Source organism: Nostoc sp. MS1, from assembly GCF_019976755.1.
In the GTDB taxonomy this organism is placed as follows: domain Bacteria; phylum Cyanobacteriota; class Cyanobacteriia; order Cyanobacteriales; family Nostocaceae; genus Trichormus.
In genome coordinates, this window is sequence record NZ_AP023441.1 from 5,087,105 (window position 1) to 5,144,775 (window position 57,671).

Here is a 57,671-nt window from a genome sequence, read left to right on the forward strand (position 1 = left end):
CAGGGAGCAGGAGAGACAAGGTAGAAAATTCCTATTACTCCCTCATCTCCCCCCACTCCCCACTCCCCACTCCCCACTCCCCATCATATTTCTCTCAATCTCCGCCATTGCTGACTTTACAGCTTTGATTTTGACTAACTCACGCAATGGGTGGGCGATCGCAATTATTGCTTGTTTAGCTTTTGCATTTTATCAAGGTTGGCGTTTACTAGTCGGTGGTGTTGCGGCTCTAGTTACCAGCGTTTTATTAGCAGCTTTTGCTCCCTCTTCAATTGCTCAAGTTTTCCGTAAGGTAGTTCCTGGGTTCTTTTGGGCGAGATTAAACGATGAAATGTATCCCGATAGACCAGTTGCCTTGATGCGAAAAACTCAGTGGCAGTTTGCTTGGTCTTTAACTCAACAACGTCCCTGGACAGGGTGGGGATTGCGTAATTTTACAGACCTTTACAAAGCCCAGATGAATATAGACTTGGGACATCCCCACAATTTATTTTTAATGCTGTCGGCTGAAACCGGGTTGCCTAGTGCTTTGCTATTTTTTGGGCTACTTAGTTGGATATTATTTGCTGGTTTTCAACTGATAGGGAAATCCAACTATATAGCTAATAAAGATAAATTGATTTTTTTCAGTTATCTTGTTGTTTTTGGTGAGTGGTTGTTATTTAACACAGTTGATGTAACCCTTTTCGATTTTAGAGTCAATACCTTATCCTGGATAATTATGGCGGCTATTTGTGGAAATATATATTATTATAATCATCCAAAAAAAGATTTAAATTAGCAAATTCAATCTTTTATTGTATTAATAAAATTTTGATTAGATTTTAGTTAATAAATTTCGTTCACAAAAATAGGAATAAACTCCTTAATCAATAAATATTTAGAGCTTCTAACTAATCAAAAAAATACTATTAGTATATTTAACGAAATCTTCATTGATATCTAAAACGAGTTTTCAGTGGTTACACTGCGGCATCAAGAGTTAGTCCTGATTAATATGATTATATTCACGTTTGTGACTGTGAGTGTGGCTAACACTAATTAGCCACTGTTGCTGATTGTTGGGAAGGTGTAGGGATAACCCTAAAAGGGTTTTCCTGCATAACGGGCATCTTTTTGAGATGCCCTTCTTTATTTTTATTTTAGTTTTCTCAAAAGAGAATAATTGTTTTAATTTATAGTAATAAAACTGTGAATCAATCAGATGCTCATACCGTTTTACAAAAAATATGATACAGATGCTAATGGTCAAACCAATGCTATGTCTCACTTTTTTAATACGTGAATTTTAAATTGGTATAGCCTACCCTTTAACAACTCGCTGTTCAGTTACTAAAGTTAAGCTTACCCATTCGCCTTTATCGTTGTACCTACGAACCATGCGTTGGCGTAAGTTTGGTTGAATTAACCAACCGACTTCTAATATAAAACTTTGGCGCACTTGAACTTTGAGGGGAGAAGTTGTAGAAGCACCGTTAGATAATAATAATACTTGTATTTGTTTTTGTGGGTCTTGGTCAAAGAGGATAATTGAGTCTTTGATAGTAGCGGTTGTGGAGATTGTACGTCCGGCAAAATTCAAAGTTTGAACTAAGCGCCCACTATCATCTAACTCTAATTTAAGGTTGGTAGAAATAGTATCAGGCGATCGCCAATCAGGATAGATTGTGGTCGCTTCCCCTTGCCATTCGCCTAATAAATCATCTACTTGTAGTGGTGGGTTTTCTATTGCTTCTGTACCCGCTAAATGTTCACGAATTAAAGTAATTTGGTTGAGTTGACCGTTTTTATCAAATAACTGCACCAAGCGCAGACGGCGATTTTCATAGATTAAACCCAGTTCTGCACCAAACTCTGAGAACGGCCCTAACTGAATAGAACCTTGAGAAAAAGCCCCATTTTCAAAAAATAAGACACTTCTTGCCAAAGAGCTATACTCTAGAATCTTTTCTGCACCTTCTTGGCGAATAATTTGCCGGACTGTCTGATTGTTATTTAACCCTTCTAGAGAAACAATGGTCGGAATATCATTTAAAAGTTGACCTTGGGGTGAAAATTGGGTGAATGAACCTTGCCACTCACCCAGATTCTTTAATAACCGTTCCCACTGAGATGACATAGTGTAATTGGTGCTGTTAGCGGTAGCGGGGCGTTTAGCCCGTTATGAGTGCTGATTAGCATATCAGTTTTGTAGCTTTGTAGTAAGGACTTTAGTCCTTAATTTCTAACTTCTAGCAAAGCGCCGTACTGCAAATAAGCTACCCATCAAGCCTACACTTGCACCAAAGCCGAGAAGAATTAGCGGTAACAGTAACACTTGGGCGGGAGTGAGTTGTAAACCATTGGTAATAAATTGAATAAACTCTGGTTGATTGGTGAGTAGCTTACCGATAAACTGTTGAATTAGAGAAATGAAACTCCAAGCGATCGCACCACCAAGTAAACCAAATGTTACACCCTGCAAAATAAACGGCAGATAAATCCAAGCTGTAGTTGCTCCCACTAACTGCATGATTTCAATTTCTCGACGACGCGCCAGCACAATTAGGCGAATCGTGGTTGTCGTCACGGCGATCGCAGTTAAAGTTAAAATAATCGTAATCGTTAAAGTAATCCAATTTAGACCCCGATGCAATTGAGCGATGCGTTTGACAGCTTCATCGACATACTGCACCGTATCAACTCCTCGTAACTTAGCTAATTGAGTCGCTAAAACTGGTACAGCTTGAGAATTACGTGCTTTCACCTTGATCTCATCGACCAAAGGATTTTCCCCAAGCTGTTGAGTCGCACCTTCAATATCAGAAATTCCTAATTCTTTAACTAACTTAGTCCAGGCTTGTGCTTTAGTAATAACTTGCATTCCTACCACATCTGGAATTTGCGCCACAAATGGTTCAAGCGTTGGTGCTGATATACCAGAATCGAGATAAACGGATACTTCTAATTGACTCCCAAATTGATTGAGAAGTTTTTCTACTTGCCAAGAAGTTTGCAAACTTAAACCAAATAAGAACAATAACACCGTAACAGTACTGACAGCAGCCCAATTCATCCAGCCACCACGCAGTAAACCCAGAAATGTTTCTTTCAGTAAATAGTCAAGTTTCGTGAGAAATTTAAACACAACAATAATTTGTAATATTTTTCCCGAATATGTGGGGAGTAAAGTTTAATTTTGAATTTTGAATTTTGAATTGATTTCTCCCCAGTCCCTTTTATACTCGATAGACTATTCAATTTGTAAGACAACTAATGTCATATCATCATTATTTTGTCTGTCGTCACCGATGAATTGCTGAACTTGGTCGAATAGATAATCTACTATTTCTTCTGGGCCGTTACAGTATCGGCAAGCGGTATTAAAAGCGGTAACAAAATTTTCCTCATCGAAGCGATCGCCACTAGCTGCGGCCGCATCGGTCAACCCATCTGTATAATAAACTACTGTATCCCCTGGCTCTAACTGCACCTGAGCGTCTTCATACTGACTATTGGCATCTAACCCAATTAACATCCCCAAGGTATCTAAGCGGGAGACAGTTTTTGTGGCTGCGTGCCACCACAAAGGTGGATTATGGGCTGCATTGCTATAAGACAAAAGACGTTGTTGAGGATTATATTCTGAATAAAATAGCGTAATGAAGCGGTGAGAATTTTCCAAATCCGCATACATGACTCGGTTGAGGTTCTGCAAAATCGCTGCTGGCGAGTTACCGTGTAAAACTTCTCCCCTCAGCATACCCCGCATCATGGTCATAATTAACCCTGCCGGTACGCCTTTACCCATAACATCGCCTATCACCAAACCCCATCGACCAGAATCTTCATTGACTATGTTGTGTGGATAGATTTGACTATGGCTGGTGGGAATAAAATCATAATAATCTCCGCCCACACGATTGGCGGGTCTGCAGCGTGCTGCTACACTAGCACCAGGAATATAAGGACATTGACGGGGTAGTAACCGCCTTTGAATCTCCGCACCAATTTCTAATTCTTGGTCTAGGCGTTCTTTCTTTTTCAGTTCTACGGCTAGTTCGTCGTTTTCAATCGCAACTGCGGTTTGGTCTGCTACTAACCGCACTAACTTTTGTCGAGTTTCTGTCCAGCTATATTCAGGATCACGGCTTAATACATACAACCAACCCCGTTCTGTATGCTTTACCAAAATTGCCGTGCCGAAGATTTGTACATCTGGCCCCAAGTAACGGTGCATCTGGTCATCTAACATGCCTGTGGCGGTCGCTAGAGGGGCGCTGCTGGGCAGAAGTGTGATTTGACTACTAGCTGTTTCTAAAGCTTTGCGGATGTTTTTGCGCTGGCGGCTGTCTTGCCAGTGTAATTGTTCTAATCTAACCTGGCCATTAGGCTTGTAGAGAAAGAGAGCGCTACCATCGGCATCTGTAACCCTTGTGGCCATTAAAGGAATCAGTTCCAAAAACTGATTCAAATTATTGAAGCTTCTGAGCGCAAATCCTAGAGAACTCAGCAAATCTTGGATTTTATTCTGTTCCCGGTGCAATCGTGACACGAGTTCTTTTAGCGCTACAACTGGTGTGACATCTGTCGTAGCACTGTTATTGTTGTCCGTGGGTTGGGAAGGAAATTGAGGCACAGAAGTTATGGCACTGGAAAGGGTGAACTGTAGATGAAAAATGAAAAAATTTTTAATTAGCGATCGCTAAATAATATTGGGTTAAACTTTAGCGCTTTAGCAAGAGTAGAAAGACGTAAGACTTAATTTGACATAAGTATTACATTTGCTCAAAGGATTTCTATCTCTAGAGAGGAATTTCAGGTTATTTACTTTAATCCACTGATACTATATGAAATTTTCTTAAACTTTATTAGCAAACCTAAGTAGTTATAGCTTGAGCAAAACTCCTCTTACTAAGTCAAAATACTCAATACTGTTTTGATAACGACTAAACTAAGTTATCAAAACAGCATTAGAGTGAAATTTTAGCAAATAACATCCAAAATGTTATAAAAAATTAACCAAATTAGCAGAAATAAATAATTGGGAGTAGGGAGTGGACAATTGACAGTGGACAGTGAAAAAACCCCACAACTGTCAACTATCAGCCACTCAAAAGAGCTTCAACAAACTCGTAGCTAGAAAAGGGGCGTAAATCTTCAATACCTTCACCAGCGCCAATAAAGCGGATGGGTAGGCCAAGTTGCTGCACTACTGCTAGGGCAACACCGCCTTTGGCTGTACCATCTAGCTTGGTTAATACTACGCCGCTCAGTTGGGCAGCTTGAGAGAAGATTTCTGCTTGTCGTAATCCGTTTTGACCAAGGGTAGCATCTAAAACCAAAAGCGACTCTATTTTGGCATCAGGGGCTTTTTTATCGATGATTCTGCGGATTTTACTCAGTTCATCCATCAAGTTTTTCTTGTTCTGCAATCGCCCGGCTGTATCTACTAGTAATAATTCGGTGTTGCGTGATTGAGCTGCGGCGATCGCATCAAAGACTACGGCTGCTGGGTCTGTGTTTTTTCCGGGATTGGCGATTACTTCTACACCACTTCTTTGACCCCAAACTTTAACTTGTTCTACAGCCGCCGCCCGGAAGGTATCGGCTGCACCAATCAAGCAACGATAACCTGATCTGTTTGCTAGGTGTGATAGTTTGCCGATGGTGGTCGTTTTACCCGCACCATTGACTCCGGTAATTAACCAAATATTTAAGCTGTCTTTGTCTGGGGCAAAACTGGCTTTGTGGCTTGTTTTGAGGGGTGCATCCAGCATGTCCCGCAAAATTTGTTTTAAGTAAGCGATCGCTGCGTCTGGTGGTGTGACTTCTTCCCTTAGTTTTTTCTGGAGGGAACCAATAATATGATCCGTTGCTTCTACACCCACATCGGCTTGCAAGAGTAAAGATTCAATTTCCGCTACAGCCGCTTGGTTGAGAGGCCCCTGTCCAACAATTGCCTTAAGTTGGTTAAGGATATTCCGGCGGGTTTTATCTAATCCTTGACGTAGTTTCTTTAGCCAAGTAATTTCTTCAATAGATATATCTTCTGCCCGTCTACCCTGCGCAGCCAATACTTCTGCCGACCAAACAAACCCTTCATCAAAAGTTATACCCTCAATTTCTGGGGCTGTTTCCTGTGTGGTAGCGGCTGGCTGTACTACTTCGGGTTCTGGTATTTCGATAGCACTGGCGATAAGTCTTTCTTGCCTAGCTTCTCTTTCTGCGGCTGCTCGTTCTAGGAAGGATAATGAAGGCTGTGGCGTTGCTTCTGCTGCCGCTACAGACTCTACTATTTCTGGCTCAGTTTCTACTTCTTGTGGTGTAGTCGCTGTTACTTCATGTATTTCTTCAGTAACTGCTTCCACTTCTGGATTTTCAATATTTTCTGTTACCTCAGTAACAGTAGTATCTAATAATTCTGGTATATTCTCTACCTCAGCAGTTGCCGTTATTTCTTGTTCAGTAGTTGCTGATTCAGGTTGAGATTCTACTTCTTGAGGTTTTTGTTTTTCTTGAATATTTTTGTAAGCCGCTTTTGCAAACGCCAACAAATCCGTTGTTGAGTCTGGTACAGTAGCGGCTGGCTCTGGCTGAGATTCTGTTACCTGGGGTGTTTCTTGTTCTTTTGTCTCCGGGGGAGTTTGCGCGGAATCGTCTTGTTGACGACGGAACCAATTAAAAACCATTGCAGCTAGCGGTGATAAGTTGTTAAGAGAGTTACGAGTTATGAGTTATAAGTTATGAGTTTAATTTAACTTTTGACCTCTACCTAGTGTGAAAACCTCCGGGTTTTCCGCACCTTTGAAAGAGGGAGTGATGAAAGGGAGGGGGGAGACAAGGGAGACAAGGGAGAAATTTTTACTCATTACTCATTACTCAGCACGGGCTGAACGCCCCGATACCGCTAACAGCACTCATTACTCAGCACGCGCTAAACGCGCTGCTACCGTTAACATCACTCATCACTTACTTAAACACTCAATGCCTTTTTCTGGTCAGTAACTCGGCGCAATACACCGTTAATAAAACGATGACCTTCGTCGCCACTGTAGCGTTTAGCCAACTCTACAGCTTCGTTGATGGCTACGCTATCAGGCAGATTAAAGAACCTCATTTCTGCTACGGCAATGCGGAGAATATCACGGTCGATTTGAGCTAGGCGAGTAACTTGCCAATCTACTAGGGCTGCGGTGATTTGCTCATCAATCGCGGTGCGTTCTTCACTGACAATTTTGACAAGTTTGATGGCGTATCTACCAACTTCCTTATCTTGATTTGCTAGTTGAATTAGTTCGGGAAACTCAACTGCTGCGCCTAGTTGATTAATAGCTGTTTGTGTATAGCCGATCGCTTCTTGTAGCATATTCCGAGCGGTATTCAAATCAGCAGCCCGTGTTTGACTAGTTAGAAGGCGATCGTTACTCCGTTGCAATTCTGCCGCCGCGTTGTCCAATGTATCCTGTACTTCTGCTCTCAAAGTACGTACTGTGGCTAATACTAACTTAGGCAGGTGTTCTTCTGTTAACTTTTTAGGATTTAATGGTAACTGACTCAGGCTTAATAAAGCCAGTTCACGCGCGATTTGCTGGGGTTTGCGGTCTTGCATAAAAGTAAATATTTCAGTAGTAATTTAATTTCTGGGTGACAAATTGATCAATTGTGACAAAGCCAGACAACCATCTTATCTGTAATAGGTGTGAATTTACCGGATTTTTTTAGCTTTGTTTCATAGGAAGTGGGAAGTAAAGATGGGGGAAGATGAGGAAGTGGGGGGAGTAGGGGGAGATGAATTTATAGATACATAAGTCTTGGTAACTAAGAAATATTCTTGTTTTTTCTCATCTCCCACCCTGTGGATACTCTGTGAGAACGCTTACGCGAACTTCAGAGAGGCTAAATTCCTTTCATCTCCCTCATCCTCCTCATCTCCCCCTACTCCTGCCTTCTTGAACTAACTCAAGGGGTAGCAATGGGGTATTAGGTGCTACAATTCCACCGGAAACTATAACCTTGAAGGCATCTTCTACAGACATCGAAAGGTTAACTACTTCGTCTTCTGGGACTACGGCGTACCAGCCTGTGGTTGGGTTTGGTGTGGTAGGAATAAATACACTTAACATCGGTCGTGGCATTTGGGACTGAATTTCAGTACTCATCACACCTGTAACGAAGGCGATCGCCCAAATTCCTCGACGGGGATATTCTACTAAGATGACCCTGCGAAACTTACCATTGGAATCTTTGAGTAGTGTTTCCAAAAGCTGCTTCAAAGTTTTATACACCTGTCCAGCCAAGGGAATTGCTTGCAATAATCGTTCCCCAAAGTCCAACAACCAACGCCCAGCAATATTCCGAGCCATCAACCCAATTACTAAGATGCTTAGTAGTGGTACAGCTAGCCCCACCGCTAAATTCAATATATTTACTAAGATGGGATGTAGTCCATCAAATGGGTTTAGTTGTTTAGGAACTTGGGTCAGAAAGTCAATCACCCAACTCGCAATAGTAATCGTTAACCAGATAGTGGTTGCTAGGGGAATTACTACTAACAACCCTGCAATCAGGTCGTTTTTTAAGTCCTGCTTTAAGCGGTCTATTCCCAAGCCTCTATTCTCTTTTTTTAGGATAGTGGAACTTTCGTTATTGGTACTCATTCCAGTAAATTTGTCTAATAGCCCAGTTATTTTTTGCAATATTTGCTACTGCAAGTTTCAGCGTTACTATTAAGTATGAGAACTGTAGCTAGAAATTTAGCTAGCATTTAGCTGGCAATAGGTTTTCCTACCACAGTCTATACAGTTACATTCCAAATAAAACAAAAGCCAGTTTGTCTGTGAAGACTTTACTTTTCTTTGTACAAATTGTAAATGATCGTTGCAAATCCTTAGTTATTACAATCCTATCGTTTTCTGTTAAAAGCTGCTATGTCCATAAAAATAAGTCCAGTACATTGATAATAACGACTGAACCAAGTGCTTTTTATGAAATGGAATGTTATAAATTTTAACTTATGGTGCGTGGGCTTAAGAATTATGCTAATTTCGATGACAGTAAAGTTACTAGCTGCTAGACCCTAACCCCTCTTTTTGAGCTTCTTGGCTGCTCTGTGTACTCAAATCTATTGGTGCATCTAAACTTGGGGTAGGTAAATACTTCATTTCCCAGGCTTTCAACAAAATTAGGTACTCATAAAAAGCCTGTAATGTACACCATGCCAGTCCTGCACGCCCATCTAGACAACCACCTAACAGGAAGTACATATACAAAAAACGTAACAAAGGTCTGGCGGGTAGTCTTAAAGACAAGTCTTTTAAAGCACGTCGCCTAGCAACTTCCGAATTACCTAAGAATAAATCACGCCACTCAACTTTGCCGTTCTCTAACTGGTATAAAGTTTCCTTTGCTTCATCAGTAGAATAACGGTTATGTTTTTCTATCCAACGGCTCAACCCTTTACTGCAAGTGTAGTGAGGATAGGTTTCCTTTAAAAAGCTGGTAGCGCCCTCGCACACTTCTCGTTCCGTATGCCCATAATCAGTGAACCACACCTTTCCGTGACGGAACAGACGCATCTGATAACGGGGATATTGAGTGCTGTAACGAATCCAGCGATTCATAAACATGACACGTTCCGCCACATAGTAACCTATGTATTCAGAACTTTTTAATGCTTGTTCGCACTCAGCAAACAATTCTGGAGTCATCCTTTCATCAGCTTCGAGGATGTATACCCATTCATGTTTCGGGGGAATGGATTCTAACATCCAAGTACGTTGACGACCATGACTTTCAAAGGCGTGCTGCACAACACGAATAGGATAGCGACTGGCAATTTCTACAGTGCGATCGCTACTACATGAATCGACAACGATAATATCATCCGATAACGTCGCGGATTCTATACAAGCTGCAATATCTAATTCTTCGTTATAAGTCAGTATATAAATAGAAAACATTGCCAAGTTTTAAAGTAATTTTTTTAATAGTCATTAGTCATGAGTCCATAGTCCAAAGTTATTTTCCCCTACTCCCCCTACTCCCTCATCTCCCTTGTCTCCTTCTTCTCCCCCATCTGCGATTGAGGGCTAAGAGTGTCATGTCAAAAATTACTCTCTAGCCCCCATAGTCAAACGAATCAATGAATTAACGTGCTGGCACTTTACCTTTACGTCCACCACCTTGTAAAGCACCTGAACTTCTAAGTCCTGACCAACCGATAATGATGTAACCAATGGACAATATTAAGCTACTGATCCCAATTCGGAGTCCTGATTTCCAAGCATTGTCTTTAGCTTGTTTGGCTGCGTCTTCCTTACCTTGACGGATTTGGTTTAATCTTTGATTGGCGAGTCCTTGAGGATCTGTTTGCTGGGCGATAAACTGATCCAATTCTTGCGGATTAGCTTTAAACTTCTTGAGTAATTCTTTCTGTTGTGCTGGTACTTGAGGATTATTTAACGCTTGTTGATATCTTTGGTCATCTTTCAACAGTTCAGTAAACTGATTTCTAGCTTGGGCGCGTAATTGCTCTAATTGAGCTTTTCCTTGCTCAGTGTTGGCTTGGGCTTGGAATTGTGCTAACTGATTTTTAAGTTGATTTTCTGCCTGTTCTGCTTGTTGATTGATTTGGTTTACAGCTTGGGTACTAGCTTGTCGGACATTATTGAGATGTAAGGGGAAAATTAGTAAGAACATTAACCCCAAAATGCTAGAGAGTATTAAAACAGGAACTCTTAAATCAATGCCCTTGGTAGCCCCATCACTAGCACTGTCTATCCAGTACCCAGTGAATAATGCTCCTAGCCCCACCAAAGGCACAATCCCTCGGTCAACTAATGCTGTTGCTAGATTGATTTGCCATAGCCTATCTGTGGGTTGAAACGGCAACAACAAAATCAAGAAATCTAATAAGAACGAGACAATTAAGACTATCCCCACAACTTTGAGGATGAGGGAGGAATTTACAGAGGCAAAGCGATTAACCATAGTTTTTTAAATGTGTACTGGATTTAGATTGAGTGATGATCCTATCTAAAGTTACTTGAATATTGTTACCCTATCGCTAGTTGTTATATGAATCTACCCATATTTTGGAGATCAAATGCAATGCTGTTATGTGACAAATTTTTTGTTCTTGAGTTTCAAGCTACACTACGGTAGCATTGCTGGGCTGAATTTCACCAGTATTACTTCGGTATTTTGTAATACATCGATAACTCGGTTTATATTTGCTACCTCATCTTAACTTCTGTTTCCCAAACTTGCTGCCAAATCGGTAAATCCTCTGGTCTGTCCACATCAGCTAACTCTGGTAGATAATGATATGAGAGGTTGAGTTTGTTCGCAATCTCCACAGTTTGGTGTAATACTTGCGAACTTCCCCAGTCGATATTGACAAATAATTCTGGAATGAAGCAACGCAACCCTATTAAGTAATAGCCACCATCAATTGCTGGGCCAATTACCAAATCAACTGTATGTATTTGCTTAAAAGCTTGGGTAAGGATCTGACAATTCAATCCAGGGCAATCAGTGCCGATAATAACTACTTGTGTTGCTTGTGCTTGAAAGGCATTATATAGCGATCGCGTCATCCGCAAACCCAAATCCCCATCACCTTGAGGCTGGTAAACTAAATCTGTACCCAACCAATCTTGCATTAGTTGCACATCACCGCCTGCAAACCGCACCTCTGAAGATACGTTAATTACCTTTTGCAGTTCTTTAACCTGAGATATTGTATGTTCAGTCATTTGGCATTGCAGGTTTGCAGCACCAATAGCACCCAAAGCTCGTATTAATCTAGTCTTTGTCTTCCCTGGTTCTGGGTAGCGACTAAAAATAATTAGGTGCTGTGAAAAAATTTCTAATGATTGCAGCACATCATACATTGTTTAAGGTTATGTTCGTTTAAACACTTATACTACCGTAAAAGTAGTAGTGGCGTGGCAAGGCTAAGATGTTGCATTAGCTAACCACAGAAGCACGGAGGGTTAATTAGTTGCTACATTTTAGCTGTGTCAATCTAGTAGGCTAGCGCACCCCAAATTTTAGTAACAATAGTCTCCATCACTATTAGCTCTGGTACGCTCTTGCGCTGTCCGCATTGCTCCTAAAATTGTGGAAACAAAGACGCAACGCTTAATTCTACTGCGAGACTTGCTAGACAATGTAATTCTACCTAGAGGTGGTTGTTTTACACTGCCTAAATGGTCAAATTGAATACGCCTCACACCGTTTGATTGCTGTAACGTCGTTTCTGCATCAAGGTTCACGCGAGAATCAAGATTATTCCAATCATTAACAGTGGGACTAACAGTAGCCGGATGAACAGCCCATTGAACTATACCATTCTGTTCCCGAAAACTAGCTTGCCAAGTCAATTTCTCTTTACTTGCTTGGCTTTGGGCTTGTCTAATAGCATTATATACCTGGCTTTGAGCCTGATTAAGACGTTGATTATCTACAAAAACTAACCAGTTAGGTAGTGCTAAAGTTGCTAGTATACCGATGAATAAAACGGTCACTAAAACTTCTGGCAATGTGAAGCCATCAACAAACCGAATATTCTGGCAAGATTTCCGAGCAAGAAAATATAACAGATGCACCTGTCGAGGCATTTTGAGATTCAGATTCTATTATCTACTATTGCAGAAAACCTTTTTTTAGGTTTTTCTACTTTCATTATAGATAAAAGGCTAGTAGATATAAAAGTAGGAAATACAAGGATTACTAAAATTTTCAATAATAATTTGATAAAGAAACTTTTCTGCTTTAATCTATGATTATCATTGATAAAATATTTACATAAAAACTTGAATGCTACAATGCCCTTTTCTTTGTCGCAAGGCTCTTGTAAAGCTTTACAGGTTAGGTACTTATATATATTTGCCTTGCTTAAATTTAAAGTACTTTTACTTTTTGCTGGTCTACGTTGAAATGAGTTTTCCAGAACTTGTAAACAATATTTTTCTTGCCTAGTTAAGTTCGTAGATAAAGATTTGGAACTAACTCGATATAAAATTTGTACTTTGGGTACAGCTACAAAGGAATATTTAGCAGCTAATCTTAACCACATATCCCAATCTTGAGCGGCTTTGAGGGATTCATCAAAACCACCCAACTCCATTAATAATTCTCTAGCTATTAAAGGATTGGAACCATTCTCTAAAAAATTATTTATTAATAACTTTTCATAAACATCTCCATTAACAGATACACGTCTACCTGATACTATGAAATTACCTTCCTCATCAATATAATCAGTCCAGCTATAGGCGACATGAGTATCTGAGTTTTTTTGTAGTGCTTCTAATTGAGACTCTAGTTTATCCGGTGTCCACATATCATCAGCATCTAAGAAACTAACATAGTTTCCTACTGCAAGATTTAATCCACGATTCCGGCTAACATTACCTCCAGCATTATCGAAGGAGAATATTTTCAGTCGTCGATCTTGAATTTCACTAATAACATTTAAGGTTGAGTCCTGTGAGCCGTCATTAATTATAATTAACTCAAAATCAGAAAATGTTTGTTGTAAAACTGAGTTAATTGTTTCTTTTATAGTCTTTTCGCAATTATATGCTGGGATAACTACAGAAATTTCTGGTGAATTATTCATTATTTACTTTCATGTTTTTATTGGTTAAGTTATGGAAATAAAATACTAATGAGTATAAGGGACTCAAAATGCTTCCTAAATAAAAATTAACTTCAACAAGTGCAATTATATCTGTGTTTAAATTATTTTTATACTTGATGATATGCTGGAGTATCCTCCGCAGATTACCTAAAGTTGTTTTTAGTAAAATTACTGGTACTTGCCATTTTTTAGCATTAATCAGTCTGAGTTGGAAAATACATAAGCCACAACCACGAGCAATTTTGAGTAAGTAATTTCTCTCTAAGCGCCAGTGAGGAATTTTGTGATAAATTTCCATTTTGGGGTTATACCAAATTTCCCAACTTGATTTGTGTAGGTGTAGTAGAACTTCTATATCTTCTCCTCCTACCATTGATTTTCCAACTCTTCCTACAAAAAACATCTGCTTAGGTAAACTTTTTAGCCAAGCTTGTTTACGAATAACAAGTCCTGCACTGGGGGGTAGTCTTAAATTATCAGCATCGAATATATATGCTTTTTGACCATGTTCTCTGATGGCTAAAAAAGCCTGAATTTTGTCAAAATTATCTGGTGGTTTTACTTCAAAATCACCATGTATTTGCCCACTCCATGCACCTGCTTGAGAATGTTCCTCACTAAAATTATATGAATGTAAAACCCAGTCAGGTGCTGGTAAGTTATCATCATCTAAAAAACCAACAAATTCACTCCTAGCCTCATTTACAGCTTTGAGTCGAGCAAATGCTGATCCTTGTTGTGTTTCCAAAAAGTACTTCAACTCACATTGAGTAAATTTTGCTTGGTAATCTTTCACTACTTCTGGTGTGCGATCGCTGCTATTATTATCGATAACAATCACTTCCCAGCTTAGGTGTTCTATACCAGTTTGTGCCAAAAGCTTATCTAAAACTTCTGGTAATCGTTCTGCACCATTCCATGTAGGGATAGCGACAGTAAAATCGATTGTTTCGGCTATATTATTTGCTTCTTTTTGGTTAAATAAACTTATCATAATTGTTGATTATTTTTACTCAAATATCCATTTTTCCAAAGATAGAAAGGACTAATTAAGCTGCTAAATATGAGTTCTGTTTCACAAAGTATTACTAAATCTGTTTTTATCTTGTTTCCATACTTAAGTATTTGGAATAAAATTCTCTTACTATCATTTACAAGATAAGCAACGAATATAAAAGGTTTGTAATAGGGTTTTACGTTTGTCATTCTAGTAACATAGCGACTTAATCCAATACCTCTAAAGAATGGGATTAAATACTCTTTCTTTAATCTGGAGCTTGGAATTTTATGATAAATTTCCATTTCGGGGTTATACCAAACTTCCCAGCCGGACTTTTGGATATGACATAACATTTCTAAATCTTCCCCAGTGAGCATATTCCCAGTAACTCTACCAGTTAATATAGGCTGGTCTGGGACAGATTGTAACCAAGCTTCGCGGCGAATAACTAGTCCAGCAGAGGGAGGAAGCAGTTTTTTCCTTGGATCGTAAAATAGAGGTTTATTTCCGCGTTCTGTAATTGCTAGAAAGGGGCTGATACGCTCAAAGTTTTCTGGCGGCTCAACTTCCCAATCTGGGTGTATTTGACTACCATAAGCACCAGCTTGGGGATACTTTTGAGCGAAAGCATAAGCTGCTGCTACCCAGGTTGGTATAGGGTAGTTATCATCATCTAAAAAACCTATCAATTTACCTGAAGCTACTTCAACACCCTTTTTTCTGGCGTAAGCAGCACCTTGCTTATATTCAAAGTTATATTTTAAAGGGTAAGCACATTGCCAGTTTTCTTGGTATTGCTGCACCACTTGGGCTGTGCTATCTGTACTGTTATTATCGACAACAATTATTTCCCAAGAAATATTTTCGATGTTGACTTGATTTTGTAGCCTTTCTAATAGTTCGGGCAAGCGAATCGCACCGTTATAAGTCGGAATAACTACTGTAAAGTCAATCAGTTCTATCATATTTTTAAAAGGATTAAATTACTAATAATTGGGTTAAGAAGTAAAATATTTAATTTAATCAAACCAATTTGAAAAATGATTACGACAGATGGATTGCTCGAAAGCTCAAAAGTAACCCATCTTACAACCTAAAATGGTATTAGGTATTTAATTAATATAGCAAAATACCTAAATTAAGTTTTGTTGACAGGTATTAAATGCAAAAAATTGTTTTACAAAAAATACTGAAATATAAGATATTAAATTTCATAATTTAGCTACATGCGTTGTTTTGTGCTGTTTGAATTGAACCTAAAAGAGTTCTAATAATAACGCATCGCCTTACCCCACTTGGAGATGTACCGTTACTACCTACAGGTAAAGCTAAAACAACTCTCAGCCCCGTTGGTTCTGTAGAACCTGATGGTATTGTACCAAAGTTAGCATTGGGTAAAGTAGCCATGTAGTCAAAAGTAATTTTTGTTGGGTCTGTTAAACTAAAAGATATAGAAGAACCAGCAGTATTTTCACTGCTGAGATTTGCGCCAAGTAGTAATTGTTTGGAATTGATCGAAGTGACTCCTGCGTTTTCTCCTAAAGATTTCCAATCAGTATTGGAAATGTCCGAAAAACTTCTAACAGTTCCATCAGGTTTGAGCGTGGGGTAAATGACAAATTGTATCGGTTGATTCGCACTAGTTTTGCGAAAACTGACACTATAGCGAGTTTTATTTCTTTGGGCTTGTCTCTGAGTTTCTTGAATAGCTGTAATAACAGCATCATTGGCTTTATTTAGCTGCTGTCTGTTGACGAAAGCAAACCAGTTAGGGGCTAATATTGCAGCTAAAATACCTATCATCATTACCACAGCCAGCATTTCCACTAGGCTATAGCCAGCATTTAACTGGCTGTACCTTAACAAATCACTTCTTTTGGCTAAGTGTTGTTGATTAATAAAATTCTTGCTAATGTACAATAACTTCAAGCTAATTTTTTTCATATCGCTTTTGATTGAGTAACTCGCAATTGTTTTTTTTAGATTTACTTGGTAAATAATATACCCCGCCCTTGAACGGTGATACTCGCAGTTGGGAAGTAAGCCCTATTTGTATCTTGGTAACTCAAGTTATTGCTTTGTAGGCGTGCTAGAGCATTACCTCTAATAAATACCTGTGCTGTTGTATCAGCTCTATCAATACAGGCATAAAAGCTGGTCATGCTAAACGTAGTGCGAGTATTGAAATTGGTCGTATTTGGTGCAACTAATGTTGTGCCAGTAGGACAAGCTACTTTTACTGGTGCGTTTGTTGTAGTTTGATCTATATAGTATAGAAGTGTTATGGGAGTGTTAGAGTAATTAACCGTATTTACTACATCTTGCCCACCAGCATTTTTTGTTGTGTATTGACTCAGCCTCTTCCAAGCATTCATTTTTTCTTCTAAAGTGCCTGTCCCATCTAAATTAAATGGAGCAAAACCGGCATCTGGACAATAATCAATACTGTTAACACTGACATATTTTCCTGTATATCCAGGGCAGTCTGCACCAGTACTAGCAGATGTAGGTACACCATCCCTAATTTGCCATCTGGCAATACGAGCAGCATTAGATGGACTGATGGTATTAGTGTTGGTATCTTTGATTAGATAGTAGGCAACCAGTGAATAAACATAGGTATCATCTCTTTGATTAGTGGCGATCGGAATTACTTGGTTAACTAATTCCCGCTTCCAAAAGACTAACACAGGCACTCTATCTGTAGAGTTGGAAAAGGGCAAGCCTAAGCCTGAAGGATTGGTTGTGTTAATTGCATTGACTCCAGCAGAATCGTAAATATAGACTGCTTGTTGTAAGTCACGAGCAATGTAATCAAGAGCAGCTTGGATTTCTTGTTCTGTAGTAGCTTTAGCTTGTTCCTGTGTGTCTGTACTCATGATGGTGAGCATGATGCCTAGTAAGGGTGTGATTACTAAGAAGGCGATAAGCAGAGCTACTAACAACTCAATGAGGGTAAAACCGCTAGATTGCTCTTGATGGGAAAGTTTCAGTTGGCTAGTGAGTAGGAATCTTAGTATCCTTTTCATGTCTGTTTTTCTCTCAAGTGATATAGATACACATTTGTCAGACAATGGAATTTTGGCTACTAACTACAACCTTTATTGGTTGCAACACCAAGACGCTGACATAAATCATTAAAAGTGGTGCTAGTGTTACCAATGTCGGTTGTCATTTCTAGTAAAGGAGATTGCCGATCGCCTAAACCGCCAGTGTAGGGATTTTGTGTTTTCTTACTACTTTGTCCGGTGCTGGCAGTTCGAGGTCGAGTAAAATCAACATCAGCCCTGTAAACTCGAATAGCCAAGCGATAGCCATCATTATCTGAACTTCCTGTAACACCCATTCGTGCTGCTTGAATGTAATATTCAAATGACTTTTGTGTACAATCTGCGGTGGTAATAGTCCCAGACCTTGTAAAGCAATATAAGCCAGTGGCAGATGTAGGGACTGGCATTTCATCAGTAGTTGAGTTCTCAACTAAATAATCCTTTGGTTTTCCGGTGACACTTGTTGGGACTGTAACAGTGGCAATCCGTCTGGCATTAGTGTCAGTCGAAGCATCAATGTTAATTGTTTGACTTGGTGCAGCGATCGCACCAGACCTGATACCATCAATGAAAGTTTTGGCAGCTTGTGCTGCTAGTTCCACCCTTCTGGCCTGTACACGAGTAGCTGTTGATATGACAAGTACAGGAGTGATCGCCGCTAATAAAATAGCAGCGACAAGTAAGGCCACTAGAGATTCAACGATAGTAAAACCGGAATCACCACAAAAAGTTTTTTGTTGTTGCTTTTTAGGTTTGATCATTGCTCATCACCAACTTGGAAAATTTACAGCGTTTCTCGGTTAGAAGCTAAGGTCTATTTTTAAACTACCTATTATGTGATTAAAGATTTTTAGATTCCCCTCTTTTTTAAGTGGGTTAGGGGGGATTACCAGACTTTGAAAATACATCTAGAGTGATGTGTTTATCTAGATGAAAAGTGCTGTAATTCTTAAGAGCAAGAACCACGTTGATCTGCATCTATGGCGTTAGTATCGTCTGCTGCTTTTTTGGCACACAACAAAATTTTCACCCAAGGATCATCTCTACCAACTTCTCTGAAGAACTCATCAGGCAAATCATCGGGAATTGTTACCAACTTTTGGGCAAGCAGGTCAGGTGATTGAGATAGCAACGCCACATCATAACCCCATTGCCTTAAAGGCGGTAAGTAGTATGGAAGTTTACCGCTACTGTTCTGGATTTGATAGAGATTGTCGGAAAGCCCAGCAATAAATGGTGCAGTGGCATAAGCACTACGTTTGACTTGGTAAAAAGCGCCGCTTATTCTGAGAGCAGATGTAGTGGCATCAGCGTCCCAGTTTTCGATAAGACGTATAAAATTGTGTAGACCACCATTATCCTCAGCAGCGCGAGTTGGGCTAGTTGTTTTAGGAGATGCACCAGGAGTATCCCCAACGGCAGCAATTACATTAACAGTGGTTGTTGTCGCTCTTTGTAGCCAGTTTCCTGGTTTTGCAGTTTTGATATCATCGTTATCTACTTGCCCAATAGTTCCAAATGGTTGATTGTATTGGTAAATTGGTTGAAACACGAGATTATTATTAGTATCACTTCTTGAATTTCCTTCAAACCAAGGAATGAAATATGGATTTCCGCTATTATCTACTGCATCCACTGGTACACTTGTACTTGTGGTTGTTAACGGCCAGCTGAACTCTGCAACCTTCCCACTACTATCAACACCATAAACTTTTAATGGAGTGGTTATTTGACCAATATTAGTACCACTGAGACTACGTACAAAGGCAATTCTCGATGGTCGATTGACTAAGTTAGCGTTAGGATTATTACAAGTTGTTGGTTGGCCAACTACTCCGGTTTTAATTGATGTTATTGGTTGACCAATAATGTCTGCCGTACCATCGTTCTTTACGTCTCGCCAAACATTTTGACCTATTGCTTGTGTTGGGCAGGCGTTTTTAATTGTCCAGTTTCTTGGTTCAGTGCATGGATCTTGATAACAAACTTCTAATACTAGCTGTTTGGCTCTAACTTTTCGCACAATTGGTGTGACGAAGTTATTAAGATAAGAACTACCCTGGAACCCTGTTGTTGCCGTATTACCATCAATATCTGGAACTAAATCTCTTGGTAAAGCAAGACTGCTGCTGGTGTCGTGCCAATTGGTAATCGGTACGTAAGAATTGACACTGGAGAAAATAGTGGCATAGCTTGCTGGGCGTGTAGAAGTATCAAGCTGCCAATCGTAGTCTCCTTCATTGCGGAAGCCAAATCTAAAGTTATTGGAAAGTACCGTTAAAGAATCTGCCAAGACAGCAGCAGACCGCCATTGATCACCAGTTGAACAAGAAGGTAATCGAGGATCACCCGGACGACAAGCAAAGTTAGAATCTAATGTTGTACGAGTGTAGAAATTGTCCCAATTATCAGTTAGTGCTGTGGTGAACTCTTGTTTAGTATGCAGATTAAAATCACCATCAATATAAGCTGGCAAATTGGTAGCTAAAATCAGCCCCTTTTCTGCATCTCGATAAGTATTGCTTGCAGCACGGGCAATAGCTTGACCGTTGACAAGCATAATGGCATTGGGACGACGAGTTGGATCAAGTTTGTAGTCTACGGTACTTTCTTGCTTTTGGCTCTCAGTTGGAGAATTGATATTTGCTACTGGTGTGGCACTCAAATCTTGTAGTGCATCATCACGAGTAGCATAAATAATACCACTATTAGGTAGTAAGTACTCCTGGGCTGGTGTGGTTCCGCCGATTGTTTTTCTGCGGAGTTTATCAATATCTAAGACTGTGGCACGAATTTCTAAAGGTCTTCTATCTTGCTTGGAAAGATCGTAATTTCTGCTTCCGGTCGTTGCGTCATTTGCTTGAACCTGTCTGCCGTCTAGAAACGCAACTTCATAAATAGAGCCATGATCGATGGCACTATTTGTAGGAGTGGTCAGAGTACCATCGAAGATTGCCAAGCCACAAATTGCTGCATCAATAGCAGACCTTTCCGAGAGAGTACGTTTACTAGTATCGCTGGCTTTGTCTAAAGCTCTTTTAAGTAGTCCATCATCAATTAAACGTCCATTAGGATATTTTAAATCTGCCAGATAACTAAGGACGCTGCTATAAGAGCTTTCAGTTTTAGTTGTGGGAAAATCATAAACTATACCGTTATTGGAGCGAGCTTTAGCTGCATCAAAAGTTGCGCCTGGATCAGCAGGAGGATTCCAAGGTAATGCTGATAAATTACGCGCTGTATTTTGATCTGTTGGATCATAGTAGCTACTAACGCAGGCTATGGGCGTGGGGCTAGTTTGGCTGTAACTAGTAGATTTATAGTGATACACCACTGTCGCCCGCATCCGCAGATATGGTTGAGCGGCTGGTGGTTGGAGTATTTGATAGGTAAGGTCTAAACCATAATCCTTGTAAGGCTTCTGTGGTGAAGTAACTTGTGTTGAATCAAGAACTTTAGTAGTAGTATTTATTCGCGGCATTGCCAACAAGTCAGACCAAATTTGCCTATTAGTAAGCGAAGTATATGTTGTTGAACTTAAGTTACTAGGAGTGACAGAATCAGGCAAATAAATTCCTGCTCCAGTTACTACTCGCAGACCACCTACGGGGTCTTGTGGGCTATTTGGTATTTGGGCTGCTGCTAATTCCCAGTCTGCATCTCGGTCTGTACTACCCAAATCTTTTAATGTTTCTACACGAGTGCGGCGAGTGCGAGTTCCATCGCCATTATCCCATTTAAAGTCATTAATAGATTGGGTATCATCGGCATTTGGCCCGACAAATGCGTTCTTAGTGTTATTCCACCAAAGTTGCGGTAGGTTATTACCAATTAAAACGCGATCGCCAAAATAACCTTCTACTTCTTGCAATTGTTTTACGAGCTTAACTGGTTCAGTTGCAGCAGGGAAGAGCTTGTCACTACCATTTGTATTTAAACTCAAGCCGGCATAGCCAGTTGCGTCTTTACCATCGGCAGGATCGAAAGGATACATCCAAAAGTTGGGGGGACGTAAAGTATTGCCACTACCTTGTAATACTTCACCCTCCTTAGAACCACCAACTTTGTAATCACCTAAAGCATCACCATCAAAGCCAACTTCTACATAAGGTACTTTGCGGGTACGTCTTTTAAAGTAAAGTTCAAGCTGCTTGAAGCGTAAACTGGCTTTCTCAACAGTCGTTAAATCGGTTAACGTTCGGCCTTGCTTGGTGACGACATCTCGCATCCCATCGGTAACTTCTGACGGGTCAGCGCTTCCGTCAGGATTAGCCGCTATCTGGGCAGTAACTAAACGGTTGATGCGTTGTGTGTAAGCCAGACTATTGTAGGCAATATTTGTGGGAGTATCGTTAACTGACTTATTGTTAGTTGACCCATCTTTGACAGCGACATTAGAAACAGCAGTTGATTTACCTTTGTACAAATCAACCTTTGTGTTATTAACATCAACACTACCTGTCATAGGACCAGAGGCAAGATTTCCCCCAATCACTATTTTGGCGTTATCAGGGTCGTAGAAACACGATGCTCTAGCGCTAACTTGATATAGCGTGATAGATTTATTGCCTGATGAGCCAATCAAAAAGTTACTATTGGTGAAAATGCGTCCATTTAACCTGAAATCAGGACCCGGCGATAATCCTAAATCATCTTCATAAACAACCGCGTTGTTCACCAAGGGTAATTGTACGCGGTCTTGCTGAAGTTCCATAGCCGAGAAGCCTTGATTACCGCTCTTACGCTCATAGTTAGTATCTGTCGGTTGTGAGGTAATGGGAACACTAGCGGTATAAACAAAAAAGGCTTTTTTCAACTTGGTTCCATTTCTAAACCAACCTGTGTTACCTACTAAGGCAGCACTTGTATTTTGACCAGATCCGCAACTGCTACCGATACTATTAACAGTCATGGGCGGAGTTCTCGCCTCTAGGGCGTTTCTGGCACGAGTATATTGTCCATTAGTAACAGGTGGATTTTTAAAGTAAATTCCATAAAGGGCATAAGTATCAAACTTACCGTTGTTATCGGTATCTATAGGGTACATCCAAGCTGTTCTGAGTTCGTTTGAATTTTGAGTTACTTTTAATTGAGTTTCGTCACCAAACGTATACTCATTGATATTTGTTGTCAAAGTGTTGTACAAAGCATCGTCTGTTGGCGTAGCGCGTGGTAGCCTTGGGTCTTGAAATAGTTTATTTATTTTCGCTCTAGCGCGGTCAAGCGCAGGAGCCGCAGCATTCAACGCCGCTTCATTTACTCTGACATTACTAGCATTTTTAGCCCGATCAAAAGACCGAAATAGAATTGCTGTAGTGAGTAAGACAACTACTAGGGCTACCATTGCTACTGTTGGTAACACAAATCCAGCATTTGTTGTACCGCGTCGATTTTTAGTGACAAATAAAGTTCGCAATATGGAGTTTATTTGCCTTTTGAATGCCAATAAAGGATTATGTTTAAATAATTTTTTTCTCAATAATTTGGATACTTTTCTAATTGTCTTGACTAGATGGCGTTTCCTGGTCATAGCTGCTTTCCTGTCAAGTTATTTGCTACAAATTTATCTTTTTATGCAATTGACAATTATGCCCATAGAATCAATCTAAAGGCATAACCAAATTTCTATTTACTTCACAAAACTCTGTTTTGCTAACTCCGAATTATTGGATTGTTTACTTTATATCATTGTTCAACTATTAAGTTTTTTCGGAAAATACGGAAATTTTGAGAAATCTTTATTCTCTGAGGAAATAAGGATAGCTTCACATTTATTTCATACAAATCAATTGCATAGGTAGTTTGCTTCATGAAGATATGGCTATTTAAGTAAACTTATAGTACCCGCCTATGCCATGAAAGATGTCAATTCAATAAGGTTGAATTTTTAATTATTTAAAGAGTTAAACTTATTCAACATACCAAGCTAACTCGTTATTTTGTAAGTATTGCCCACCCTACAAATACTTTACCCTGCTGATAAATAAACAAATCCTCGACTTCATCAAAAAGTCGAGGATCTCATATCTTGCCAAAGAGGGGTAGATTTATTAAATATTTTCTGAAGATATGGAAATTACCTAGAAAATAAAATCAGCAAATTCCAAACCCTGCATGAGCAGTTTAGTAATGATTGAGGTTAAGACCAGCTTCTTTTGCCATTGCTTCTAAACCTTTGACTTCTAAGGTTTTAATGGCTTTGGTAGATAACTTCAGTTTTACCCAACGGTTGCCACTTGGCCACCACACGCGCTTGGTTTGCAGGTTGACTTGTTGCAAGCGTTTGGTACGGCGGTGGGAGTGGGAAACTGCAAAGGCGTTATTTGCTTTTTTGCCAGTTAAATCACAGCGACGAGACATTGTTGCTATCTCCAGATTACGATTTGAATACAACCTTCCTATTTTAGCTGACTGCGACAGAGGGTAGGTAATTCGTAATTCGTAATTCGTAATTCGTAGCTCGTAATTAAGCAAACAGGGTGCGTCAGTATGAATATTTTCTAAGTATAGCTAGGGTTTCTCGTACTGACGCACCCTACATCTAATATTAGCTGCTGGCTTGTTGTGTCAGCTTAGTTAGGACTTCGTTGGAACGTTCGACAAAGGATTTCATTCCTTCCGCGTCAAAACCTTTCTGGGACATCAACGCTAAATCGTAAACGTGTTGGCAAATTAAGTTTGCTAGGGGATTTATTGTTTGTCCATCGCCTTGAATGATTGTACCTTGGTTGAGATTTACCAAGTTTTGTATGAGGGGATGGGCTGTATTTACTAGTAAAATATGGTCTTCGGGAAAATCTGCGTTTTGCTGTTGCATAATGGCGGTCATTTCCCTCATGCGGCGGAGAAATTCTGGTAGAAGCACCATTGCCGGTGGTGTACCTTGAGGATCGTCAGACTTGAGTGCTTCTGTGCGAATGTTGACTCTGGGTTTGTTGAGGGATTTCTCGAATAACTCTTTAATTACCTCACTCTTGGTTTTGTTGGTTGTGGGGTCAACAATTTCCTGCGCTTTGTCTTGATCTAGTAAGGTGTTATCTAGGTCAGAGTCTACGCGGGTAAATTTGACATCGTTATATTCCCGTTCCAGGAAGTTGATAAAGTGGGTGTCAATGAAGGAGTCGAGGAACAGGACTTCCAAGCCTTGGTTTTTGTGTAGTTCTATATATGTAGCTTGGGTGGCTTCATCAGTGCTGTAGAAGACGCGGTTTTCGTGGCGTTCTTTGTTGCGTTCTAGGTATTCTTTCAGTGTTGTGTATGGGGAAGCGGATGTGGAAGTGTCGGGGGTAGGGGTGACATCTTGCCAAGCATCTTCTTCACTTGATTGTACTTGCACTGAAGCAGTCTCAGTATTTGCCTTGTTCTGTGCGGTGCGGCGGAAAATAATGATGTCTTCGACCTGCTTTTTAAATTTCTCATCGTTGAGAACGCCGAATTTGACAAATGTACTTAAGTCTTTCCACGCACTAATATATTGTTCGCGGTCGTCGCGGTAAAGTTCTTTGAGTCTGTCGCCGACTTTCTTAGCTATATAATCGCCGATTTTGCGAACTGTGCGATCGCCTTGCAAGGCACTACGTGATACATTGAGGGGTATATCTGTACTATCAATTACCCCGCGCATCGGTACAAGGAACTGGGGAATAATTTCTTCGCAGTTATCACTGACAAAAACTTGATTACAGAATAATTTGATTTGTCCTTTGGTTACATCCACATCGGGACGCATTTTAGGGAAATACAGAATCCCGTTGATAATAAAGGGATAGTCAGTATTCAAATGCACCCACAGTAAAGGTTCTTCTTGAAAAGGATAGAGGTAGCGGTAAAATTCTAAATAGTCTTCTTTGGTTAAGTTGCTGGGAGACTCCCGCCAAGGTGCTTTTTGCTGGTTTAAAACTTCACCATCCAGTTTGATGGGTACTGGCATGAAGTCGCAATAAGTCTTGACCAGATTTTTTACTCTGGCAGCTTCTAAATATTCTTCTTCGTCTGGTAATAGAGTCAGGGTGATGGTGGTTCCGCGAGTGGTGCGGGATGACTCTTCTAAGGTGAACTCTGGGGAACCATCACAACTCCAGTGAACTGCTTGCGCTCCTTCTTGATAGGATAGGGTATCAATTTCTACCTTATTCGCCACCATAAAGGAAGAGTAGAAACCTAAACCAAAGTGACCGATGATTGGTTGGTCTGATTTACCTTGATATTTGTGAATAAACTCTTCCGCACTTGAGAAAGCGACTTGGTTGATATATTTCTTAACTTCCTCTGCTGTCATCCCGATACCATTATCGGTGATGGAGAGAGTTTTTTTATCTTTATCAATCGCCAGCACAATTTCTGGTTCCTCGACTTCTCCCGCATATTCTCCAGCGCGGGACACCATCTTCAGCTTTTGGATGGCATCGACAGCGTTAGATACTAATTCCCGTAGGAAAATTTGGTGGTCTGAGTAGAGGGACTTTTTAATGATGGGGAAAATATTCTCAGTATGAATACTGATAGTGCCTTGCTCTAGCATGATAAGTAATCGTATGTGAAGGTGTTTGTGTAGTCAAGACATTGTAGCCTTTTATATTATGGGTAATTCCCAAAGATATAAAAGACCATAAGGGCAATAAAGATTTTCAAGGTATAGTTTATGCGATCGCAGCTAGTTACCAGGATTGTTTGCCCCCCAAACTGTGATGCGGATTTCCCTACCAGACACTAGTCTATTACTATATATTTATTTACTCACTATTTTCTCCAAGACTAAAAAATAGTGATATGGATGGATAGGGTCGGTAAATTCCTGCTTAATAGTTAAACCAGCTTTAGCCACAGATTTGTGTATGCGCTTTTTTGGATAACCCTTTAGTCCGATTTCCCAGAAATGTTCATCGGTTTTAGGCTTATTACTCCAAAATTTTGGCAAATTAATTAATAAATACCGCGATCGCTTTGTAAAAGAAAATTTTACTTGAATTGCGAAAAATTCGGAATTATAAGGTAACGAAACTATTAAATATTTTTTCGTTGCTTCTGCCAGTTTTTTTAAGGCTTGTTCTGACTGTTCGTAGGGTAAATGTTCTAAAACCTGAAACAGAACAATTGCATCATATCTATCTTTTTCTATATAAAAATCACTGGTCAAATCTAGTAATATATCTGGTTCTAGATTGCTATCAATATCTGCTGTTGTGACTTTGTAACCTTTGTTTCTCAGTAAGTCTGTCATAATGGAATTAAAAATTCCAATTTCCAGAATGTCTTTTATCTGTTTGCCAAGGTTAAGTATCAGCCGTAATTGATGGTGATAACTTATAAAGCGGTCTCTTGATAAATATTCAGAGTTTCTTAGGTTTAACGAAGTGATAAGCTGCATATAATTTTGTCTTGAATCTGAGTAACTAAAAGACTAGTTGTTATATATTTAAGGTCTTTTGTGATACTGAGTTCAAGGGGCAAGCTTAGACGCAAGTGATTACATAGAGACGCACTATCAACTGCGTCTCTATAAAGTTAGCTAAGTCATAATCTGCGTTACGGAAATTTTTGCTGGTGCTTTGTTGCTAAAAGTGAGAATATTCTCACCCTTATCGATGTAAACGGTGTCACCAGAAATAAAGGTATTTTCTAATATTTTGGTGGCGAGGGGGTTTTCAATTTCTCGCTGAATGGCTCGTTTTAGGGGTCTTGCGCCGTAAACTGGGTCATAACCTTTTTCTACTAGGAAATCACAGGCGGCTTGGGAGATATCAAAGGAGATTTTTTGCTCTCGCAACAGATTTTCCACCCGTTTGAGTTGAATGCGGATGATGTGGCGCATTTCGTCACGACTGAGGGTGTGGAAGAGTATTGTATCATCAACGCGGTTGAGAAATTCGGGGCGGAAGTGCGATCGCAAGGCCTCCATGACCCGATTTCGCATTGTCTCATACTGAGAATCATCACCAGACACATCTAAAATATGTTCGCTACCGATGTTACTGGTCATGACAATGACGGTGTTGCGGAAATCTACAGTTCTCCCTTGAGAATCAGTAATCCTCCCATCATCTAACACCTGTAATAGTATATTGAACACATCGGGGTGTGCCTTCTCGACTTCATCCAATAACACCACCGAATAAGGATGACGGCGGACGGCTTCGGAAAGTTGACCCCCTTCTTCGTAGCCTACATAACCAGGAGGCGCACCAACTAGCCTGGAAACTGAGTGTTTTTCCATGTACTCAGACATATCCAAGCGCACTAAAGCATCATCGGAATCAAACAGGAATTGGGCTAACGCACGGGCGAGTTCGGTTTTACCTACGCCAGTCGGCCCCATGAATAGGAAGGAACCGATAGGACGGTTGGGGTCTTTCATACCCGCACGGGCGCGACGGATGGCGGCTGCAACTGCTTCCACTGCTTCCTGTTGTCCTATTACCCGTTGGTGGAGGTGGCTTTCGAGTTGCAGGAGTTTTTGCCGTTCTGACTCCAACAGGCGGTTTACGGGTATACCTGTCCACTTAGCGACGATTTCGGCAATGTCGGCTTCGGTGACTTGTTCACGCAACAGGGTGGAACCTTGGCTTTGTAATTCTAGTAGCTTCGCTTCTTTGGCTTCGCGATCGCGCTGTACTCCCTCCAGTTTGCCATACTTCAACTCAGCCGCTTTATTCAAATCATAAGCCCGTTCTGCTTGTTCAATTTGCACCCTTAAAGCTTCTTCTTCTTTCTTTAACAGGCTGATAGCTTCTAATACTTGCTTTTCTCCTTGCCACTGATTGTTTAAATCCTGCTGTTTTTCGGTTAAATTGGCGATTTCCGACTCAATTCGTTGCAAACGCTCTTTGGTTGCGGCTGCTACTTTCTCTTCCCCAGCCAAAGACAACTTTTCCATTTCTAGCTGCATTAAACGGCGGTCGATGGCTTCTAAATCTGCTGGTTTGGATGTGATTTCCATTTTTAACTGTGCTGCCGCTTCATCGACCAAATCAATGGCTTTATCTGGTAGGAAGCGATCGCTAATATACCTCGCCGATAAAGTAGCCGCAGCTACCAGTGCGGAGTCAGAAATTTTTACGTTGTGGTGGACTTCGTAGCGTTCCTTCAATCCCCGCAAAATTGAGATTGTATTCTCCACACTCGGCTGGTCTACGTACACTTGTTGAAAACGCCGTTCCAGGGCTGCATCTTTCTCAATGAATTTGCGAAACTCATCTAAGGTAGTAGCGCCAATACAACGCAGTTCTCCCCGCGCCAGCATAGGTTTGAGTAAATTCCCCGCATCCATCGCCCCTTGTTGGCTGGAACCAGTACCGACGACAGTATGTAGTTCATCGATGAATAAGACAATGTTACCGTTAGATTCCGTAACTTCCTTGAGGACGGCTTTGAGACGTTCTTCAAATTCTCCTCGCAATTTTGCTCCAGCAATTAGGCTACCGATATCTAGGGAAACGAGTTGGCGGTTTTTCAAAGATTCGGGAACATCACCATTAACTATACGCTGTGCCAAAGCTTCGGCGATCGCCGTCTTACCCACCCCTGGCTCCCCAATCAACACTGGGTTATTTTTGCTACGCCGTGATAACACCTGAATCACCCGGCGAATTTCATCATCACGCCCAATTACCGGGTCTAACTTCCCTGCTTTCGCCTGTTCTGTTAAATCTCGACCAAATTTTTGTAAGGCTTCATAGCGAGATTCTGGGTTTTGGTCTGTCACTTTTTGGCTACCACGAACTGTTTTTATACTTGCTTCTATCTTGGCACTATCTACATTAAAGCCTTTAAGTACCCGTCTACCAACCCGTTCATCATCGACAAAAGCTAGGAGGATATGTTCTACGGAGATGTAACTATCTTTCATTCTCTCGCGGATTTCCTCAGCGCGATCGAGCATTACATCTAAGCTCCGACCAAGGTAAAGCTGATCACTTTTGCCTACTTTTGGTTGACGTTGAGTAAAAGCTTCTAATTGCTGTTGTAAGCGAATGGGATCTATTTCTGCGCGTCCTAAAACTCGGATAGCCAAACTGGTGGGATCTTCTATTAGAGCAAGAATTAAATGTTCAACGTCTAGTTGCTGTTGTTGATATGCACGGACTATATCTTGGGATTTAACAATGGCTTCCCAGGCTTTATCTGTAAATTTATTAGGATCTGTAGGCTGCATTTTTACGATTTTTGGTGTATTATTTCAGACTTGTATTTTGTGTATAAAATCTGGGCAAAGTAGACAACTAGAGGTTATTCCATAATCTTTTGTTAGAGCATAAACATATTAAATAAATATAATTCGTATAAAATATAACTTATTAAACGCAGAGGAAGAGGAGGTCAGCGCAGAGAGTTTAGTTGGTTCTTTCTCTGTGAATTAAGGAAATTGACTCACTACCTATTTCCTAATTTAAAACGAAAACACCTTTATGAGCTTACTTTGCAAGTTGGGCGAAGGAAAATATTTAATTTGGTAGACAAGGATTTGGGAGATAAGGGAGCAGAGGAGAAAAAAACTGTCAACTGTCAACTCTCAACTGCTCACTCCCCAACCCCCAGTCTTTAATTTTTCACCAGTTGTTCTGATGATTCTTGTTTGCCTGTCGAGCCTTGAGTACTTAACTGGATGAGTTCAATTTTGTATCCGTCTGGATCTTCGACAAAAGCAATTACTGTTGAGCCATGCTTCATCGGCCCTGGTTCTCTTGTTACTTTACCGCCCTGATTTCTAATAGACTCACAGGTAGCGTAGATGTCATCTACACCAAGAGCAATATGACCGTAAGCATTACCTAATTCGTACTTGTCCACTCCCCAATTGTAGGTTAGTTCTATAACTGAATGATCGCTTTCATCGCCGTAGCCAACAAAAGCTAGGGTAAATTCTCCTCCTGGATAATCTTTTCTCCGTATTAACTTCATTCCCAGGACATCACAGTAAAATTTTAATGACTCGTCCAGGTTTCCCACCCGTAGCATTGTATGTAGCAAGCGCATATTTACCTCTAGTAGTGGTTCTATTCTGCCAACATTGTACAGAAGGCAGGAGGTAGGAGGCAGAAGGCAGGAGGCAGGAGGTAGGAGGCAGAAGGCAGAAGGCAGAAGTAAATTACTATCTACCTCCCCCCACTCCCTCATCTCCCCACTCCCCACTCCCCACTCCCTACTCCTTTCAAGGGCAGTAATCAATTTTACTCATTTCTCTACTCTCCCCAAAACACCAAAAAACAACTATTGACTAATGACTATTGACTAATGACTAATAACTAATGACTATTGACTTTGGAAATCTTCATTTAATCTGAGCCGATAGGTCGCCTCAGCGCCTATGCTAACGATGGGATTGAGCGATGCCACTGTGTGCGATCAAAGGTAAGAAGGAGACAATAGATCAATGAATAATATTCTCGATACCGCCATTGAGGCGATTGTAGCCCGTGAAATTCTCGACTCACGCGGTAGACCAACAATAGAAGCGGAAGTACACTTATTAAGCGGCGCTGTAGGATTGGCACAGGTTCCTAGTGGCGCTTCGACAGGAACCTTTGAAGCTCACGAACTCAGAGACAAGGATAAAAGCCGTTACGGTGGCAAAGGGGTATTAAAGGCGGTACACAACGTTAATGAGATACTAGCCCCCAAATTAATTGATTTGGATGCCCTCAATCAAGAACTCATTGACCGGACTATGATTGCCCTTGATGGTTCTGGTAACAAATCTAACTTAGGTGCAAATGCAATTTTAGCAGTTTCTTTAGCAGCCGCCAGAGCCAGTGCTGACTCTTTGGGCATTCCCCTATATCGTTATTTGGGTGGGCCTTTGGCGAATTTGTTGCCTGTACCTTTAATGAACGTGATTAATGGTGGGGCGCACGCCGCTAATAATGTGGATTTCCAAGAGTTCATGATTGTCCCCATTGGTGCATCTTCTTTCCGTGAAGCTTTGCGCTGGGGTGCGGAAGTATTTGCTACCCTCAGTGAAGTGCTACATGACAAGGGTTTGCTGACTGGTGTAGGTGATGAAGGTGGTTTTGCTCCCAACCTAGAATCTAATCAGGTAGCCTTGGAATTGCTAGTGGCGGCGATTGAGAAAGCAGGCTACAAGCCAGGGGAACAAGTAGCCTTAGCGCTGGACGTTGCGGCTAGTGAGTTTTACAAGGAAGGGCAGTATGTCTACGATGGTAAACCTCATGCGCCAACAGAATTTATCGATTATTTAGCGCAGTTAGTGAGCCAATACCCGATTGCCTCAATCGAAGATGGTTTACATGAAGAAGATTGGCAGCATTGGCAATTACTCACCCAAAAGATTGGTTCTCAGGTGCAGTTGGTTGGTGATGATTTGTTTGTAACAAACGCTACCCGCTTGCAAAGAGGCATCCAAGAAAAAGCAGGTAACGCCATTCTAATTAAACTCAACCAAATCGGCTCTTTGACGGAAACTTTAGAAACCATTGATTTAGCAACTCGCAACGGTTTCCGCTCAGTAATTAGCCATCGTTCCGGTGAAACAGAAGATACCACCATTGCTGATTTAGCCGTCGCAACCCGCGCTGGACAAATCAAAACCGGTTCCTTATGTCGTAGCGAACGTGTAGCAAAATACAACCGCCTACTACGGATTGAGGATGAATTAGGCGATCGCGCCATCTATGCTGGGGCTGTAGGTTTAGGGCCAAAATAAGCACAGGAATAGGTAGTAGTTTTTCCTATTACCTATTACCCAACTAGGGATAAAACCCCAAATTAGGTAGTCCCAATGTTTCATCCCATCCCATCATGATGTTGAGGCACTGAATTGCTTGACCCGCTTGGCCTTTGATGAGGTTATCAATTGCTGACATAGCAACTACCCGGCCAGTACGCGGGTCAACATCTACACCGAGATAACAAAGATTGCTACCAGTCGCCCATTTTGTTTGCGGATAAATGCCGTTTTGACACACTTTGACCCAAGGGGAATTACGGTAAAATGCTGTAAAAATAGTAGTTAAATCATCACCGACTAAACCAGGATCGCGGAGGGTGGCGTATACAGTGGCTAAGGTTCCCCGGACGATAGGGACGAGGTGTGGCGTAAATAAAACTGTAACTTCGTGACCTGCTAAATCACTACAAATTTGCTCGATTTCTGGAGTTTGGCGGTGACGTACCACACTATAAGGAGCCAGAGAATTGTCTGCTTCTGCTAATAATAAATAAGTTTTAGCATCTCTACCACCACCGGAAGCGCCGGATTTAGCGTCAACAATAGCGGTTTCTGGGGCGATTAACCCTTGCTTTAACAGGGGGAATAATGCCAAAAGGCTGGCTGTAGCGTAACCACCAGGACATCCGATTAATTGGGCTTCAGAAATTTGTTCACGGTATATTTCAGGTAATCCATATACGGCAGTGGCGGCTGTGGTGCGATCGCGCCTTTCCAAACCATACCATGAGGTGTAAGTGAGCAAATTACGGAATCGATAATCTGCACTCAAATCTATTACCTTACACCCCCTTTCCAACAAAGTTGGGGCGATTTGACAAGCCAAACCATTATCTAGCGCCAAAAATACCACTTCGCAGCGACGCGCAATAACTTCTGGGTCTATTTCCTCAATTGATAATTTAACTGCATGAGCTAAGTGAGGGTAGAGAGACGCAAAAGATTTACCAATACCACTGTCTCCACCTAAGTAAACTAGTTCGACATTTGGATGATCCATCAGCAATCGCACTAATTGCACTCCACCATAGCCTGACGCGCCAACAATCCCAACGGGTACGCGCCGAAAATTGCCCATGTTCTCAAATCCTTATCCGTATTTGGTTAGTTTGTGAGTTAATTGACAGTTGACAATTGACAGTTATCAGTTATCAGTTATCAGGTTACTTATACTGTTCACTGTCCACTGTCTACTATTCCCAATCAAAACATTGCTAGTCTATATCTTCGCCGTATAAACGAGCTACAATCTAAAATAAGAAATTGTTAAAAAAATTTACTATTGCTCACTCAAATCCTCTGTGTCACAAATTAAAAATACACAGCAGTCCTCCACTACTCCCTTAAACGGGAGAAACCAGGCACGGGTGTTCTTAAGTATCTGCCTATTAAAAAGAAAAGTGTATGTTTGATTCCATTGATGCTGCCTTATCAGACCTAAAAGCGGGTCGTGCCATTGTAGTGGTAGATGACGAAAACCGAGAAAATGAAGGCGATTTGATTTGTGCTGCCCAATTTGCCACGCCTGACATGATCAATTTTATGGCGGTGGAGGCAAGAGGGTTGATTTGTCTGGCGATGACGGGCGATCGCCTAGATGAACTCGATTTACCATTGATGGTAACTAATATCACTGATCCTAACCAGACGGCTTTTACTGTCAGTATTGATGCTGGCCCTCATTTGGGTGTGTCTACAGGCATCTCCGCCGACGATAGGGCGCGGACAATTCAGGTAACACTTAACCCAGCCACAAAACCTTCAGATTTGCGTCGTCCTGGTCATATTTTCCCTTTACGTGCTAGAGCTGGTGGCGTACTCAAACGGGCTGGACATACTGAAGCGGCTGTTGATTTATCACGCTTGGCGGGATTGTATCCGGCTGGGGTGATTTGCGAAATTCAAAACCCCGACGGTTCAATGGCGCGATTACAGCAGTTAATTGATTATGCCAAGCACCACAGTTTAAAAATTATTAGTATTGCCGATTTAATTAGTTATCGCCTGCAACACGATCGCCTAGTGTATCGTGAGGTAGTTACCAAACTACCCAGTCAATTCGGTCAATTTGATATCTACGCCTATCGACACACTTTAGACAATACAGAACATGTCGCCATTGTCAAGGGTAAACCAGAAAACTTCCACAATGAACCTGTGATGGTGCGGATGCACTCGGAATGTTTAACGGGTGATGCTTTAGGTTCTATGCGCTGTGATTGTCGGATGCAGTTAGAAGCTGCATTAAAAATGATTGAGTCGGCTGGTCAAGGCGTGGTAGTTTACCTCCGGCAAGAAGGACGAGGGATTGGGTTAATTAATAAACTCAAAGCCTACTCCCTACAAGATATGGGGTTAGATACAGTCGAAGCAAATGAACGCTTGGGCTTCCCTGCTGATTTGCGAGATTATGGCATGGGAGCGCAAATGTTGATGGATTTGGGTGTAAAGAAAATTCGCCTGATTACTAATAATCCCCGAAAAATTGCTGGTGTCAAAGGTTACGGCTTGGAAGTGGTTGACCGCGTGCCATTATTAATTGAAGCCAACGATTATAATTCTTACTACTTAGCTACCAAGGCGAAGAAACTAGGTCATATGCTGTTGCAGACTTACCTAGTAACTGTAGCCATTCACTGGCAAGATGACCCGCAACAGGTGACAAAACGCTATGAAAGGTTAGAGAAACTGCGGCATTTAGTCAGAAGCCATGATTTATTATTGCAAGAAGAAGCTCGACCTTTAGCGATCGCACTTTTCGACAAACCAGCCTTAACAGTACACTTAGGCTTTGACCAAGCAAAAGTTGCCAGTTGTGATTGGTATCGTGAAAGCGGTCATCCTTATGTACAAGCAATTCTGCCAATTCTGGATAATCTAGCAAGTTTACCTTACGTCCAGAAATTAGAATTTTTGATTTCTTCAGGTAGTGATCCTTTGGCTAATTTGCAAGTGCAGTTAGATAGACAGACAATTGCACCTAATGAATTACCTTCATCAGTAGGGAATGATTTGGAGACACAAAAGATTTACAGTTTTACTAAAGAAGTTGAGGAGCAAATTAACATCTAGTTTCCAAAAGAGGCGTTAAGATTATCTCGCCTCTAACAGTTTCTCAACTGTTAAATTAATATCGTTACTTCTTCATCTTCCAGAAGCATTTCAATTACTTCGCGGAGGTTTTGTAGTAACTCATCTAAAGTTTCTCCCTGAGAATGCGCTCCCGCAAATCCAGGGATGTAGCCTAAATAGAGTTTTGTATCTAAATCTTTCTCAATGATAGCGGTGAAGGTTTTCATCGAAGTTTACTAGAGGCTTTTATTATTAAATCATAGCTTCACAATGAACTTTTTAACTGGCGATCGCTTGCAGCTTCGAGCCAACCTTCGATAGCATCCTTCAAATTAGCCAAAACTTCCTCTATTGTCTCACCTTCAGTAATACAACCAGGAAGCGCCGGAACCTCTGCCCAATAGCCACCTTCCTCTCCTGGATGAATGATTGCTTTAATTTTCATACACCTGTTGAGTTAGATTTTGAGAAAGGCTAATAAGAAGATATGACTACTCTCAAATTTGCTGTATTTCTAAGCCAAGCTGATATCTTAATGCTTTAAAAAAATCTTAACACTTTTTAACAATTTATCATCATTTAGTTAATTTAGGTTCGTATTTTTCTTTCCACCGTCTTTTGGCTTTACTATCCATTCTCATATTTATGTTAATAATGGATGTACAGACCGCAATTAGTATTCTACTATTCGTTATGAGAGAAATGTTTTCCCTAGTACAGATACTAAAAATATTGCAAACTACAATAGCAACAAGTATATCTAATATTATTTGATGTATAGTATTCCAAATAAAATACCAAGAAGCGACTACTTTGATTTTACCGAAGAAATCACATTTTTCAACTATCTTTTTTTTATTAGGTATTTCTTCAAAAATAGAATTTTGCATTGTTGTTCACGAATAATTGTATATAGAGGATTTAGTTATGTAAATAGCTTGCTTAAATTCACTATAGGTTACCTATTTTAATAACAAATTATTTATCACTAATAAACCTTAAACCTAAAAATAAAGCTGCAACAGTTCCCGCCACTGAAATTTCGCCTTGGGTAATTTTCTCTAAAATTAACTCTATAGGAATTAATATAACTTCTATTTCTTCTGTAATATCTAAATTTTGCTCTCCCATTTTCACAACATTCTCTGCTAAAAATAAATGAATCTGATTAGTTTCTTTACTAGGATTATCGTATAAGGTAGCGATTTTTATGAGTTGTTTAGCTGTATAACCAGTTTCTTCTTCTAATTCTCTTAATCCAGCATCTTCAGGATTTTCTTGTGTTGGGTCAAATCTCCCGGCTGGTAGTTCTATAAAAAATTCTTCTGCACCATGTCTGTATTGACGAACAAAGATAACTTCTCTATTAGCTGTGATAGGAAAAACTAAAACAATATCAGGTTTAATATAGACGAAATAGTCATCAATTACTGCACCGCTTGGTAATTTAACCTCATCTTGCCTAACTTGACACCACTGATGATTTAGAACCATTTTTGAGTTGATTATTTGCCATTTTTGTAATTTACTCATGGATTTATTTATTTACTACCTATAAATTAAACTTTTATCTATACAGAATTAATGTAAAAAAGTATAACAGATGGGTTAAATAAGCTAGACTTTGTATTTACACTATTTTTGCTCTCGGCAAAGATTGAGCATTCTTTATGCAGGTAGAAGTTAGTTTATTTACGGTCAATAAAAGATTTCCTTTGACTATTAGTCGCGGTACGACAGCAAAGACAACAAATGTCTGGGTGAAGATATTACATGATGATATCGAAGGCTGGGGTGAAGCTTCACCTTTTGGTGTGGGTAATTATGGACAGTCCACTGAGACTATCAAAGACTACTTGCAACAACTTGTGCCACTATTACAACCATTTAGCCCTTTGCAGAGACAGGAAATCGAGCAATTATTTATTAAACATCAGGTTCCTTCAGGGGTGAGGGCGGCGTTAGATATAGCAATGCACGACTGGTTGGGTAAGCGTGTAGGTCTACCCCTGTGGCAAATTTGGGGACTTGATCGTCAGACTATAGTCCCAACTTCAGTTACTATTGGCATTGATACACCGCAAGCAGCAAGGATACGGACAAGAGATTGGCTAGAATTGACAGATGTTAAGTTGTTGAAAGTGAAGTTAGGCAGTCCTAATGGTATAGAAGCAGACAAGGAAATGCTGTTAGCTGTCAAGGATGAAGCACCAGCACAAGAATTTTTTGTTGATGCTAACGGTGGTTGGAGTTTAGCGGATGCTGTCCAAATGTGCAATTGGCTGGCTGATTTGGGTATCAAGTATGTGGAACAGCCGTTAGTTAGGGGAGGGGAAGAAGATTTAATTAAATTAAAGGCACAATCTCCCCTACCCATATTTGTTGATGAAAGTTGTTTCAATAGTACTGATATTCCCCGTTTAGCTAATTATGCTGATGGCATTAATATTAAATTGATGAAATCAGGTGGTTTAACTGAAGCTTTGCGGATGGTAAATACAGCTAAGGCTTGTGGGTTGCAAGTGATGTTTGGCTGTTATTCTGACAGTACATTATCAAATACGGCTGCGGCACAACTAGCGCCACTGGCTGATTATTTAGACTTAGATAGTCACCTCAACTTAAGTGATGATCCCTTTACAGGTGCGTTGCTACAAGAGGGGCGAGTGTTACCAAATGACTTACCAGGCTTGGGAGTAAAATATAGTGCGTCTGCCACTTAATCAAAAAGTAGCAATTTTGCTACATGAAGGAACTACTGGATCTGTTGGCAAAACAGGGTTAGCTCTTTTACGCTATAGTGAGTCCCCTATTGTGGCTGTAATTGACCGTAACAGTGCAGGTAAATCTTTAAGGGAAATTACGGGGATTAAGCGTGATGTACCGATTGTAGACTCGGTAGCTGCTGCCTTAGAATACCAGCCCCAAGTTTTAGTTATTGGTATTGCGCCTAAAGGTGGGGCAATACCTGATGATTATTGGATAGAACTGAAAACGGCGTTAGGGGCTGGAATGTCTTTGGTAAATGGTTTACACACACCCTTAGCAAGTATCGCTGATTTAACTGCACTTCTCAAACCAGGACAATTGATTTGGGATGTCCGCAAAGAACCGCCTAATTTAGATGTTGCAAGTGCGGCGGCGCGGACTCTACCCTGTCGGCGGGTGTTGACGGTGGGAACAGATATGGCTGTGGGGAAGATGTCCACCAGTTTAGAGTTACATCGGGCATCAAAATTGCGGGGTTGGCGTTCTAAGTTTTTGGCTACCGGGCAAACTGGTGTGATGTTGGAAGGGGATGGTGTGGCTTTGGATGCGGTGCGGGTAGATTTTGCTGCGGGTGCGGTGGAACAGATGGTGATGCGTTATGGCAAAAACTACGACATTCTGCATATTGAAGGGCAAGGTTCCTTACTCCATCCTGGTTCTACTGCTACCTTACCCTTAATTCGTGGTTCCCAACCTACCCAACTGGTACTGGTACACCGTGCTGGACAAACTCACAATACCAATAATCCGCATATACCGATTCCACCGTTAACTGAAGTAATTCGCCTGTATGAAACTGTGGCTAATGCGGGTGGGGCGTTTGGGAATGTGCCGGTGGTGGGGATAGCTTTAAATACTGCCCATTTAGATGAGGATGCAGCAAAGGAAGCGATCGCCCAAATAATAGCACAAACCGGTTTACCTTGTACTGATGTCGTCCGCTTTGGTGCTGATGTTCTTTTAGATGCTGTCATGCACAATTAAAATATAAATAGGGTGTACCTCAATAATCAAGGGCGATGAATAGGCGAGGCGATAATTCTTGGGTAGAACGTGTGACTGGTGTCTGGCAAAAGGCAGCAGATAGCGTGGTGCAGAGATTACCAGTAGAACAAGTTTCACAGAAGTTTGTCCAGTGGTTCAGCGTGAGTGAGACGGAAGTTGCGGAAATTCTGGACAAGGTGCGGAAGGAACTGCCAACTACCGAGGCTTTACTACTAGGTAAGCCACAAGCTGGTAAGAGTTCCATTGTCCGTGGACTGACAGGGGTTTCGGCGGAGATTGTCGGACAAGGTTTTCGTCCACACACCCAACACACCCAACGCTACGCCTATCCATCTAATGATCTGCCACTGCTGATTTTCACTGATACGGTAGGTTTAGGTGATATTAATCAGGAAACTAGCGGAGTTATTCAGGAGTTGGTAGGAGATTTAAAAGAGAAAAGTGGACGCGCCAGAGTCTTAATTTTGACAGTGAAGATTAATGATTTTGCCACTGATACCCTACGACAAATTGCCCAAAATTTACGTCAGCAGTATCCAGAAATCCCTTGTTTACTGGCTGTTACTTGTTTACACGAAGTCTACCCGCCGCATGTGGAGGATCACCCAGTTTATCCACCAGATTATGAGGAAGTTAACCGGGCTTTTGCAGCAATTCAAGCAGCTTTTGCGGGGGTTTATGACCGTTCCATCCTCATTGATTTTACTTTAGAGGAAGATGGGTATAATCCAGTATTTTATGGCTTAGAAGCACTCAGAGACAGTCTAGCAGAACTTCTCCCAGAAGCGGAAGCCAAAGCTATTTATCAATTATTGGATAAGCAAGCTGGTGAGAAATTAGGCAATCTCTACCGGGATATTGGCAGACGTTACACCTTATCCTTTGCAGTGATGGCGGCTACACTAGCGGCTGTACCCTTACCATTTGCTACTATGCCAGTGTTAACAGCTTTGCAAGTATCGATGGTGACGCTTTTGGGTAAATTATATGGGCAAACAGTTACACCATCGCAAGCTGGGGGAATTGTGAGTGCGATCGCAGGTGGTTTTTTAGCCCAAGCTATAGGTAGAGAGTTAGTTAAATTTATACCAGGATTTGGGAGTGCGATCGCCGCATCTTGGGCAGCAGCTTATACTTGGTCTTTAGGGGAGACAGCTTGTGTCTATTTTGGTGATTTGATGGGTGGGAATAAGCCAGATCCACAAAAAATTCAATCTGTGATGCAGGAAGCTTTTGTCAAGGCAAAGGAACGCTTTAAGGGAATTAAGTCTTGATTTTTTAACGCGGAGGGATGAGGAGGTTTGAGGAGAGATATTATCTAGCTTTATACCAGCATAAGTATATTAATATTATTTAAGGCAGCATTAATAAGTATAAAATAATGAAATTTCGTGACTGGGCTACCAGGGTTACGCTTATTTTTCTGATGTTAGCCGCTTTAATATTGGCGTTACTAGTTGGGAAAGCTAGACAGTTACCGCAGGGTGCAGCAACATCAACTTCAGAAATTACGACTTGGCGACAATATCCCCAAATTCAAGTTCATTCATTCTCAAGTAAACAAAATCAAGCTGCAAATATCATTAAATCTGCAAATACTAAAAATCAAGCTGCGGGTAGATATACAACTACTCTTGCTTTTGATAAGTACAAGCCTAGATTGGAAATTGCGGCGGTAGATCCGAGCAATTATGGTGAAAGATTTGCTCAGGATATCAATGGTGTACCTGTAAAGAATCAACCAATTGTTGTTATTCACGAGACTAGTGATTCTGCTGCTAGTGCAGTTAACTTTTTCCAAACACCTCATACAGATGAGAACGTCCAAGCAAGTTACCACGCTATTATTAAATTAGATGGAACTGTTTTATATTTAGTACCTCCAGAAAAAAGAGCATTTGGTGCTGCTAACTCAGTTTTTGTAGGCTCAGATGGAGAAGAAACTGTCCAAACTAATCCTAATTTACCACCATCTGTAAATAATTTTGCTTATCACGTTTCTTTAGAAACTCCACTAGATGGACGCGGCAATAATTTCTTAAAATCTCATAGTGGGTATACAGAAGCGCAATATAATTCTTTAGCTTGGTTAATAGCTCAAAGTCAAGTACCAGAAGACAGAATTACTACTCATAAAATAGTAGACCGTTCCAACCAAAGAGTTGACCCCTTGAGTTTTGATTCTGATAAATTTCTGCAATTACTTAATACTTATCGTCAGCTAAGTCCAGTTTATAGAGCGCAGAAATAGGTATTTTATCTTGCCCACTGTAGCAAAATGTAGGCATAAAAAGCCTCTTTATCTACTGTATTCATAGCTAAAATTTTACGTCCACCAGGGACGACTTTAGTTCTTCCCTGACTTATACCAGTGGTGATAATTTCTGTCTCCCATTCGCGGAGTTGATAAAATTCTGGATGTCCTAAATAAGCGGTGGCTAATACATCCCAAGCATAATGATCTTGAGGAGTTACTAAGGCGTAACATTGTCCAGCTAAATCGGAAATGGGATAGTGACGTTGTTTTCCCATTTTGTAGACTAAATCCGATGTTACAGGCACATTATTAGTTAAATCTAAAGGACACATAATAATTTTAATTTGGCTTTGCCATACCCGTGCTGCTGATACCGCATCCCAGTACACATTCCATTCAGCAGAACCATCTTGTCCAGGCTCTAAACTTTTTTCCACATTACCAGGCACATTCAACGCGCCACCCATCCAAACAATCTTGGCAATTTTGGCTTCGATATCTGGTGCTTTATCTAAGGCGATCGCAACTGTTGCTAATGGCCCTGTCACCATCAGGGTAACGGGTGCTGGTGCTTCTCTCAAAACTCTCACCATGAAATCTTGGCCTGTTTCTTCTAGCAAAAGGGTGTGAATGGTGTCGTTTTGGTTGAGAATTGGCAGATGGTCAACAATAAATGAATCACGACGATACAAGCGAGGGAATGGATTAATCCCGCGTACTGTACTTTCTGCTACTGGTATGTGAGAAAATCCCATCAAATCAATAATTTTACGTGTGGCACTGAGGGCTGGCTGGACATAGCAATCAGCAGGGGTGACGACAACACCAAGCAGTTCGATGTGATCCATCGTCAACAGCAGCATAGTTGCTAGATAATCATCTACACCGCCATCATGATCCATTAATACGAGTTGTTTTGTCATGTTAGGGAGATAAAAATATGGATGAATTTATGCAGGCCGCGATCGCAGAAGCTAAACAAGGTAGACAAGAAGGGGGGATTCCTATCGGTTCGGTGCTTGCCAAAGATGGCAAACTTCTTGGTAGAGGACACAACAAGCGTGTACAAGATGGTGATCCCATAACTCACGCGGAAATCGATTGTCTCCGTAATGCCGGGAGAATTGGCAGCTATAGAGGCACTACATTATATTCAACCTTAATGCCGTGTTATTTGTGCGCTGGTGCTGTGGTGCAATTCGGAATTAAAAAGGTAATTGTTGGCGAATCTCGAACTTTCCCTGGCGCTAAAGATTTTATGGTGTCTCACGGTGTGGAAGTGATTGATTTGAATTTAGATGAGTGCGAACAAATGATGAGTGAGTTTATTGAAACCAATCCTGAGTTGTGGAATGAGGATATTGGGAAGTGAGTGTGGGGAGATGAGGGAGATGAGAGAGATGAGGGAGATGAGAGAGATGGGGGAGATGAGGGAGATGGGGAAGATGAGGGAGATGAGGAAGAATAACAACTGTCAACTGACTCCTCACGAGTTCCTCAAGTTTTCCTTTTATTCTCAAATTAAAGCTACTCCATTCAATACCAACCGTGAGATATGGAGTTTTGCCTAAACCCAGGAGGACAAATCTATGCCTTGCCTGTATTTGTGTGAGAACTAAAAATCATGAAGAAGACTGTAATGGTAATCGGCTATGGTAACGATTTGCGGAGTGATGACGGTATTGGACAACGGATAGCTAATGAGATAGCTTCTTGGCATTTACCATCTGTCGAATCTGTTGCAGTCCATCAGCTTACACCTGATTTAGTGAACTCATTAGCAGGTACTGACTTGGCTATTTTTGTTGATGCTTGTTTGCCTGTGGACAACTTTGATGTACAAGTACAGTCACTTGCACCAGCTTGTGATATGGATACTAATGTACATACAGGCAATCCCCGATCGCTTTTAGCATTGACTGAGGCTATCTATGGTAATTGCCCGCAGGCTTGGTGGGTGACAATCCCTGGTGTTAATTTTGAAGTTGGCGATCGCTTTTCTCGGACTGCGGAATCAGGAGGTGCGATCGCCTTAGTTAAGATTGTCCAAATACTTGACAAGGTAAAGAATTTTTGGGTCGAAAATAGGGCAGTAGCATAACTAGCAACTACGAACATGATGCAGAAATCTTCTAAGCCAAGTGACCGCACCTATGATATCTTGCAGGCAGAGAAGTTAAATCCTCTTGATGCCATCTTTGCTCCTCGGAGTGTAGCTGTTATCGGTGCTAGTGAAAAGGCTGGTAGTGTCGGACGCACCATCTTATGGAACTTAATTAGTAATCCCTTTGGTGGAACTGTTTTTCCTGTCAATCCGAAACGGCATAGTGTACTAGGAATTAAAGCTTATCCCACAATTGCCGCCATTCCCGAAGCAGTTGATTTGGCAATTATCGCTACCCCGGCCTCTACAGTACCGGGGATTATTTCTGAGTGTGTGGATGCAGGTATCAAGGGTGCGATCGTTATTTCTGCTGGGTTTAAAGAAGCTGGTGCTGAGGGTATTGCCTTAGAACAGGAAATTCTCACACGGGCGCGTCGTGGTAATATGCGGATCATCGGCCCGAACTGCCTGGGGGTGATGAGTCCGCGCACTGGCTTAAATGCTACCTTCGCCAGTTCTATGGCCCGTTCTGGAAATGTAGGTTTTCTCAGTCAAAGTGGCGCATTGTGTACCGCAATTCTGGATTGGAGTGTACGGGAAAATGTGGGTTTTAGTGCCTTTGTCTCCATCGGTTCGATGTTAGATGTGGGTTGGGGAGACTTGATTTATTACCTTGGTGATGACCCACAAACCAAAAGTATTGTGATATACATGGAATCGATTGGTGATGCGCGGTCTTTTATCTCCGCAGCGCGAGAAGTAGCACTTACCAAACCGATAATCGTTATCAAAGCAGGCCGTACAGAAGCCGCAGCCAAAGCAGCCGCATCTCATACTGGTGCATTGGCAGGTAGTAATGCCGTATTAGATGCAGCTTTTCGGCGTTGTGGGGTGTTACGGGTAGATAGTATCTCTGATTTGTTTGATGTGGCGGAGGTATTGGCAAAACAACCCCGTCCTCAAGGGCCGCGTTTGACGATTTTAACTAATGCGGGTGGGCCTGGGGTACTAGCGACAGATGCTTTAATTGAGGCTGGCGGCGAACTTGCACCCGTATCATCGGAAACAATCAATTCCCTCAACCAAATCCTCCCCACACATTGGAGTCATGCCAATCCCATTGATATACTCGGTGATGCTGACCCCCAACGCTACACCCAAGCTTTAGAAATTGCTGCTAAAGACCCTAACAGTGATGGCTTATTGGTAATTCTCACACCCCAAGCCATGACTGACCCCACCCAAACGGCGGAACAATTAAAACCCTACGCGCAAATATCCGGTAAACCCGTCCTAGCGAGTTGGATGGGAGGTGCAGATGTGGCGGCTGGGGAGGAAATCTTAAATCGTCAACGTATCCCAACCTATGATTATCCCGATACGGCGGCGCGGGTGTTTAGTTATATGTGGCAATCTAGTTACAACTTACGCGGTATCTACGAAACGCCTGTATTACCTACTGTGGATGCAGCATCAGGTTTACCAAATCGCAGTCTAGCCCAGAAGATTATTAGCATAGCTCGTCAGTCAGGACGGACTATTTTAACTGAGTATGAATCTAAGCAAATTTTAGCAGCCTATGGCATCCCCATTGTCCCTACTTGCGTGGCGAAAACGGAAGATGAGGCGGTTAGATGTGCTGAGGGTATTGGTTATCCAGTTGTTGTCAAACTCTATTCCCAGACAATTACCCACAAAACTGATGTGGGGGGTGTGCAGTTAAATCTGCCAGATGCAGATGCAGTACGCCGCGCTTATCAGACTATTGCTGCATCAGTGGCAGAGAAAACAGGTAAAGAGCATTTTTTAGGTGTTACTGTCCAACCAATGGTGAAAATGGACGGCTATGAACTAATTATTGGTAGTAGTCTTGATCCTCAGTTTGGGCCAGTGCTGTTATTTGGGACAGGAGGACAGTTAGTCGAAGTGTTTGAGGATCGCGCGATCGCACTTCCTCCTCTTAATACTACTTTGGCACGGCGGATGATGGAACACACCAAAATTTACAAAGCGCTGAAGGGTGTGCGGGGACGGCAAAGTATTGATATGGAAGCACTGGAACAACTGATGGTGGCGTTTAGTCAGTTGGTAGTCGAACAGCGCTGGATAAAAGAAATTGATATCAACCCATTGTTAGCTATTCCACCCAATCCTCTAAATCACAGTGGCGAGGGTTTAATTGCTCTAGATGCGCGGGTTGTGTTGCATGAACTCGATGTGACACAAGACCAACTACCAAAGTTAGCGATTCGACCTTACCCTACACAATATGTAGGACAATGGACTATGAAAGATGGCACTCCTGTAACTATCCGTCCTATTCGTCCTGAAGATGAACCTTTGATGGTGGAGTTCCATAAAACCCTCTCAGAACAAAGTGTCTATTTTCGTTACTTCCACCTCATCAAACTAAGTCATCGCATCACCCACGAACGCCTTACCCGTATTTGCTTTATTGATTATGACCGCGAAATGGCTTTGGTTGTGGAATCTCAAGGGAAAATTTTAGCCGTTGCTAGATTAACTAAACTGCATGGAACTAAGATATCTGAGTTTGCTATGTTAGTAAGCGATCGCTATCAATGTCAGGGTATAGGCACAGAGTTATTAAAGCGGTTGCTGCAAGTTGGACACGATGAGCAAATCGAACGCATCACAGCCGAAATCCTCGCTGATAATTATGGTATGCAAAGAGTTTGTGAAAAGTTGGGTTTTCAAATAGAACGCACCAACGAAGCAACTATTATGAAAGCAGAAATTGTCATTAGTCCATAGTCATTAGTTATTCTCGCCTATCCTCTGTTTCTCACTGCTTTGTAAAGTATTATTACTTACTACTAGGAACTGTAGTTTTTGCAGTAAAGTTCTTGTAATAATTCAATATTACAAGTATGTTGCAACATCGATTTAAATGTTCATTCTCAAGTGATCCTAACTTGAGCGATCGCCTTTTTGAATTGGTAGACATAACATTTCCTGGACTTAATGAACTGGTAGAATGTGGCAGAAAATTAGGTGTATCTTGGGAAAGTGTTTCAACTCCGTTTATTCGCTTTCATGATGATGTAGCCATTACCCATGTAGGCGTATTAGAAATTCCGATGGAAATTATGGGACAAAGGGTAATAGTAGGTGGAATACACGGAGTAGCGACCCGTGAAGAATTTCGTAGAAAAGGTTATTATCGAGAAGTAATGCAGGAAGTATTAGAATATTGCGACCAAATTTATGAAACCCTAGTATTAACAACACCACAACCAGATTATTATTTACCTTTTGGTTTTCGGGTTATGAAAGAATACATTTTTCATGTGCAATGTAGTTCCAAAGGTAATACAAATGGCTGGAGAATCCTTGATTTTTCAGATAGCCAAGATATAGCATTGCTGCACCGTCTATTAGAAACACGCGCACCAGTTTCTCATGTAGTAGGGGTAGTTAATGAAAAGGCAGTATTCTTTGTCAACGAAGGCAGTAGAACTTTATATTATGCAGAAGATTTAGATTTAATTGCTTGTATGGAAATAGATAACAATCAACTGCATATCTTTGATTTAGTTGCCACAAAAATCTGCTCTTTAAAAGAAATTTTGGTAAGAATACCTCAATTAATTGAAGAAGTGAAAATTTATTTTAGTCCAGACCTGCTTGAGATAGATAATGTACAAACATTTCCATATCAATTAGAAGACACTGTATTGATGATTCGTGGTAAATTTGCGGCTGAGGGGGAAAAGTTTACCTTACCCCGTTCTGGCAGGTGTTAGAAAGTTTAGCAGGCTAATTTTTAGTCAACTTAAGAAAACTTTATATTTACTGTTTATGACAGTTGATTATCAGTAATCGTGAAAGATAATTATCTATTAAGGCTGAGTTCAATGATTTCCAGCATAGGTTTTTACTAGATTACACTGTCATAACCCTATCCCCATCTTTAATTTTTCATATAGTTGCTCAGTCATAATACTAAGAATAATAAATACGTAAGTAATCTCAAATAAACATATTTACTGGTGATTTTTCTTCTGATCAAGCAAATAATAGTCTTAAGTATGAGCAATAACACATAACTCACTATACGAGGAGACATAATGACTGAACGTGTTACTAATGAATTAAATTCGCTTGTGAAAAAATTGTCACGACGAAACGCACTTTTGTGGCTTGGAGGTACTGGGTTAGGCGCTGCTTTTGTTGCGGGAACACAAAAGGGAGCGATCGCTCAAACTCCATCAAAAAAACAAGTACAATTGATCAACCCACCATATTTATATGACGCAACCCGCAATGGTTATAGTCATATAGCTGTGACACCATCAAAGACAAGAACCGTTTATATTTCTGGTCAATTTGGCTCAGATTTGCAAGGTAATATCGTTTCTCCTGATTATGAACCGCAGTTAGTTAAGGCTTTTGAAAACCTCCGTCTTGCCTTAGATGCAGTTGGTGCTAAACCAAGCGATGTAGTAAAAACTACTGTACTGATAGTTAATCACACTCAGGATAAATTAATCCCATTAGGGCGAGAAATTCAGAAATTATGGCCGTTTACCCCACCGGCAAACACATTAATTCCTGTTCCTAGACTTGCATTAGACGGAATGCTATTTGAAATTGACGCTTATGCAGTGATTCCCGATAACGGTTAATAAATTAGTATAGGGATGTAGAGGTGATAAACATCCACATCCCTACACCCCTAATTTTTCACTCTCGCCAAATTTGATTAACAACACTACCATTTACTGCAACTAATTCGATGTGTAAGGGCATTTGCCCGGCGGCGTGAGTAGAACAACTTAAACAAGGATCAAAAGCACGGATTCCAGCTTCTACACGATTAAGCATTCCTTCAGGAATTTCTGTACCTTGAATAAAATGTCGAGCGATTTGGGCGACAGTGCGATTCATCGCTAAATTATTTTGACCAGTGGCAATAATTAAATTGACTTTTTGCAATAAACCATTTTCATCTACTTGATAATGATGAAATAATGTACCCCTTGGCGCTTCACTTACACCCACTCCTTCTAATTGATTTACACCCGCTTCTGAGCGTAATCTATTTAATAAAATATCTGGGTCATCAAGTAAAATTTCTATATGTTCTATGCAGGCCAAAATTTCAATTAACCGAGCATAGTGATAGAAAAAGGATGATTTAGCTATACCTGAAGTAAGTTCACGGAATTGTTTTAATTCGCGGTCTGCTAAAGTTGTCCCAATGTGACTACAAATATTCAGACGAGCTAACGGCCCTACTCGATACATGCCGCTATCTATCCGACATTGGTCATTTTCGTCAGGATAACCTAAAGGTCGATAATAAGGCGATTTTAAATAAGAATCCGGTTGAACTGCTTCACCTATAAATTCTTGATAACGTGTGGGGTCGAGTTTATCGGCAATGATATTACCTGCACTATCGACAAAGCGGATGTGTCCGTCGTAGGTTTCCCATAAACCATCTGGTGTAACTAAACCCATAAACAAGCTAGGGAAATTGCCAAAGGTTTGTACTTCTTTTTCATAATCTTTGAGCAATTTCTTGAATCTATCTAACGCATCCAAAGCAATAGTCCGGGCTTCAGGAATGCGTTGTTGTATATGGGTGCGTCCTTCCAAAGAAAGCGGTTCGCGGACACCACCAGGAACAGCCCAAGCTGGATGAATCTTTGCACCTCCCAATATTTGAATAACTTCTTGCCCAAATTGGCGCAGACGAATACCACCACGGGCGAGTTCTGGCTGAGATGCAATTAAACCGAAGATATTGCGCTTTTGCGGGTCGCTATCCATTCCCAGCAATAAGTCTGGGGCAGTGAGGTGAAAGAAACTAAGGGCGTGGGATTGCAGAATTTGCCCCAAATTCATCAAGCGACGGAGTTTAGTAGCCGTTGGGGGTATGGTAACAGATAAAATGCGATCGCCTGCTTTGGCAGAAGCCAACAGATGACTCACCGGACAAATACCACACACCCGCGCCGTAATTCCTGGCATTTCCCAAAAGGGGCGACCTTCACAAAACTTTTCAAACCCACGAAATTCTGTCACATGAAAGCGTGCATCGCTTACTTGTCCAGTATCATCCAAGTAGATACTAATCTTAGCGTGGCCTTCAATACGGGTAACAGGGTCGATAACGATTCTTTTAGACATGGGGTAGTGGGGAGTAGGAATGTCAGTGAACAGTTATCAGTCAACAGTTAACAGTTAACATCTCCTGACCACTGATAACTGATAACTGAATTAACGTTCATATAATCTTGCCTCTAATGCTTCATCCTCGTAGCTGTCATTATCAAAGGGGGTGGTGCTAACTTTTTCGGCTTTTTGGTGCGCTATTTCTGATTGCATTTCTTCGACTGCATCCCAAGCGGCGGCACATTCCTCAGAATTAGCTCCTTTTTGAGTACAAACAGTACGAGCCTTTTTAATTTCGTCTTGTAATTGTTGCTCTAATAGGACTGAGTAGGGTTGTTCTAGAAATTCACTCTGAGCCAGAATATCAGTTATGGAGATGATGCCTACCAATTCACCTTGAATAACAGGCGCTCTGTGCAGATGGTAATTAGCAAATAGTCGAGCGACGTATTCTAAACCCAGGTCAGGATTAATGGTAATGCAAGGTTTAGTCATCACCTCGTAAACTCTAACTTGATGCGGGTCTTTACCGGAGGCAATGACTTTATAAACAATATCGCTTTCGCTAATAATACCGTAAGCATCCTGTTCATGACGACGCTCGACAATTAGCGATCGCCAATCTCTAGCACGCATTAATTGCACAGCTTCAGCTACAGTTGCGGAACTACGAATAGTAGCCACATCTTTAGTCATAACGTCTGATGCTTTTAACATAATTACCTTCGTGGCGGGGAGTGGGGGGAGATGAGGGATATGAGGGAGAAAGAAAACAACTGTCAACTGTCAATTGTCAATTGTCAACTGACTACTTACCCAAATTTAATAAATTCTCGTCCGGCTAGATGTGGTATTTCTCCTCGTAATAGGGGTTCTAATACAGCACGAATCCTGGTGGCTGAGGGTGGACAACCGGGTAAATAAATATCCACTGGAACTACGGAATGTACTGGTATGACTCTATCTAATAAAGGTGGGACAATTCCTGGTTCTTGGGGAATTTGGGGGTTGATATCGGCTGTTTGGATGTAGCAACGTTGTAAAACTGGTTCAGCACTACCCAAGGGATTACGTAAGGCGGTGACATTGCCAGTTACAGCACAGTCACCAAAGGAAATTAAAACTTGAGAACGTTCTCTAACGGTTTTGATCGTGGTTAAATGTTCTTCATTAGCGATCGCACCTTCAACCAATACTACATCTACTCCCTCTGGATATTGTTTAATATCTGCAAAAGGACTAAAAACTATATCTGCCTGTGCTGTTAAATCTATCAGCCATTCGTCCAAGTCAAGAAAGGACATATGACAGCCAGAACATCCACCTAACCATACTGTTGCTAGTTTCAAGCGAGACATAATAATTCGTAATTTAAAACTCAACCTTCAGCACTCATTACTTTTTGCCATTCTTGTACGACACTTTGGGGAACTGAAATGTTGATGGTGTCTTTGGGTACAGAAATGCTTAACACTAAGGGTTCTATGGATAGTTGGGGCAGTATATCTTTCAAGTTATACTGACCGATAGTTGGTGCTGGCGCTTCATCTAGGAAAACATCAGCAGCCGTTAAAACTTTGCCTGTGGCGGTGGTAATTTTTAAGGGTTGGGGGTGGAGTAATTCCGCAGAACCAGGAAAGCCTACTAGCCGCAGATTTACAGTTTGGGTTTGACCAGGATAAACTTGCTTGAATAGCACAGCTTGCCAAACGTGTCCTGATTGATCATTTAATTTTGCAAATGAGCGATAGAGAATTTCTTTTGATGCTGATTCTGGCTGATTGATACCCGCAATTGCAGTTGGTGCGGTTAGTCCTCCTAAACCCAGGAATATATACAGTATCAGTATCCCCAACAATAGGAGCCACCAAAACAGAGTTTTTAAAGAAGTGGGAGACAAGCACATCGACAATCGAGATTGAGTCTTGTTTTGTCTGGTAGTCTTGGACATCCGTTTCACCTCCTGGTTTTTTGAGAGATGTAGCTTTAGTTCGCCATAGGGAGGAAGAGGAGGGAAATAGAAATTCTTCCCCATCTCTCCCTACTTCCCCATCTTCCCCACCTCTCCCTAAAGGTTCCATTGCTGTTTTTCCCGTGCGGTGACTAGAAAGTCGAGTTTGGCGCGATCGCGTTTCATTTCACCAACGCTGGAACCTTTGTAAAATAATGCACCTGTGGGGCAAGCGTTTACACATTTACCGCAGGATGTACAAGTGTCAGAAGTTCCCCAAGGTTGGTTTAAGTCGGTAATTACGTGAGATTTTGTTCCTCTACCTGCCATATCCCAAGTATGTGCGCCTTCAATTTCGTCACAAACACGGACGCAACGGGTACAGAGAACACAACGGTTATGGTCAATACCGAAGCGATCATGCGAAACATCAACTTGGCGTTGGGGGAAGTGGTACTCTAGGCGGACATGATCCATCCCCATTTCAATGGCTAGGTCTTGGAGTTCGCAATTACCGTTAGCCACACACACCGAGCAGATGTGATTGCCTTCGGCAAAGAGCATTTCTACAATTGTCCGACGGTATTTTTGTAGGCGATCGCTATTCGTGCGAACTTCCATACCCTCAGTAACTTTAGTTACACAAGCAGGTAACAATTTATTACTACCAGCAATTTCCACCAAACACAACCGACAAGCGCCGACATCCCCCACACCTTCTAAATGGCACAGGGTAGGAATATGAATACCTGCCTCTTGCGCCGCCTGTAGCAAGGTTTCGTCCTCTTGAGCGCTAATGAGTTGGTCGTTAATTGTTAAAGTTTTGACTGACATTGCCCTTAGCCTCTTGGAGAATTAGCCTTTAGTCGTTGTCATAATTCATTCTTCTCACTGAAAATTTTTGACTACCCTTGTCTTGATTTATAAGACAAGAGTTTGAGGAACTTGTGAAGGACAGGAATTAGATGATGTTTGACAACCTAGCTAAACCCTTACACCCTTAGATCCCTGCACCCCAATCCTTTCAATGAAACTCCTAACTTTGGTAGCTATCACTGGAGATATAACAAGGAAAACTAAACCAATGGGCATTAATCCGCCTTGCAGTAAATTATAGTCAGCCGCGATTCTTTGCCATGAATAGCCTAAGATGAAGCGCCCTAAAATTATTTCAAAGACAACAGTTAGCAAAAGCCACAGCAACCCTACTTTTATCAGTTGCGAAGTTCTTGAGGCATGAAGCCATTTTATAAAAATAGTGGCGATCGCCAAAATCAACAGCGACCCCATAATAAACGAAATTTGATGAGCGCGTATCTCCCCCAGCAATGGCACTAACCAGAACATCCGCACAGTACCATTAACACTTTCAGCAATAATAAAAATTAACCACACAATAATTGCTTTCAAAAATACCATAACTCCCCCAAATGTTCGTAGTAAGGACTTTAGTCCTTAACTCTGTTCAATTAACGCCAAATACTCATCACGGAAATAACGCAACGTACTAAATACAGGATTCGGTGCAGACTGACCCAGACCACATAAACTGGTATTCTTCACCATGTCACACAGTTCCTCTAATAGTTCTAAGTCAGCCAGTGTTGCTTTACCTTCCCGAATCTTCGTTAACAATCCATGTAGCTGTACAGTTCCCACCCGGCAAGGAATACACTTACCACAAGATTCATCCATACAAAATTCCATGAAAAATCGGGCAACATCTACCATGTTGGTGGTGTCATCCATGACAATCATCCCCCCAGAACCCATCATGGAACCGAGATTAGTTAAAGATTCGTAGTCTACAGGAGTATCAAAAGCTGAGGCGGGAATACATCCCCCAGAGGGGCCGCCTGTTTGTACAGCTTTGGCAACCCCACCATCAGGAATCCCCCCACCCATTTCTTCTACAATCTGCCGCAAGGAAGTACCCATTGGCACTTCGATTAAACCTGTGTTGCGGATTTTTCCAGCCAGAGCAAATACTTTTGTTCCCTTACTTTTGCCTGTGCCGATACTCGCAAACCAGTCCGTACCTTTACGGATAATCGGGGCAATATTGGCATAGGTTTCAACGTTATTAATTAAGGTAGGACAGCCCCATAACCCAGACTCAGCCGGATAGGGAGGACGGGGATGAGGTACACCACGTTTACCTTCAATCGAAGCCATCAGGGCTGTTTCTTCGCCGCACACGTAAGCCCCTGCACCAATGCGGATATCGATTTTAAAATCAAAGGGAGAGTCAAAAATATTACTACCTAATAAGCCAAGGCGTTGGGCTTGATGGATAGCAGTTTGTAGACGTTTGATAGCAACAGGGTATTCTGCCCGGACATAAATATAACCTTGACTAGCACCCACAGCATAAGCTGCGATCGCCATTCCTTCCAACACCCGATGGGGGTCACTTTCTAAGACACTCCGATCCATGAATGCGCCAGGATCGCCCTCATCCGCGTTACAGATAACGAATTTGCGCTCGCCCTTTGCCTTAGCCACCGTTGCCCATTTCAAACCCGTGGGATAACCAGCACCACCACGCCCCCGCAAACCACTACGGCTAATACTCTCCACAACCTGCGCCGGAGTCATCTCCCGCAGCACATGGTAAAGGGCTTGATATCCTTCGGCAGCAATATAAGCTTGAATCCTCTCTGGGTCAATTTTGCCGCTATTTTCTAAAACAATTGGCTGCTGATAGGTAAAAAATGGCTGTTCTAAATTCACAACGGACAATTCCACTTCTTTCCCCTGCAAAGCATCCACAATTTGTGGTGCATCATCAGCAGTTACCTTTTCATATAGCTGTTCTTCCTCATTTCCCGACACCTCCACCAAAGGCCCCTGACAACACAAGCGCATACAGCCAACACCTGAAACTTGTACTTGTGCGTCCAAACCTCCAGCTTTCACCGCCGCTTCTAACTTTTGCTTCACTGCTTGCGAATTAGCAGACAGACAACCAGCCGCCGTACAACAGCGAATTTGCACTGATTTCTGTTGTGAGTGTTCTTGCTGGGAAATTTCTAATAATTCATTAAGTTCCATGTTTTATCTCAAATTCAGCAACGTTTAAAATCTGAATTTTTGAATTTTGAATTTACTTTAGCCATCCTTGCACACGCTCATTCACTAATTCTGGAGTTTCATGACCAGCCACTTCTCCATCAAATACTACAGCTGGAGCAATGCCACAAGCACCTAAACACCGGGCTGTCAGCAAGGATAATTCACCATCAGCCGTAGTTTCCCCTGCATGAATGTGAGTAGATTTTTCTAAATCTGCCAGAATTGCTTGTGCGCCTTTGACATAACATGCCGTTCCCGTACAGACTATACAACTATGTTTTCCTTGGGGTGCTAGAGAAAATAGATGATAAAAAGTTGCTACCCCATAGACTCTGCTTGGTGGTAGCTTCAACTGATGGGCAATGTAAAGTAATAAATCGTTTTCTAAATAGCCAAAAAGTTCTTGAGCTTTATGCAGGATTTCAATTAATGCGTCTTGTTGATATTGGTGACGCTTGATAGCTGCATCTAGCATCTTCAAGCGTTTATCACCAATTAGATGGGAATGAGTTGATGGAGCAGTAGTCATTCTTCTTTCTTGGGGAGCGGGGGGAGATGAGGGAGATGTAGCTTTAGCTTCCCGTAGGGTGGAAGCAGGAGAGCAGGGGAGCAGGGAAGAAAAAACAACTGTCAACTGTCAACTGTCAACTAAGCCGACAATACCTGTTGTTGCGAGGATTCTTCTGTACCTTCAGCTTTAACTAAACTACGTACTACATATACTGAACAAGGGGCGTGATGTAACACATAGTTACTCACACTACCCAGTAATAATTCTCTAATGCCAGATAATCCTCGGTGTCCCATGACAATTAAGTTAGCACCGCAATTTGTGGCGAGTTTACATATTGTCTTACCAGGATTACCCATTGTTTGGGTAAACTCTGTAGATATTCCGGCTGTGTTGGCTTGAGCCGCAAAGTTTTGCAGCATCTTCACGCCTTCAGCTTTAAAGTTATCCCACTGATTTTGATATATATCAAAGCTTTGTCCGCTTAAACCAGGATAGTAGTCATAATTAGATACCATTGGTATGTGGGGACTGCCTTCTTCTTCTGGTGAGAGAACGTGTAGTAGTAATAAGTCGGCTTTTGTTGCCTTGGCTAATACTAATGCTTGTTCAAAAACCTGTTGTCCTATTTCTGAGCGATCCAATGCTACGAGGATTTTGTTTGGCATATAGACCTCTAGTGGGTGGGTAAAAGGATACAAGGAACAGATAAAATATGAACTATGGAGTATAAACAACTGTCTTACATCTATTATTCATAGGGTAACAATTTGAGGAACTTGTGAGGAAGAAGAAATCGAGTTGGAGGGCGATCGCTCTCATCAATAACGCACATATCAGTTCTTTTCCCTTGCGCTCTTAACAATGACTCTTTAAGCGAACATGATATAACTGGAAAAAAGGGTAGAAAAGTTCAAGAATATGAAATCGTCTTTAACACCTGCTAGATTTAAGAATATTTTCTTAATTATTAGTTTATGTGTATCATGTCCATATTTTTTTATTAAGTAACATATGTCTAAAGTTTGATAATTATGGATATTTATTACTTAAAATAAATTTTTATAAGATTTAAAACCTAAAATAGTTTTTAGTATAAAAATGTTACTCATTATTATGTTTGCTGTACTTGAGAATTGTATTTAATTATCCGAGTCGGTTAAATAATTAACATCAAAAAGACTTTTATATATGAAAATTTTAGTTGTCGAGGATGACAAGTTAAATGCTTATGCACTGACAGCCGTTCTCACAGAGCAAAATTATGCAGTTGAAGTTGCGGTTGATGGTGATGCGGCTTGGGATTTAATCGATACCTATGACTATGATTTAATTCTATTAGATGTAATGTTGCCAAAGCTGGATGGTATTAGCCTTTGTCGGCAAATACGTTCCAGTGGTCGGCAGATGCCTATCCTGTTATTAACAGGCTGTGATAGTGGTCACGAAAAGGCAATTGGATTAGATGCTGGTGCTGATGATTATGTAGTTAAGCCGTTTGATCAAGAAGAATTAGTGGCGCGTGTGCGGGCTTTATTGCGGCGGGGTGGAACTACAGCACAGCCCATTCTCGAATGCGGTAATTTGCGGCTTGACCCCAGCAGTTGCGAAGTCCGATACAATCAACAATTGCTCTCCCTCACTCCTAAAGAATATGCTCTTTTAGAGTTATTTTTGCGTAACAGCCGCCGTGTCTTTAGCTGTAGCATGATTTTAGAACACATATGGTCTTATGAAGACACTCCAGGGGAAGAAGCGGTTCGCACCCATATCAAAGGGTTACGAATGAAATTACGAAATGCAGGTGCGCCCAGTGATTTGGTAGAGACAGTCTATGGAATTGGCTATCGTCTCAAATCACAGGAGGAAGAACAGGAGAAAAAGAGTAATTCTCAAGGAAAACCTCAGCAGCAAACGCTAACAGCAATAGCTGGTATTTGGCAGAAGTTTTACGGACGGGTGGATGAGCAAGTCAGGATTTTGGAGCAAGCTGCAAACGCACTCACCCAACAAGCTTTAGACTCAGAATTGCGATCGCAAGCAACCCGCGAAGCCCACACCTTAGCAGGTTCATTGGGAACGTTTGGTTTACCAGAAGGCTCGAAGTTAGCGAAGAAAATTGAGCAGCTTTTAAAATCAGATAAAAAGTTCACACCAACAGAATTAAAAAATCTGCAAAGTTGGGTCAAATCATTAAGACAAGCAGTTGCAGCACAAGAACCACAAGCATTACCACCATCAACAACAGCAGCACCCCAGTTACCACAACACCCCCAAGCAGAAGCAAAAGTCTTAGCAGTAGATGACGACCCGCAAATTCTTGCATTGTTACAAACTTTACTTCATCCTTGGGGACTACAAGTAATTACCCTAGATGATCCGCGTCAATTCTGGGAGAAGTTAGCAGATGTCAACCCAGA

50 protein-coding genes (2 of these 50 running past the window's edge) are annotated in these 57,671 nt (G+C 41.3%); 13 read left to right on the forward strand and 37 right to left on the reverse strand.

Annotated elements, in window-relative coordinates:
• On the forward strand, positions 1–781 hold the 3' portion of the coding sequence (locus NSMS1_RS22065; protein WP_224086869.1) for an O-antigen ligase family protein. The gene continues 590 nt to the left of window position 1, outside the view; the window shows 781 of its 1,371 coding nt (coding positions 591–1,371); its start codon lies beyond the left edge, outside the window; the stop codon is at positions 779–781.
• Positions 782–1,303: 522 nt separating this feature from the next.
• Here NSMS1_RS22065 and NSMS1_RS22070 read toward each other — a convergent pair.
• The 22 genes from NSMS1_RS22070 to gloA all read right to left on the reverse strand — a co-directional run bounded on the left by NSMS1_RS22070 (position 1,304) and on the right by gloA (position 30,652).
• Entirely contained in the window at positions 1,304–2,119 is an 816-nt protein-coding gene (locus NSMS1_RS22070) for a DUF3598 family protein (RefSeq protein ID WP_224086870.1), read from the reverse strand.
• Between the two features lie 105 nt (positions 2,120–2,224).
• Entirely contained in the window at positions 2,225–3,127 is a 903-nt protein-coding gene (locus NSMS1_RS22075; protein ID WP_224086871.1) for a cell division protein FtsX, read from the reverse strand.
• Positions 3,128–3,232: 105 nt separating this feature from the next.
• Positions 3,233–4,618 carry a PP2C family protein-serine/threonine phosphatase gene (locus tag NSMS1_RS22080; protein WP_224086872.1) on the reverse strand — a complete coding sequence of 462 codons (1,386 nt, stop codon included), beginning with the start codon at positions 4,616–4,618 and terminating at the stop codon, positions 3,233–3,235.
• A gap of 466 nt (positions 4,619–5,084) precedes the next feature.
• The gene (gene ftsY, locus NSMS1_RS22085; protein ID WP_224086873.1) at positions 5,085–6,671 is read right to left on the reverse strand and encodes a signal recognition particle-docking protein FtsY; all 1,587 of its coding nucleotides are present in this window, start codon (positions 6,669–6,671) and stop codon (positions 5,085–5,087) included.
• A gap of 284 nt (positions 6,672–6,955) precedes the next feature.
• Positions 6,956–7,591, reverse strand: coding sequence for a transcription antitermination factor NusB (gene nusB / locus NSMS1_RS22090; RefSeq protein WP_067771884.1), 636 nt, complete (start codon positions 7,589–7,591; stop codon positions 6,956–6,958).
• Positions 7,592–7,907: 316 nt separating this feature from the next.
• Positions 7,908–8,639, reverse strand: a complete 732-nt coding sequence (locus NSMS1_RS22095) for a DUF502 domain-containing protein (RefSeq protein ID WP_224086874.1) — start codon at positions 8,637–8,639, stop codon at positions 7,908–7,910.
• Positions 8,640–9,044: 405 nt separating this feature from the next.
• On the reverse strand, positions 9,045–9,941 hold the full coding sequence (locus NSMS1_RS22100; protein WP_224086875.1) for a glycosyltransferase family 2 protein: 897 nt from the start codon (positions 9,939–9,941) through the stop codon (positions 9,045–9,047).
• Positions 9,942–10,128: 187 nt separating this feature from the next.
• A complete protein-coding gene (locus NSMS1_RS22105) occupies positions 10,129–10,971 on the reverse strand; it encodes an HpsJ family protein (RefSeq protein WP_224086876.1) in 843 nt (280 codons plus the stop codon).
• A gap of 245 nt (positions 10,972–11,216) precedes the next feature.
• Positions 11,217–11,876: a TIGR04282 family arsenosugar biosynthesis glycosyltransferase gene (locus NSMS1_RS22110; RefSeq protein WP_411908643.1), complete on the reverse strand. Its 660-nt coding sequence runs from the start codon at positions 11,874–11,876 to the stop codon at positions 11,217–11,219.
• A 159-nt stretch (positions 11,877–12,035) separates the two neighbouring features.
• On the reverse strand, positions 12,036–12,605 hold the full coding sequence (locus NSMS1_RS22115; RefSeq protein ID WP_224086877.1) for a Tfp pilus assembly protein FimT/FimU: 570 nt from the start codon (positions 12,603–12,605) through the stop codon (positions 12,036–12,038).
• 8 nt (positions 12,606–12,613) lie between these two features.
• Positions 12,614–13,609 (reverse strand): glycosyltransferase, encoded by a 996-nt coding sequence (locus tag NSMS1_RS22120; protein ID WP_224086878.1) that lies wholly within the window; start codon positions 13,607–13,609, stop codon positions 12,614–12,616.
• Positions 13,602–14,624: a hormogonium polysaccharide biosynthesis glycosyltransferase HpsE gene (hpsE, locus tag NSMS1_RS22125; protein ID WP_224086879.1), complete on the reverse strand. Its 1,023-nt coding sequence runs from the start codon at positions 14,622–14,624 to the stop codon at positions 13,602–13,604. Before hpsE (NSMS1_RS22125) ends, NSMS1_RS22120 begins: the two co-directional genes overlap by 8 nt.
• Positions 14,621–15,595 carry a hormogonium polysaccharide biosynthesis glycosyltransferase HpsE gene (gene hpsE / locus NSMS1_RS22130; protein WP_224086880.1) on the reverse strand — a complete coding sequence of 325 codons (975 nt, stop codon included), beginning with the start codon at positions 15,593–15,595 and terminating at the stop codon, positions 14,621–14,623. The genes hpsE (NSMS1_RS22125) and hpsE (NSMS1_RS22130) overlap by 4 nt, the downstream gene beginning before the upstream one ends.
• 253 nt (positions 15,596–15,848) lie before the next feature.
• Positions 15,849–16,574, reverse strand: a complete 726-nt coding sequence (locus tag NSMS1_RS22135; RefSeq protein ID WP_224086881.1) for a prepilin-type N-terminal cleavage/methylation domain-containing protein — start codon at positions 16,572–16,574, stop codon at positions 15,849–15,851.
• A gap of 41 nt (positions 16,575–16,615) precedes the next feature.
• Entirely contained in the window at positions 16,616–17,659 is a 1,044-nt protein-coding gene (gene hpsC / locus NSMS1_RS22140) for a hormogonium polysaccharide secretion pseudopilin HpsC (protein WP_224086882.1), read from the reverse strand.
• Between the two features lie 59 nt (positions 17,660–17,718).
• A complete protein-coding gene (gene hpsB / locus NSMS1_RS22145; RefSeq protein ID WP_224086883.1) occupies positions 17,719–18,441 on the reverse strand; it encodes a hormogonium polysaccharide secretion pseudopilin HpsB in 723 nt (240 codons plus the stop codon).
• Between the two features lie 188 nt (positions 18,442–18,629).
• The gene (hpsA, locus tag NSMS1_RS22150; RefSeq protein ID WP_224086884.1) at positions 18,630–23,210 is read right to left on the reverse strand and encodes a hormogonium polysaccharide biosynthesis protein HpsA; all 4,581 of its coding nucleotides are present in this window, start codon (positions 23,208–23,210) and stop codon (positions 18,630–18,632) included.
• A gap of 593 nt (positions 23,211–23,803) precedes the next feature.
• Positions 23,804–24,040 carry a 50S ribosomal protein L28 gene (gene rpmB, locus NSMS1_RS22155; RefSeq protein WP_224086885.1) on the reverse strand — a complete coding sequence of 79 codons (237 nt, stop codon included), beginning with the start codon at positions 24,038–24,040 and terminating at the stop codon, positions 23,804–23,806.
• Positions 24,041–24,227: 187 nt separating this feature from the next.
• Positions 24,228–26,201, reverse strand: coding sequence for a molecular chaperone HtpG (gene htpG / locus NSMS1_RS22160; RefSeq protein ID WP_224086886.1), 1,974 nt, complete (start codon positions 26,199–26,201; stop codon positions 24,228–24,230).
• Positions 26,202–26,408: 207 nt separating this feature from the next.
• Entirely contained in the window at positions 26,409–27,047 is a 639-nt protein-coding gene (locus tag NSMS1_RS22165; protein ID WP_224086887.1) for a class I SAM-dependent methyltransferase, read from the reverse strand.
• 141 nt (positions 27,048–27,188) lie between these two features.
• Positions 27,189–29,831: an ATP-dependent chaperone ClpB gene (gene clpB, locus NSMS1_RS22170; protein ID WP_224086888.1), complete on the reverse strand. Its 2,643-nt coding sequence runs from the start codon at positions 29,829–29,831 to the stop codon at positions 27,189–27,191.
• A gap of 386 nt (positions 29,832–30,217) precedes the next feature.
• Positions 30,218–30,652: a lactoylglutathione lyase gene (gene gloA, locus NSMS1_RS22175; protein ID WP_224086889.1), complete on the reverse strand. Its 435-nt coding sequence runs from the start codon at positions 30,650–30,652 to the stop codon at positions 30,218–30,220.
• A 397-nt stretch (positions 30,653–31,049) separates the two neighbouring features.
• Between gloA and eno the strand changes: the two genes are divergently transcribed.
• The gene (gene eno / locus NSMS1_RS22180) at positions 31,050–32,339 is read left to right on the forward strand and encodes a phosphopyruvate hydratase (RefSeq protein WP_224086890.1); all 1,290 of its coding nucleotides are present in this window, start codon (positions 31,050–31,052) and stop codon (positions 32,337–32,339) included.
• 43 nt (positions 32,340–32,382) lie between these two features.
• Here eno and argC read toward each other — a convergent pair whose 3' ends face one another.
• Complete coding sequence (argC, locus tag NSMS1_RS22185; protein ID WP_224086891.1) at positions 32,383–33,441, reverse strand: N-acetyl-gamma-glutamyl-phosphate reductase; 1,059 nt, start codon at positions 33,439–33,441, stop codon at positions 32,383–32,385.
• 326 nt (positions 33,442–33,767) lie between these two features.
• Here argC and ribBA point away from each other — a divergent pair, with 326 nt between their 5' ends.
• Positions 33,768–35,435, forward strand: coding sequence for a bifunctional 3,4-dihydroxy-2-butanone-4-phosphate synthase/GTP cyclohydrolase II (gene ribBA / locus NSMS1_RS22190; protein ID WP_224086892.1), 1,668 nt, complete (start codon positions 33,768–33,770; stop codon positions 35,433–35,435).
• 50 nt (positions 35,436–35,485) lie between these two features.
• On the opposite strand, the gene NSMS1_RS22195 is transcribed toward ribBA, so the two are convergent.
• The 4 genes from NSMS1_RS22195 to NSMS1_RS22210 all read right to left on the reverse strand — a co-directional run bounded on the left by NSMS1_RS22195 (position 35,486) and on the right by NSMS1_RS22210 (position 36,968).
• Positions 35,486–35,662 (reverse strand): type II toxin-antitoxin system HicB family antitoxin, encoded by a 177-nt coding sequence (locus NSMS1_RS22195; protein WP_224086893.1) that lies wholly within the window; start codon positions 35,660–35,662, stop codon positions 35,486–35,488.
• 38 nt (positions 35,663–35,700) lie between these two features.
• Entirely contained in the window at positions 35,701–35,880 is a 180-nt protein-coding gene (locus tag NSMS1_RS22200; protein WP_224086894.1) for a type II toxin-antitoxin system HicB family antitoxin, read from the reverse strand.
• Between the two features lie 130 nt (positions 35,881–36,010).
• Positions 36,011–36,325 (reverse strand): hypothetical protein, encoded by a 315-nt coding sequence (locus NSMS1_RS22205; RefSeq protein ID WP_224086895.1) that lies wholly within the window; start codon positions 36,323–36,325, stop codon positions 36,011–36,013.
• An 88-nt stretch (positions 36,326–36,413) separates the two neighbouring features.
• On the reverse strand, positions 36,414–36,968 hold the full coding sequence (locus NSMS1_RS22210; RefSeq protein ID WP_224086896.1) for an NUDIX hydrolase: 555 nt from the start codon (positions 36,966–36,968) through the stop codon (positions 36,414–36,416).
• A 137-nt stretch (positions 36,969–37,105) separates the two neighbouring features.
• Between NSMS1_RS22210 and NSMS1_RS22215 the strand changes: the two genes are divergently transcribed.
• From NSMS1_RS22215 to NSMS1_RS22230, 4 genes are all read left to right on the forward strand, one after another.
• Positions 37,106–38,158, forward strand: coding sequence for a dipeptide epimerase (locus NSMS1_RS22215; protein ID WP_224086897.1), 1,053 nt, complete (start codon positions 37,106–37,108; stop codon positions 38,156–38,158).
• Positions 38,142–39,188 (forward strand): DUF1611 domain-containing protein, encoded by a 1,047-nt coding sequence (locus tag NSMS1_RS22220; RefSeq protein ID WP_224086898.1) that lies wholly within the window; start codon positions 38,142–38,144, stop codon positions 39,186–39,188. Before NSMS1_RS22215 ends, NSMS1_RS22220 begins: the two co-directional genes overlap by 17 nt.
• A gap of 35 nt (positions 39,189–39,223) precedes the next feature.
• Positions 39,224–40,483 (forward strand): GTPase family protein, encoded by a 1,260-nt coding sequence (locus NSMS1_RS22225; RefSeq protein ID WP_224086899.1) that lies wholly within the window; start codon positions 39,224–39,226, stop codon positions 40,481–40,483.
• Positions 40,484–40,590: 107 nt separating this feature from the next.
• Complete coding sequence (locus NSMS1_RS22230; protein WP_224086900.1) at positions 40,591–41,460, forward strand: peptidoglycan recognition family protein; 870 nt, start codon at positions 40,591–40,593, stop codon at positions 41,458–41,460.
• A 5-nt stretch (positions 41,461–41,465) separates the two neighbouring features.
• Here the strand turns inward: NSMS1_RS22230 and NSMS1_RS22235 are convergent, their stop codons facing one another.
• On the reverse strand, positions 41,466–42,389 hold the full coding sequence (locus NSMS1_RS22235) for a nucleoside hydrolase (protein WP_224086901.1): 924 nt from the start codon (positions 42,387–42,389) through the stop codon (positions 41,466–41,468).
• 17 nt (positions 42,390–42,406) lie between these two features.
• Between NSMS1_RS22235 and NSMS1_RS22240 the strand changes: the two genes are divergently transcribed.
• The 5 genes from NSMS1_RS22240 to NSMS1_RS22260 all read left to right on the forward strand — a co-directional run bounded on the left by NSMS1_RS22240 (position 42,407) and on the right by NSMS1_RS22260 (position 48,219).
• Positions 42,407–42,838 carry a nucleoside deaminase gene (locus NSMS1_RS22240; protein ID WP_224086902.1) on the forward strand — a complete coding sequence of 144 codons (432 nt, stop codon included), beginning with the start codon at positions 42,407–42,409 and terminating at the stop codon, positions 42,836–42,838.
• Positions 42,839–43,090: 252 nt separating this feature from the next.
• Positions 43,091–43,567 carry a hydrogenase maturation protease gene (locus NSMS1_RS22245; protein WP_224086903.1) on the forward strand — a complete coding sequence of 159 codons (477 nt, stop codon included), beginning with the start codon at positions 43,091–43,093 and terminating at the stop codon, positions 43,565–43,567.
• A gap of 18 nt (positions 43,568–43,585) precedes the next feature.
• Positions 43,586–46,345: an acetate--CoA ligase alpha subunit gene (gene acs / locus NSMS1_RS22250; protein WP_224095312.1), complete on the forward strand. Its 2,760-nt coding sequence runs from the start codon at positions 43,586–43,588 to the stop codon at positions 46,343–46,345.
• A 116-nt stretch (positions 46,346–46,461) separates the two neighbouring features.
• Positions 46,462–47,337, forward strand: a complete 876-nt coding sequence (locus tag NSMS1_RS22255; RefSeq protein WP_224086904.1) for a GNAT family N-acetyltransferase — start codon at positions 46,462–46,464, stop codon at positions 47,335–47,337.
• Between the two features lie 324 nt (positions 47,338–47,661).
• On the forward strand, positions 47,662–48,219 hold the full coding sequence (locus tag NSMS1_RS22260) for a Rid family hydrolase (RefSeq protein WP_224086905.1): 558 nt from the start codon (positions 47,662–47,664) through the stop codon (positions 48,217–48,219).
• 58 nt (positions 48,220–48,277) lie between these two features.
• On the opposite strand, the gene NSMS1_RS22265 is transcribed toward NSMS1_RS22260, so the two are convergent.
• The 9 genes from NSMS1_RS22265 to NSMS1_RS22305 all read right to left on the reverse strand — a co-directional run bounded on the left by NSMS1_RS22265 (position 48,278) and on the right by NSMS1_RS22305 (position 55,919).
• Positions 48,278–49,729, reverse strand: a complete 1,452-nt coding sequence (locus NSMS1_RS22265) for a Ni/Fe hydrogenase subunit alpha (protein ID WP_224086906.1) — start codon at positions 49,727–49,729, stop codon at positions 48,278–48,280.
• 90 nt (positions 49,730–49,819) lie between these two features.
• The gene (locus NSMS1_RS22270) at positions 49,820–50,431 is read right to left on the reverse strand and encodes a CBS domain-containing protein (RefSeq protein ID WP_224086907.1); all 612 of its coding nucleotides are present in this window, start codon (positions 50,429–50,431) and stop codon (positions 49,820–49,822) included.
• A 95-nt stretch (positions 50,432–50,526) separates the two neighbouring features.
• Positions 50,527–51,072, reverse strand: a complete 546-nt coding sequence (locus NSMS1_RS22275; RefSeq protein WP_224086908.1) for an oxidoreductase — start codon at positions 51,070–51,072, stop codon at positions 50,527–50,529.
• 20 nt (positions 51,073–51,092) lie between these two features.
• Entirely contained in the window at positions 51,093–51,665 is a 573-nt protein-coding gene (locus tag NSMS1_RS22280; protein WP_224086909.1) for a DUF3122 domain-containing protein, read from the reverse strand.
• A 117-nt stretch (positions 51,666–51,782) separates the two neighbouring features.
• Positions 51,783–52,499 carry a bidirectional hydrogenase complex protein HoxU gene (gene hoxU / locus NSMS1_RS22285; protein ID WP_224086910.1) on the reverse strand — a complete coding sequence of 239 codons (717 nt, stop codon included), beginning with the start codon at positions 52,497–52,499 and terminating at the stop codon, positions 51,783–51,785.
• A gap of 150 nt (positions 52,500–52,649) precedes the next feature.
• Positions 52,650–53,084: a hypothetical protein gene (locus tag NSMS1_RS22290; RefSeq protein ID WP_224086911.1), complete on the reverse strand. Its 435-nt coding sequence runs from the start codon at positions 53,082–53,084 to the stop codon at positions 52,650–52,652.
• A gap of 36 nt (positions 53,085–53,120) precedes the next feature.
• On the reverse strand, positions 53,121–54,719 hold the full coding sequence (nuoF, locus tag NSMS1_RS22295) for an NADH-quinone oxidoreductase subunit NuoF (RefSeq protein ID WP_224086912.1): 1,599 nt from the start codon (positions 54,717–54,719) through the stop codon (positions 53,121–53,123).
• Positions 54,720–54,771: 52 nt separating this feature from the next.
• Positions 54,772–55,269 carry a bidirectional hydrogenase complex protein HoxE gene (hoxE, locus tag NSMS1_RS22300; RefSeq protein ID WP_224095313.1) on the reverse strand — a complete coding sequence of 166 codons (498 nt, stop codon included), beginning with the start codon at positions 55,267–55,269 and terminating at the stop codon, positions 54,772–54,774.
• A gap of 119 nt (positions 55,270–55,388) precedes the next feature.
• On the reverse strand, positions 55,389–55,919 hold the full coding sequence (locus tag NSMS1_RS22305) for a universal stress protein (protein WP_224086913.1): 531 nt from the start codon (positions 55,917–55,919) through the stop codon (positions 55,389–55,391).
• Positions 55,920–56,442: 523 nt separating this feature from the next.
• Here NSMS1_RS22305 and NSMS1_RS22310 point away from each other — a divergent pair.
• Positions 56,443–57,671: the 5' end (the start) of a response regulator gene (locus tag NSMS1_RS22310; protein WP_224086914.1), read on the forward strand. 3,616 nt of this gene lie beyond the right edge of the window; only the first 1,229 of its 4,845 coding nucleotides appear in the window; its start codon is at positions 56,443–56,445; its stop codon lies beyond the right edge, outside the window.

Coding starts and splice junctions, on each gene's coding strand:
- NSMS1_RS22100 (WP_224086875.1), bottom strand. CDS start 9,941: ATGTTTTCTATTTATATACTGACTTATAACGAAGAATTAGATATTGCA.
- hoxU (WP_224086910.1), bottom strand. CDS start 52,499: ATGTCAGTCAAAACTTTAACAATTAACGACCAACTCATTAGCGCTCAA.
- gloA (WP_224086889.1), bottom strand. CDS start 30,652: ATGCGCTTGCTACATACAATGCTACGGGTGGGAAACCTGGACGAGTCA.
- hpsE (WP_224086880.1), bottom strand. CDS start 15,595: ATGATAGAACTGATTGACTTTACAGTAGTTATTCCGACTTATAACGGT.
- NSMS1_RS22265 (WP_224086906.1), bottom strand. CDS start 49,729: ATGTCTAAAAGAATCGTTATCGACCCTGTTACCCGTATTGAAGGCCAC.
- NSMS1_RS22110 (WP_411908643.1), bottom strand. CDS start 11,876: ATGTATGATGTGCTGCAATCATTAGAAATTTTTTCACAGCACCTAATT.
- ribBA (WP_224086892.1), top strand. CDS start 33,768: ATGTTTGATTCCATTGATGCTGCCTTATCAGACCTAAAAGCGGGTCGT.
- NSMS1_RS22115 (WP_224086877.1), bottom strand. CDS start 12,605: ATGCCTCGACAGGTGCATCTGTTATATTTTCTTGCTCGGAAATCTTGC.
- eno (WP_224086890.1), top strand. CDS start 31,050: ATGAATAATATTCTCGATACCGCCATTGAGGCGATTGTAGCCCGTGAA.
- nuoF (WP_224086912.1), bottom strand. CDS start 54,719: ATGGAACTTAATGAATTATTAGAAATTTCCCAGCAAGAACACTCACAA.
- htpG (WP_224086886.1), bottom strand. CDS start 26,201: ATGCTAGAGCAAGGCACTATCAGTATTCATACTGAGAATATTTTCCCC.
- NSMS1_RS22135 (WP_224086881.1), bottom strand. CDS start 16,574: ATGAAAAAAATTAGCTTGAAGTTATTGTACATTAGCAAGAATTTTATT.
- hpsC (WP_224086882.1), bottom strand. CDS start 17,659: ATGAAAAGGATACTAAGATTCCTACTCACTAGCCAACTGAAACTTTCC.
- NSMS1_RS22255 (WP_224086904.1), top strand. CDS start 46,462: ATGTTGCAACATCGATTTAAATGTTCATTCTCAAGTGATCCTAACTTG.
- NSMS1_RS22225 (WP_224086899.1), top strand. CDS start 39,224: ATGAATAGGCGAGGCGATAATTCTTGGGTAGAACGTGTGACTGGTGTC.
- NSMS1_RS22200 (WP_224086894.1), bottom strand. CDS start 35,880: ATGAAAATTAAAGCAATCATTCATCCAGGAGAGGAAGGTGGCTATTGG.
- acs (WP_224095312.1), top strand. CDS start 43,586: ATGCAGAAATCTTCTAAGCCAAGTGACCGCACCTATGATATCTTGCAG.
- NSMS1_RS22095 (WP_224086874.1), bottom strand. CDS start 8,639: ATGAGTACCAATAACGAAAGTTCCACTATCCTAAAAAAAGAGAATAGA.
- NSMS1_RS22280 (WP_224086909.1), bottom strand. CDS start 51,665: ATGTCCAAGACTACCAGACAAAACAAGACTCAATCTCGATTGTCGATG.
- NSMS1_RS22165 (WP_224086887.1), bottom strand. CDS start 27,047: ATGCAGCTTATCACTTCGTTAAACCTAAGAAACTCTGAATATTTATCA.
- NSMS1_RS22275 (WP_224086908.1), bottom strand. CDS start 51,072: ATGTCTCGCTTGAAACTAGCAACAGTATGGTTAGGTGGATGTTCTGGC.
- hoxE (WP_224095313.1), bottom strand. CDS start 55,269: ATGACTACTGCTCCATCAACTCATTCCCATCTAATTGGTGATAAACGC.
- nusB (WP_067771884.1), bottom strand. CDS start 7,591: ATGCAAGACCGCAAACCCCAGCAAATCGCGCGTGAACTGGCTTTATTA.
- NSMS1_RS22245 (WP_224086903.1), top strand. CDS start 43,091: ATGAAGAAGACTGTAATGGTAATCGGCTATGGTAACGATTTGCGGAGT.
- ftsY (WP_224086873.1), bottom strand. CDS start 6,671: ATGGTTTTTAATTGGTTCCGTCGTCAACAAGACGATTCCGCGCAAACT.
- NSMS1_RS22240 (WP_224086902.1), top strand. CDS start 42,407: ATGGATGAATTTATGCAGGCCGCGATCGCAGAAGCTAAACAAGGTAGA.
- hpsA (WP_224086884.1), bottom strand. CDS start 23,210: ATGACCAGGAAACGCCATCTAGTCAAGACAATTAGAAAAGTATCCAAA.
- NSMS1_RS22105 (WP_224086876.1), bottom strand. CDS start 10,971: ATGGTTAATCGCTTTGCCTCTGTAAATTCCTCCCTCATCCTCAAAGTT.
- NSMS1_RS22205 (WP_224086895.1), bottom strand. CDS start 36,325: ATGCAAAATTCTATTTTTGAAGAAATACCTAATAAAAAAAAGATAGTT.
- clpB (WP_224086888.1), bottom strand. CDS start 29,831: ATGCAGCCTACAGATCCTAATAAATTTACAGATAAAGCCTGGGAAGCC.
- NSMS1_RS22270 (WP_224086907.1), bottom strand. CDS start 50,431: ATGTTAAAAGCATCAGACGTTATGACTAAAGATGTGGCTACTATTCGT.
- NSMS1_RS22235 (WP_224086901.1), bottom strand. CDS start 42,389: ATGACAAAACAACTCGTATTAATGGATCATGATGGCGGTGTAGATGAT.
- NSMS1_RS22215 (WP_224086897.1), top strand. CDS start 37,106: ATGCAGGTAGAAGTTAGTTTATTTACGGTCAATAAAAGATTTCCTTTG.
- hpsB (WP_224086883.1), bottom strand. CDS start 18,441: ATGATCAAACCTAAAAAGCAACAACAAAAAACTTTTTGTGGTGATTCC.
- NSMS1_RS22070 (WP_224086870.1), bottom strand. CDS start 2,119: ATGTCATCTCAGTGGGAACGGTTATTAAAGAATCTGGGTGAGTGGCAA.
- NSMS1_RS22305 (WP_224086913.1), bottom strand. CDS start 55,919: ATGCCAAACAAAATCCTCGTAGCATTGGATCGCTCAGAAATAGGACAA.
- rpmB (WP_224086885.1), bottom strand. CDS start 24,040: ATGTCTCGTCGCTGTGATTTAACTGGCAAAAAAGCAAATAACGCCTTT.
- NSMS1_RS22230 (WP_224086900.1), top strand. CDS start 40,591: ATGAAATTTCGTGACTGGGCTACCAGGGTTACGCTTATTTTTCTGATG.
- NSMS1_RS22290 (WP_224086911.1), bottom strand. CDS start 53,084: ATGGTATTTTTGAAAGCAATTATTGTGTGGTTAATTTTTATTATTGCT.
- NSMS1_RS22120 (WP_224086878.1), bottom strand. CDS start 13,609: ATGAATAATTCACCAGAAATTTCTGTAGTTATCCCAGCATATAATTGC.
- hpsE (WP_224086879.1), bottom strand. CDS start 14,624: ATGATAAGTTTATTTAACCAAAAAGAAGCAAATAATATAGCCGAAACA.
- argC (WP_224086891.1), bottom strand. CDS start 33,441: ATGGGCAATTTTCGGCGCGTACCCGTTGGGATTGTTGGCGCGTCAGGC.
- NSMS1_RS22210 (WP_224086896.1), bottom strand. CDS start 36,968: ATGAGTAAATTACAAAAATGGCAAATAATCAACTCAAAAATGGTTCTA.
- NSMS1_RS22195 (WP_224086893.1), bottom strand. CDS start 35,662: ATGAAAACCTTCACCGCTATCATTGAGAAAGATTTAGATACAAAACTC.
- NSMS1_RS22260 (WP_224086905.1), top strand. CDS start 47,662: ATGACTGAACGTGTTACTAATGAATTAAATTCGCTTGTGAAAAAATTG.